This window comes from Streptomyces sp. NPDC088762, from assembly GCF_044750905.1.
In the GTDB taxonomy this organism is placed as follows: domain Bacteria; phylum Actinomycetota; class Actinomycetes; order Streptomycetales; family Streptomycetaceae; genus Streptomyces.
This window is the reverse complement of record NZ_JBIVKT010000020.1, coordinates 56,476-112,515: the sequence shown is the minus strand read 5'-3', so window position 1 is coordinate 112,515 and position 56,040 is coordinate 56,476. Positions and strand designations below refer to the sequence as shown.

Annotated in this window: 55 protein-coding genes (2 of these 55 cut by a window edge); 18 read left to right on the top strand and 37 right to left on the bottom strand. The window is 72.3% G+C overall.

What is annotated here, in order from left to right:
* The 5 genes in view from ACIP5M_RS32105 to ACIP5M_RS32085 are tightly spaced (each overlapping or abutting the next) and all read left to right on the top strand, a layout consistent with a single transcriptional unit that may run on beyond the window.
* Positions 1-977 carry the 3' portion of an ADP-ribosylglycohydrolase family protein gene (locus ACIP5M_RS32105; protein ID WP_401203378.1) on the top strand. 169 nt of this gene lie to the left of the window's left edge, so only the last 977 of its 1,146 coding nucleotides appear in the window; its start codon lies off the left edge, out of view; the stop codon is at positions 975-977.
* Complete coding sequence (locus tag ACIP5M_RS32100) at positions 974-2,983, top strand: ADP-ribosylglycohydrolase family protein (protein WP_401203376.1); 2,010 nt, start codon at positions 974-976, stop codon at positions 2,981-2,983. Before ACIP5M_RS32105 ends, ACIP5M_RS32100 begins: the two co-directional genes overlap by 4 nt.
* Positions 2,980-3,921 carry a ribokinase gene (rbsK, locus tag ACIP5M_RS32095; RefSeq protein ID WP_401203373.1) on the top strand — a complete coding sequence of 314 codons (942 nt, stop codon included), beginning with the start codon at positions 2,980-2,982 and terminating at the stop codon, positions 3,919-3,921. Before ACIP5M_RS32100 ends, rbsK begins: the two co-directional genes overlap by 4 nt.
* Positions 3,918-5,162 carry a CaiB/BaiF CoA transferase family protein gene (locus ACIP5M_RS32090; protein WP_401203370.1) on the top strand — a complete coding sequence of 415 codons (1,245 nt, stop codon included), beginning with the start codon at positions 3,918-3,920 and terminating at the stop codon, positions 5,160-5,162. The genes rbsK and ACIP5M_RS32090 overlap by 4 nt, the downstream gene beginning before the upstream one ends.
* Entirely contained in the window at positions 5,159-5,974 is an 816-nt protein-coding gene (locus tag ACIP5M_RS32085; RefSeq protein ID WP_401203367.1) for an HpcH/HpaI aldolase/citrate lyase family protein, read from the top strand. Before ACIP5M_RS32090 ends, ACIP5M_RS32085 begins: the two co-directional genes overlap by 4 nt.
* Positions 5,975-6,418: 444 nt before the next feature.
* Here the strand turns inward: ACIP5M_RS32085 and lgt are convergent, their stop codons facing one another.
* The 11 genes from lgt to hisI form a co-directional block, all read right to left on the bottom strand.
* On the bottom strand, positions 6,419-7,513 hold the full coding sequence (gene lgt / locus ACIP5M_RS32080; protein WP_401203364.1) for a prolipoprotein diacylglyceryl transferase: 1,095 nt from the start codon (positions 7,511-7,513) through the stop codon (positions 6,419-6,421).
* Positions 7,514-7,621: 108 nt separating this feature from the next.
* A complete protein-coding gene (locus ACIP5M_RS32075) occupies positions 7,622-8,548 on the bottom strand; it encodes a DsbA family protein (RefSeq protein ID WP_401203361.1) in 927 nt (308 codons plus the stop codon).
* A gap of 94 nt (positions 8,549-8,642) precedes the next feature.
* Positions 8,643-9,470 (bottom strand): tryptophan synthase subunit alpha, encoded by an 828-nt coding sequence (trpA, locus tag ACIP5M_RS32070; protein WP_401203358.1) that lies wholly within the window; start codon positions 9,468-9,470, stop codon positions 8,643-8,645.
* Positions 9,467-10,738 carry a tryptophan synthase subunit beta gene (gene trpB / locus ACIP5M_RS32065; RefSeq protein ID WP_401203356.1) on the bottom strand — a complete coding sequence of 424 codons (1,272 nt, stop codon included), beginning with the start codon at positions 10,736-10,738 and terminating at the stop codon, positions 9,467-9,469. Before trpB ends, trpA begins: the two co-directional genes overlap by 4 nt.
* A 184-nt stretch (positions 10,739-10,922) precedes the next feature.
* Positions 10,923-11,111 (bottom strand): tryptophan biosynthesis modulator TrpM, encoded by a 189-nt coding sequence (gene trpM, locus ACIP5M_RS32060; protein WP_401203534.1) that lies wholly within the window; start codon positions 11,109-11,111, stop codon positions 10,923-10,925.
* 45 nt (positions 11,112-11,156) lie between these two features.
* Positions 11,157-11,966, bottom strand: coding sequence for an indole-3-glycerol phosphate synthase TrpC (gene trpC, locus ACIP5M_RS32055; protein WP_214932893.1), 810 nt, complete (start codon positions 11,964-11,966; stop codon positions 11,157-11,159).
* A gap of 172 nt (positions 11,967-12,138) precedes the next feature.
* Positions 12,139-12,612 carry a DUF2752 domain-containing protein gene (locus ACIP5M_RS32050; protein ID WP_401203353.1) on the bottom strand — a complete coding sequence of 158 codons (474 nt, stop codon included), beginning with the start codon at positions 12,610-12,612 and terminating at the stop codon, positions 12,139-12,141.
* 52 nt (positions 12,613-12,664) lie between these two features.
* Positions 12,665-12,916, bottom strand: coding sequence for an HGxxPAAW family protein (locus ACIP5M_RS32045; RefSeq protein WP_401203351.1), 252 nt, complete (start codon positions 12,914-12,916; stop codon positions 12,665-12,667).
* A gap of 173 nt (positions 12,917-13,089) precedes the next feature.
* Entirely contained in the window at positions 13,090-13,728 is a 639-nt protein-coding gene (locus tag ACIP5M_RS32040; protein WP_401203348.1) for a TIGR02234 family membrane protein, read from the bottom strand.
* A gap of 14 nt (positions 13,729-13,742) precedes the next feature.
* Complete coding sequence (locus ACIP5M_RS32035; protein ID WP_401203345.1) at positions 13,743-15,233, bottom strand: anthranilate synthase component I; 1,491 nt, start codon at positions 15,231-15,233, stop codon at positions 13,743-13,745.
* Positions 15,234-15,248: 15 nt separating this feature from the next.
* The gene (gene hisI, locus ACIP5M_RS32030; RefSeq protein WP_401203342.1) at positions 15,249-15,620 is read right to left on the bottom strand and encodes a phosphoribosyl-AMP cyclohydrolase; all 372 of its coding nucleotides are present in this window, start codon (positions 15,618-15,620) and stop codon (positions 15,249-15,251) included.
* Between the two features lie 92 nt (positions 15,621-15,712).
* On the opposite strand from hisI, the gene ACIP5M_RS32025 reads away from it, so the two are divergent.
* A complete protein-coding gene (locus ACIP5M_RS32025) occupies positions 15,713-16,345 on the top strand; it encodes a TIGR03085 family metal-binding protein (RefSeq protein WP_401203339.1) in 633 nt (210 codons plus the stop codon).
* Between the two features lie 236 nt (positions 16,346-16,581).
* Here the strand turns inward: ACIP5M_RS32025 and hisF are convergent, their stop codons facing one another.
* From hisF to hisD, 8 genes are read right to left on the bottom strand one after another with little or no spacing between them, the layout of a single operon-like run.
* Positions 16,582-17,337 (bottom strand): imidazole glycerol phosphate synthase subunit HisF, encoded by a 756-nt coding sequence (gene hisF, locus ACIP5M_RS32020; protein ID WP_401203336.1) that lies wholly within the window; start codon positions 17,335-17,337, stop codon positions 16,582-16,584.
* Positions 17,334-17,720, bottom strand: coding sequence for a RidA family protein (locus ACIP5M_RS32015; RefSeq protein WP_401203333.1), 387 nt, complete (start codon positions 17,718-17,720; stop codon positions 17,334-17,336). Before ACIP5M_RS32015 ends, hisF begins: the two co-directional genes overlap by 4 nt.
* Positions 17,717-18,454 carry a bifunctional 1-(5-phosphoribosyl)-5-((5-phosphoribosylamino)methylideneamino)imidazole-4-carboxamide isomerase/phosphoribosylanthranilate isomerase PriA gene (gene priA / locus ACIP5M_RS32010; protein WP_401203330.1) on the bottom strand — a complete coding sequence of 246 codons (738 nt, stop codon included), beginning with the start codon at positions 18,452-18,454 and terminating at the stop codon, positions 17,717-17,719. Before priA ends, ACIP5M_RS32015 begins: the two co-directional genes overlap by 4 nt.
* The gene (gene hisH, locus ACIP5M_RS32005; protein ID WP_401203328.1) at positions 18,454-19,098 is read right to left on the bottom strand and encodes an imidazole glycerol phosphate synthase subunit HisH; all 645 of its coding nucleotides are present in this window, start codon (positions 19,096-19,098) and stop codon (positions 18,454-18,456) included. Before hisH ends, priA begins: the two co-directional genes overlap by 1 nt.
* Positions 19,095-19,262 carry a hypothetical protein gene (locus tag ACIP5M_RS32000; protein WP_401203325.1) on the bottom strand — a complete coding sequence of 56 codons (168 nt, stop codon included), beginning with the start codon at positions 19,260-19,262 and terminating at the stop codon, positions 19,095-19,097. Before ACIP5M_RS32000 ends, hisH begins: the two co-directional genes overlap by 4 nt.
* Positions 19,263-19,264: 2 nt before the next feature.
* Complete coding sequence (gene hisB / locus ACIP5M_RS31995) at positions 19,265-19,858, bottom strand: imidazoleglycerol-phosphate dehydratase HisB (RefSeq protein ID WP_030155936.1); 594 nt, start codon at positions 19,856-19,858, stop codon at positions 19,265-19,267.
* The gene (locus ACIP5M_RS31990; RefSeq protein WP_401203322.1) at positions 19,855-20,967 is read right to left on the bottom strand and encodes a histidinol-phosphate transaminase; all 1,113 of its coding nucleotides are present in this window, start codon (positions 20,965-20,967) and stop codon (positions 19,855-19,857) included. Before ACIP5M_RS31990 ends, hisB begins: the two co-directional genes overlap by 4 nt.
* Positions 20,964-22,286, bottom strand: a complete 1,323-nt coding sequence (gene hisD, locus ACIP5M_RS31985; protein ID WP_401203319.1) for a histidinol dehydrogenase — start codon at positions 22,284-22,286, stop codon at positions 20,964-20,966. The genes ACIP5M_RS31990 and hisD overlap by 4 nt, the downstream gene beginning before the upstream one ends.
* A gap of 140 nt (positions 22,287-22,426) precedes the next feature.
* On the opposite strand from hisD, the gene ACIP5M_RS31980 reads away from it, so the two are divergent.
* From ACIP5M_RS31980 to ybaK, 3 genes are read left to right on the top strand one after another with little or no spacing between them, the layout of a single operon-like run.
* Positions 22,427-24,025 carry an oxidoreductase gene (locus ACIP5M_RS31980; protein ID WP_401203316.1) on the top strand — a complete coding sequence of 533 codons (1,599 nt, stop codon included), beginning with the start codon at positions 22,427-22,429 and terminating at the stop codon, positions 24,023-24,025.
* 34 nt (positions 24,026-24,059) lie between these two features.
* Positions 24,060-24,797 (top strand): LON peptidase substrate-binding domain-containing protein, encoded by a 738-nt coding sequence (locus tag ACIP5M_RS31975; protein WP_401203313.1) that lies wholly within the window; start codon positions 24,060-24,062, stop codon positions 24,795-24,797.
* Entirely contained in the window at positions 24,797-25,291 is a 495-nt protein-coding gene (gene ybaK / locus ACIP5M_RS31970) for a Cys-tRNA(Pro) deacylase (protein ID WP_401203310.1), read from the top strand. The genes ACIP5M_RS31975 and ybaK overlap by 1 nt, the downstream gene beginning before the upstream one ends.
* A gap of 236 nt (positions 25,292-25,527) precedes the next feature.
* On the opposite strand, the gene ACIP5M_RS31965 is transcribed toward ybaK, so the two are convergent.
* Genes ACIP5M_RS31965 through ACIP5M_RS31950 form a run of 4 tightly spaced genes read right to left on the bottom strand, consistent with a single transcriptional unit; the run spans position 25,528 to position 29,356 of the window.
* Positions 25,528-26,166, bottom strand: coding sequence for an LPXTG cell wall anchor domain-containing protein (locus ACIP5M_RS31965; protein ID WP_401203308.1), 639 nt, complete (start codon positions 26,164-26,166; stop codon positions 25,528-25,530).
* A gap of 34 nt (positions 26,167-26,200) precedes the next feature.
* Positions 26,201-26,983, bottom strand: a complete 783-nt coding sequence (locus ACIP5M_RS31960; protein WP_401203532.1) for an ABC transporter permease — start codon at positions 26,981-26,983, stop codon at positions 26,201-26,203.
* Complete coding sequence (locus tag ACIP5M_RS31955; protein WP_401203305.1) at positions 26,977-28,014, bottom strand: ABC transporter ATP-binding protein; 1,038 nt, start codon at positions 28,012-28,014, stop codon at positions 26,977-26,979. Before ACIP5M_RS31955 ends, ACIP5M_RS31960 begins: the two co-directional genes overlap by 7 nt.
* A 28-nt stretch (positions 28,015-28,042) precedes the next feature.
* Complete coding sequence (locus ACIP5M_RS31950) at positions 28,043-29,356, bottom strand: NYN domain-containing protein (protein ID WP_401203302.1); 1,314 nt, start codon at positions 29,354-29,356, stop codon at positions 28,043-28,045.
* 207 nt (positions 29,357-29,563) lie between these two features.
* Here ACIP5M_RS31950 and ACIP5M_RS31945 point away from each other — a divergent pair, with 207 nt between their 5' ends.
* The gene (locus ACIP5M_RS31945) at positions 29,564-29,728 is read left to right on the top strand and encodes a hypothetical protein (protein WP_401203299.1); all 165 of its coding nucleotides are present in this window, start codon (positions 29,564-29,566) and stop codon (positions 29,726-29,728) included.
* 75 nt (positions 29,729-29,803) lie between these two features.
* Here the strand turns inward: ACIP5M_RS31945 and dnaE are convergent, their stop codons facing one another.
* Positions 29,804-33,346 (bottom strand): DNA polymerase III subunit alpha, encoded by a 3,543-nt coding sequence (dnaE, locus tag ACIP5M_RS31940; protein ID WP_401203296.1) that lies wholly within the window; start codon positions 33,344-33,346, stop codon positions 29,804-29,806.
* Between the two features lie 169 nt (positions 33,347-33,515).
* On the opposite strand from dnaE, the gene ACIP5M_RS31935 reads away from it, so the two are divergent.
* The 5 genes from ACIP5M_RS31935 (at position 33,516) to ACIP5M_RS31915 (ending at position 39,368) form a co-directional block, all read left to right on the top strand.
* Positions 33,516-34,841 (top strand): DUF2252 domain-containing protein, encoded by a 1,326-nt coding sequence (locus ACIP5M_RS31935; RefSeq protein ID WP_401203287.1) that lies wholly within the window; start codon positions 33,516-33,518, stop codon positions 34,839-34,841.
* A 38-nt stretch (positions 34,842-34,879) separates the two neighbouring features.
* On the top strand, positions 34,880-35,569 hold the full coding sequence (locus tag ACIP5M_RS31930; RefSeq protein ID WP_401203286.1) for a hypothetical protein: 690 nt from the start codon (positions 34,880-34,882) through the stop codon (positions 35,567-35,569).
* 48 nt (positions 35,570-35,617) lie between these two features.
* On the top strand, positions 35,618-36,412 hold the full coding sequence (locus tag ACIP5M_RS31925) for a DsbA family protein (protein WP_401203283.1): 795 nt from the start codon (positions 35,618-35,620) through the stop codon (positions 36,410-36,412).
* 106 nt (positions 36,413-36,518) lie between these two features.
* On the top strand, positions 36,519-38,201 hold the full coding sequence (locus ACIP5M_RS31920; protein ID WP_401203280.1) for an alkaline phosphatase D family protein: 1,683 nt from the start codon (positions 36,519-36,521) through the stop codon (positions 38,199-38,201).
* A 222-nt stretch (positions 38,202-38,423) separates the two neighbouring features.
* Complete coding sequence (locus ACIP5M_RS31915; RefSeq protein WP_401203530.1) at positions 38,424-39,368, top strand: zinc metalloprotease; 945 nt, start codon at positions 38,424-38,426, stop codon at positions 39,366-39,368.
* Between the two features lie 83 nt (positions 39,369-39,451).
* Here ACIP5M_RS31915 and ACIP5M_RS31910 read toward each other — a convergent pair whose 3' ends face one another.
* A complete protein-coding gene (locus ACIP5M_RS31910) occupies positions 39,452-40,030 on the bottom strand; it encodes a dienelactone hydrolase family protein (RefSeq protein ID WP_401203277.1) in 579 nt (192 codons plus the stop codon).
* Positions 40,031-40,078: 48 nt separating this feature from the next.
* Here ACIP5M_RS31910 and ACIP5M_RS31905 point away from each other — a divergent pair, with 48 nt between their 5' ends.
* Positions 40,079-41,122, top strand: a complete 1,044-nt coding sequence (locus tag ACIP5M_RS31905) for a mechanosensitive ion channel family protein (RefSeq protein WP_401203527.1) — start codon at positions 40,079-40,081, stop codon at positions 41,120-41,122.
* A 12-nt stretch (positions 41,123-41,134) separates the two neighbouring features.
* On the opposite strand, the gene ACIP5M_RS31900 is transcribed toward ACIP5M_RS31905, so the two are convergent.
* On the bottom strand, positions 41,135-41,716 hold the full coding sequence (locus ACIP5M_RS31900; protein WP_401203275.1) for a TetR/AcrR family transcriptional regulator: 582 nt from the start codon (positions 41,714-41,716) through the stop codon (positions 41,135-41,137).
* Between the two features lie 65 nt (positions 41,717-41,781).
* On the opposite strand from ACIP5M_RS31900, the gene ACIP5M_RS31895 reads away from it, so the two are divergent.
* Entirely contained in the window at positions 41,782-42,291 is a 510-nt protein-coding gene (locus tag ACIP5M_RS31895) for an SRPBCC family protein (protein WP_401203272.1), read from the top strand.
* Here ACIP5M_RS31895 and ACIP5M_RS31890 read toward each other — a convergent pair.
* The 5 genes from ACIP5M_RS31890 to ACIP5M_RS31870 form a co-directional block, all read right to left on the bottom strand.
* Positions 42,288-43,880, bottom strand: a complete 1,593-nt coding sequence (locus ACIP5M_RS31890) for a Na+/H+ antiporter (protein ID WP_401203270.1) — start codon at positions 43,878-43,880, stop codon at positions 42,288-42,290. The two genes, ACIP5M_RS31895 and ACIP5M_RS31890, sit on opposite strands and share 4 nt — an antisense overlap.
* 170 nt (positions 43,881-44,050) lie before the next feature.
* Positions 44,051-44,515, bottom strand: a complete 465-nt coding sequence (locus tag ACIP5M_RS31885) for a GNAT family N-acetyltransferase (protein ID WP_401203267.1) — start codon at positions 44,513-44,515, stop codon at positions 44,051-44,053.
* Entirely contained in the window at positions 44,512-45,453 is a 942-nt protein-coding gene (locus ACIP5M_RS31880) for an RluA family pseudouridine synthase (protein WP_401203264.1), read from the bottom strand. Before ACIP5M_RS31880 ends, ACIP5M_RS31885 begins: the two co-directional genes overlap by 4 nt.
* Positions 45,454-45,494: 41 nt before the next feature.
* Entirely contained in the window at positions 45,495-46,055 is a 561-nt protein-coding gene (gene lspA, locus ACIP5M_RS31875) for a signal peptidase II (RefSeq protein ID WP_401203261.1), read from the bottom strand.
* Positions 46,056-46,165: 110 nt separating this feature from the next.
* Positions 46,166-47,110, bottom strand: coding sequence for a TraR/DksA family transcriptional regulator (locus tag ACIP5M_RS31870; protein WP_401203258.1), 945 nt, complete (start codon positions 47,108-47,110; stop codon positions 46,166-46,168).
* Positions 47,111-47,699: 589 nt separating this feature from the next.
* Between ACIP5M_RS31870 and ileS the strand changes: the two genes are divergently transcribed.
* On the top strand, positions 47,700-50,846 hold the full coding sequence (gene ileS / locus ACIP5M_RS31865) for an isoleucine--tRNA ligase (protein WP_401203255.1): 3,147 nt from the start codon (positions 47,700-47,702) through the stop codon (positions 50,844-50,846).
* A gap of 413 nt (positions 50,847-51,259) precedes the next feature.
* Here ileS and ACIP5M_RS31860 read toward each other — a convergent pair whose 3' ends face one another.
* From ACIP5M_RS31860 to ftsZ, 6 genes are all read right to left on the bottom strand, one after another.
* Positions 51,260-52,444 (bottom strand): DivIVA domain-containing protein, encoded by a 1,185-nt coding sequence (locus tag ACIP5M_RS31860; RefSeq protein WP_401203253.1) that lies wholly within the window; start codon positions 52,442-52,444, stop codon positions 51,260-51,262.
* A gap of 82 nt (positions 52,445-52,526) precedes the next feature.
* Positions 52,527-52,823 (bottom strand): YggT family protein, encoded by a 297-nt coding sequence (locus ACIP5M_RS31855; RefSeq protein WP_401203250.1) that lies wholly within the window; start codon positions 52,821-52,823, stop codon positions 52,527-52,529.
* A gap of 59 nt (positions 52,824-52,882) precedes the next feature.
* The gene (locus ACIP5M_RS31850) at positions 52,883-53,494 is read right to left on the bottom strand and encodes a cell division protein SepF (RefSeq protein WP_401203247.1); all 612 of its coding nucleotides are present in this window, start codon (positions 53,492-53,494) and stop codon (positions 52,883-52,885) included.
* A 149-nt stretch (positions 53,495-53,643) separates the two neighbouring features.
* A complete protein-coding gene (locus tag ACIP5M_RS31845) occupies positions 53,644-54,363 on the bottom strand; it encodes a YggS family pyridoxal phosphate-dependent enzyme (RefSeq protein WP_401203244.1) in 720 nt (239 codons plus the stop codon).
* Positions 54,364-55,077 carry a peptidoglycan editing factor PgeF gene (gene pgeF, locus ACIP5M_RS31840; protein WP_401203525.1) on the bottom strand — a complete coding sequence of 238 codons (714 nt, stop codon included), beginning with the start codon at positions 55,075-55,077 and terminating at the stop codon, positions 54,364-54,366.
* 17 nt (positions 55,078-55,094) lie between these two features.
* Positions 55,095-56,040: the 3' portion of a cell division protein FtsZ gene (ftsZ, locus tag ACIP5M_RS31835; RefSeq protein WP_401203242.1), read on the bottom strand. 260 nt of this gene lie beyond the right edge of the window; only the last 946 of its 1,206 coding nucleotides appear in the window; the start codon falls outside the window, past its right edge — the gene reads right to left on this strand; it ends in the stop codon at positions 55,095-55,097.

Sequence of the window (56,040 nt, the reverse complement as noted above, 5' to 3'; positions counted from 1 at the left end):
GCCCCATCGCCCCGTACCACAAGGGTGACGGGCACGTCACCGACGACACGCTGATGACGCACGCGCTGGTACGGGTCTACGAGGCCGTACGGGACCACCTCGACGCCTACGCCGTCGCCGACCACCTGGTCCCCGATCTGATGACGAACCCCCGCTGGATCCCCGAACTGGAGGCGGAGGCCCTGCCGTTGCAGCGGATCTTCCTCGCCGAGAAGTGGATCGTGACCCGGCTGCACTACGCGCACGCCGACCCCCGCGAGGCGGGCAGCGGCAACATCGTCAACTGCGGTGCGGCGATGTACATGGCGCCGGTCGGGATCGTCAACGCGGGCAATCCGGCGGGCGCGTACGCGGAGGCGCTGGACATTGCGGGCGCCCACCAGTCGTCGTACGGACGGGAGGCGGCGGGCGTGTTCGCGGCGGCGGTCGCGGCGGCATGCGTGCCGGGTGCGACGGCCGCCTCGGTGGTGGACACGGCCCTGTCCCTGGCCAAGGACGGCACCCGGGCGGCCATCGCCGCCGTCGCCGAAGCGGCCTCGGCGCACCGGGACTTCGAGTCGGCCCTGGTCCCGCTCCGCGCCGCGGTGGCCCCGTACGACTCGGTCGGCCCGGACTACCGCGCCCCCTCGCTGGGCGCCCGCCGCCCTTCCCGCCTGCACTCCATCGAGGAACTCCCGATCGCCCTCGGGATGCTGCTGATCGCGGACGGCCGCTACGAGACCTCCGTGCTCGGCGCCGTCAACTACGGCCGGGACTGCGACTCCATCGCCACCATGGCCGGCGCCGTCGCCGGGGCGCTGGGCGGCGAGGCCGCGGTCCCGGCGGCCTGGGCCAAGCAGGTCGCCGAGGCCAGCCGTCTCGACCTCCACGCCCCGGCCGCGGCCCTGGCGGCGGTGGCCCGCGAGGTCTTCACCCTCGACCGCGCCCGCCGCCGCGCCCACGAAGCCGCCTTCGCCGCCCTCACGGACCCCCGATGACACCCCCGCCCCCCACCCACCGCCCCACGACCACGGGCCTCCCCCGAGAACCCCAACCCCGACCCACCCCAGCCAGGCCAACGCCCCCCACCGAAGCCCCCACCCACCGCCCCACCGCCACCAGCCTCCCCCGAGAACCCCAACCCCGACCCGCCCCGGCCAGGCCGACGGCCCCTGCCGAAGCCCCCGGCCGCCGCCCCACCGCCACCGCCCACCCCGCGGAACGCGGCCCCCGGTCCGGCCGCAGCCCGTCGCCCGCGCCCGCGGGACACCGGTCCGGGGCCGCTTTCCCGGCGGCAGCGCCTCATCGCCCCGACGGCGGCGGTTTCCCCGGGTCGCAGTCCCCTCTCCGCCCCGGGCCGGCGCCCGCGACCCCGCCCGGGCGTGCCGTCCCGGCAGGCGGCGACGGGCCGCTGCGGGTCACCTGGGTACAGCCCGAGGACCTGATCGGGCACGAGCTACGGCAGGCCGCCGAGGACGGCCGGGACGCCGAGGCGGTCCGGCGGACCTGGGCGGCGGCCGGCGGGCACCCGGCCCCCGGGCGGGCCGGCGCCTCCCCCGGCCCGGCATCCGCGGAACTGCGCGCCCTCGCGAGCCGCCTCCTGGACGAACTCGCCCGCCTCCCCTCCCCCCTCGCCCCCGACGAACCCACCTCCTGGCAGTCCATCCGCGCCACCCGGCCCGCCCCGGACCCCGACTCCGACTCCGCCCCCGGCTCGGCGCGGGGCCGGGTGGGTGCCGGGGCGCCCCCGCAGGGCGCCGAACGCCGTACCGCATCACTGTCCGACCCCGAGGCCACGTTCGGCGCCCGAGGAGGTGCCCCGGCGCACGCCCGGCCCCGCGCCGAGGCGGACCCGGGCCCGGGGCCGGGCCACGGGGTTCCCCGTCGGCCGGGCGACGGGGTCCCCCGTACCGCCGCGCCCGCGGCCCACCCCGCCCCCCTGCAGACCCGGCTGGAAGCCGCCTGGCTCGGGCGGGCCGCCGGGTGCCTGCTCGGCAAGCCCGTCGAGAAGCTGCCGCTCGACGGGATCCGGGCCCTCGCGCGGGCCGCCGGGAACTGGCCGCTGGACGACTGGTTCACCGAACGCGGCGTCCCGCCGGAGGTACTGGCCGCCCACCCCTGGAACCGCCGCTCGGCCCCGACCTCCCTCGCCGAGAACATCGACGGCATGCCCGAGGACGACGACCTCAACTACCCCCTCCTCGGCCTGCTGCTCCTCCAGCGGCACGGCAAGGGCTTCACCACCGCCGACGTCGGCCGCCTCTGGCTCGACGAACTCCCCGCCGGCCGGACCTTCACCGCCGAGCGCGTCGCCTACCGCAATCTGCTGCACGGCCTGGAGCCCCCGCTCACCGCCACCCACCACAACCCCTTCCGCGAGTGGATCGGCGCCCTCATCCGGGCCGACGTCCACGGGTGGACCAACCCCGGCGATCCGGCCGCGGCCGCGGCCCAGGCCCACCGTGACGCCGTCCTCACCCACACCGCCAACGGGGTGTACGCCGCGCTCTTCGTCGCCGCCGCCACCGCCGAGGCCGCCGGCGGCCGCGCCGACGTGCACACCGCGCTCCGGGCCGGCCTGGCCGTCGTACCGCCCCGTTCCCGCCTCGCCGAGGCCGTCCGCCACGGGATCGCGGCGGCCGAGCGGGAGGCCGACTTCGACCGCGTCGTGGACCGGCTGCACGCCCGCTACGGCCACCACCACTGGGTGCACGCCCTCCCCAACACCGCCCTGCTCGCCGCCGCCCTCACCCACGCGGACGGCGACTTCACCGGCTCCATCTGCCGTGCGGTGTCGGGAGGTTGGGACACCGACTCCAACGGCGCCACCGCCGGCGCCCTCGCCGGGATCCTGGCCGGCTCACCGCGGAACCTCCCGCACCGCTGGACCGCACCGCTCAACAACCGCCTCTCCACCAGCGTCCCCGGCTTCGACGGCATCGGCTTCGACGCCCTCGCCCGCCTCACCCACCACCTCGCCGCACAGGAGGCACCACACTCATGACGGCCATCGCCGTGCTCGGCAGTACGAACATGGACCTCGTCGCCTACGTCCCCAAAGCCCCCCGCCTCGGGGAGACCGTCACCGGCCGCTCCTTCCGTACGGTCCCCGGCGGCAAGGGCGCCAACCAGGCCGTCGCCGCGGCCCGCCTCGGCGGGGAGGTGGTCATGATCGGCGCGGTCGGCGCCGACGAGTTCGGCGTACGGCTGCGCTCCGCGCTCACCGCGGCCGGGGTCGAAACGGCGGCCCTGCGCACCGTCGAGGGCCCCAGCGGCACCGCCCACATCACGGTGGACGACGAGGGCGCCAACAGCATCATCGTCATCCCCGGCGCCAACGCCCACGTCACCGGTCTGGAGGCGGACGACGACGCCCGGATCGCCGCCTGCGACGCCCTGCTCCTCCAGCTCGAACTCCCCTTGGAGGCCGTCCTCGCCGGAGCCGTGGCCGCCCGCGCCCACGGCGTCCGTACGGTCCTCACCCCGGCCCCCGCGCAGCCGCTGCCGGCCGAACTCCTCGCCGCGACCGACCTGCTGGTCCCGAACGAGCACGAGGCCGCCGCCCTGACCGGGCTCACCGACCCCCGCCAGGCGGCCGCGGCCCTCCTGCAGGACGTCCCCGAGGTGGTGATCACCCTCGGTGCGGCCGGCTCCCTGTACGCCGCCCGGGGCCGGGAGGCGCTGACCGTGCCAGCGCCACGGGTCCGGGCCGTGGACACCACCGCGGCCGGGGACACCTTCGTCGGCGCCCTCGCGGTGGCCCTGGGCGAGGGCCGCCCCATGGCCGACGCCCTCGCCTGGGCCTCCTGCGCCGCCGCCCTGTCCGTCCAGCGCCCCGGCGCCCAGGACTCGATGCCGAGCCGAGCCGAAACCGACGCGGCCGCCCCGGCCGGGCCGGGCGCCGGGACCGGGGCGGCCGCCGCGCCCGGAGCCTCGTCGTGACAGCCGCCGCAACAGGAGCCGGCGCCGCACCCTCCCGCGCCCCCGACCCGGAGGCCGCCGGACCGCTGCAAGGACTGCGCGTCCTCGACCTCGCCACCCTGTTCGCGGGCCCGCTGGCCGCCACCCTCCTCGGGGACTTCGGCGCCGAGGTGATCAAGGTCGAGCACCCCGTCCGCCCCGACCCCTCGCGCGGGCACGGCCCGGCCAAGGACGGCGTCGGCCTGTGGTGGAAGCTGCTCGGGCGGAACAAGCGGACGATGACCCTCGATCTGTCCGCCCCCGGCGGCCGGGACACCCTGCTGCGCCTGGCAGCCACCGCCGACGTCGTCATCGAGAACTTCCGCCCCGGCACCCTGGAGCGGTGGGGTCTGGGCTGGCCCGAGCTGTCCGCCGCGAACCCGCGGCTGGTCCTGACCCGCGTCACGGCCTTCGGCCAGCAGGGCCCCTACGCCCACCGCCCCGGCTTCGGCACCCTCGCGGAGGCGATGAGCGGCTTCGCCGCGATCACCGGCGAGCCGGACGGGCCGCCGACGCTGCCGCCCTTCGGTCTCGCGGATTCCATCGCCGCGCTCACCACCGCCTACGCCGTGATGACCGCGCTCGCCGGCCGCGACCGCACCGGGCACGGGCAGGTCGTGGACCTGGCCATCATCGAGCCGATCCTCACCGTGCTCGGCCCGCACCCGCTCTGGTACGACCAGCTCGGCTACGTCCAGCCCCGCACGGGCAACCGTTCCACGAACAACGCCCCCCGCAACACCTACCGCAGTGCCGACGATCGCTGGCTGGCGGTGTCCACCTCCGCCCAGTCCGTCGCCGAACGGGTCATGCGGCTGGTGGGCCGGCCCGAGGTGATCGCCGAGCCCTGGTTCGCGTCCGGCGCCGGCCGGGCGGCCCACGCGCACGTCCTGGACGAGGCGGTCGGCGGCTGGATCGCCCGCCACAAGGCCGAGGAGGTCATCGCGGCCTTCGAGGAGGCCGAGGCCGCCGTCGCGCAGGTCTACGACGTACGGGACGTGATGGCCGACCCGCAGTTCGCGGCGCTGGACACGGTCACCGAGGTCCAGGACCCGGAACTCGGCCCGCTCCGGATGCAGAACATCCTCTTCCGGCTCTCCGAGACCCCCGGCGCGATCCGCTGGGCGGGCCGCCCGCACGGCGCGGACACCCACGAGGTCCTGACGGAGCTCGGCCTGACGGAGGCCGAGATCACCGCTCTGCGGAGGGAGGGGGCGCTGTGATCCTGACCTGGCTGTACGCACCGGGCGACCGCCCGGAGGTGGTCGCCAAGGCCCTCGACAGCGGTGCGGACGCCGTCATCGTGGACCTGGAGGACGCGGTTCCGGTCTCCCGCAAGGAGTACGCCCGCGCCGCCACGGCCGAACGCCTCGGCGAGCGGCAGCCGGTCCCCGTCCACGTACGCGTCAACCCGCTCGACTCCCCCTGGGGCGGCGCCGACCTCGCCGCCCTCGGGGGGCTGCACGGCCTGGCGGGGCTGCGGCTGCCGAAGATCAGCGCGCCGGAGCAGGTGGTGGCCGCCGCCGACCGCACGGGCGGGGTCTGCCTGCACGCGCTGCTGGAGTCGGCGCTGGGGGTGGAGCGTGCGTACGAGATCGCCCGCGCGCATCCCGCCCTGCGCGGGCTGTCGCTCGGAGAGGCGGATCTGCGGGCCGATCTGGGCGTGAGCGCGGAGGCGGGGCTGGACTGGCCGCGCTCCCGGGTGGTGGTCGCGGCCCGCGCGGCGGGGCTGGCGCCGCCGGCCCAGTCCGTCTTCCCGGACATCCGGGACCTGGAGGCGCTGGCCGTCTCCTGCGCGCGGGGCCGCTCGCTCGGCTTCCTCGGCAGGGCGGCGATCCACCCGCGGCAGCTGCCGGTGATCGAGCGGGCCTACCTGCCGGCTCCCGCGGAGGTGGCGGCGGCGGAGGAGATCGTGACGGCGGCCCGTGCCACGCCGGGGGCACTGGCCCTCCCGGACGGCCGCTTCGTGGACCCGGCGGTGGTCGCTGCGGCCCACCGCACCCTTGCGCTCGCCGCGCGCACGTCCCCCCACTGACCCCCGCCACCGGGGCCATGCCCCGGCCCCCACGGGGTGCCGCGGGCCGCCAGTCCCCTGCGGACCGCGTCCTGGGGCTCCGCCCCAGACCCCGCGCCTCAAACGCCGGCGAGGCTGAAATGGCCCGGCCGCACGGAAACGGCCCGAGGAAGCGGTTACGCGGCATTCCGCGGACCGCGTCCCGGGGGCTCCGCCCCAGACCCCGCGCCTCAAACGCCGGCGAGGCTGGATGTGCCCCCGGCGGGGGGGAAGTTTCAGCCCCGCCGGCGTTTGAGGCGACGGGCGCGGAGCGCCCGTGTTGGGGGCCGGGGCTGCGCCCCGGGGAACGGTGGAAGGGCGGGTAGGGGACCGCTCCGCGCAGCGGCACCGCACCGCACAACCCCGCCCGGGTACGCCGAAGGGGGCCCCGCAGGGTGCGCGGCGCCCCCTTTCGGGACCGTACGGTCAGCGTTTCCCGGCCTCCGGAGCCTCACCCTCGGCCTCGGCCGCCGGCGCGCCCTTCGTCAGGACGGTCGCCTTGGCCTCGGGGGCCTCCGCGGCCCCGCCTTCCCCGGGCGTGGAGTCCTTCGGCCCGGCCCCGTCCGGATCGACGGGCTTGCCCTCCCCGGGCACGGAGTCCTTCACCTCGGCCGCGTCAGCGGGAGCGGCATCGCCGGAACCCGCCTCACCCTCGGCCGACGCCGACGCCGACGCCGGCGCCGCGTCCTTGTCGCCCCCACTGCCCGAGGCGTCGGGTTCGACAACCCCCTCACGCCCCGGGCGCAGCTTCGCCGAGAGCACGAAGTAGACCACCGCGAGCACGAACACCACGATCGCGGTCCAGACGTTCAGCCGCAGCCCCAGCACGTGGTGGGCCTCGTCGACCCGCATGTACTCGATCCAGCCGCGCCCGGCACAGTACGCGGCCACGTACAGCGCGAACGCCCGCCCGTGCCCGAGCTTGAAGCGCCGGTCGGCCCAGATGACCAGCACCGAGACCCCGATGCACCACAGCGACTCGTACAGGAAGGTCGGGTGGTAGGTGCCCGCGACCCGGTTCGGGCCCTCGCTGATCTCCAGCGCCCACGGCAGGTCGGTGGCGCGGCCGTACAGCTCCTGGTTGAACCAGTTGCCCCAGCGCCCGCAGGCCTGGGCCAGCGCGATGCCGGGGGCCAGGGCGTCGGCCCAGGCCGGGAGCGGGATGCCCCGCAGCCGGCAGCCGATCCAGGCGCCCACCGCGCCCACCGCGATCGCGCCCCAGATGCCGAGGCCGCCCTCCCAGATCTTGAAGGCGTCGACCCAGTTGCGGCCCTCGCCGAAGTAGAGCTGGTAGTCGGTGATCACGTGGTAGAGGCGACCGCCGACCAGGCCGAACGGCACCGCCCACACGGCGATGTCCGCGACCGTGCCCGGCTTTCCGCCGCGCGCGACCCAGCGCTTGTTGCCGAGCCAGACGGCGACGAAAACGCCGATGATGATGCAGAACGCGTAGCCGCGGAGCGGGATCGGTCCGAGATGGATCACGCCGGTCGACGGACTGGGGATGTAAGCAATGTCCATGGCAGACCCGACGCTACCCTGCCGGGCGGTGCAGACGGCAACCGCCCGGCAAGCCGAAACCAAATCCACACACGGACACGGCCGGGTCCCCGCCGCCCCGCCGGGCTCTCAGCCCTCCCCCGCGCCCGCCGATCCGCTCTTCGAGGGCGACTTCGAGGCCCGCCCCGAGGGCGTGGCCGACGGCGTTGCCGACGGTGAGGCCTTGGCGGCGCCCGTCGCCGCCGGGGCGCCGGAGGCGCCCTTGGCCGCGGCCTCCACCTGCTCCTTCAGCTTCTGCGGGGTCACCGGATTGGCCTGGTCGGAGAAGATGTCCTTGCCGTTGAGCAGCACGGTCGGCGTGCCACGGAACTTCCCGGCGCGGAAGGCCTCCTGCGACTTGCCCACCCAGCTGTTGTGGGTGCCGTCCTCGACGCACGACCGGAAGGCGGGGGTGTCGAGCCCCTCCACCTTGCCGGCCAGTTCCAGCAGCTTGGCGTTCTTGGCGTAGGCGTCGTCGGTTTCCTGCGGCTGGTTCTGGAAGAGGACGTCGTGGTAGGCGGAGAACTTGCCGGCGTCCTGCGCGCAGGCCGCCGCGTTCGCGCCCTTCAGCGATCCGCTGCCGCCCATGTTGCCGTCGATGAGCGTGACCAGGTGGTAGTCGACCTTGAGCAGCCCCTTGGCCTCCAGGTCGTGGATGGTGGCCCGGTAGTTCTCCTCGAAGGCCTTGCAGGCGGGACAGCGGAAGTCCTCCCACACGGTCAGCGTGGACTTGGCCTCGTCCTTGCCCGTCCGGATGGCGAGCGCGTCCTTGCCGGTGGCCCCGGAGGGAGCGACCACCGGCCCCTCCTTCGCGGCCTTGTCGCTCTTGCCGGTGTTCGCCGCGATCAGGCCGACGACGGCGGCCAGGCCCAGGACGCCGACCACCGCCGCCGACACGATGAGGGTCCGCCGGCGCTTGTCCCGGTTCTTCTGCCGCTCGCGCTCCATCTGGAGTCGCTCGCGGGCCGATCGTTTCGTCGCATCGCGGTTCGCACCGTCGTCGTTCTTCTCGCTCACGTTCGGCCAAACGAAGCAGGGAGGCACTCGCGTGCCTCCCTGCTCCCACTTCCACCCGATCGGGCTACAGAACCCTCCCGTAACCCGCCCGGCGTCAGGACCTGCGTACGCCTTCCGCAAGCTCGCCCGCCAGCGCCCGTACGGCGTCCAGCCCGGCGGGCAGGTCCGGCGCGTCCAGCAGCAGCTTCACGAAGGCCGAGCCGACGATCACCCCGTCGGCGAAGCCGGCCACCTCCTTGGCCTGGGCGGCGTTGGAGACGCCGAGGCCGACGCAGACCGGGAGTTCGGTCGTGGCGCGGGTGCGGCGGACCAGGTCCTGGGCCTGGTTGCCGACGGACTCACGGGTGCCGGTGACGCCCATGAGGGAGGCCGCGTAGACGAAGCCGGAGCCGGCCTCGGTGATGGTGGCCAGGCGCTCGTCCTTGCTGCTGGGGGCCACGACGAAGACGGTCGCCAGACCGTGCTTCTCCGCGTGCTCGCGCCACAGGGCGGACTCCTGGACCGGCAGGTCGGGCAGGATGCAGCCCGCGCCGCCCGCCGCCGCCAGTTCGGCGGTGAACCGCTCGACGCCGTAGCGGTCGATGGGGTTCCAGTACGTCATCACCAGGACCGGGGCCCCGGTGGCCTCGTGCGCCTCGCGGACCGTGCGCATCACGTCGGCGATCTTGACGCCGCCGCGCAGGGCGATGTCGTCGGCGGTCTGGATGACGGGCCCGTCGAGCACCGGGTCGCTGTGGGGCAGCCCGATCTCGACGATGTCCGCTCCGCCCGCGATGACGGCCTTGACCGCCTCGATGCCGCCGTCGACGGTCGGGAACCCGGCCGGGAGGTAGGCGACGAGCGCGGCCCGGTCAGCGGACTTCGCCTTGGCGAGGGTGGCGCTCAGCAGCTCGATGTTGCCCTGCCCGTGCGTGGCGCTCACTTGTCGTCCCCCTCGGAGAACTCGTTCTCGGCGACTTCGCCGTCGGCGTCGTACAGCCCGAAGTAGCGGGCGGCCGTGTCCATGTCCTTGTCACCGCGTCCGGACAGGTTGACGACCAGCAGGCCGTCCTTGCCCAGCTCCTTGCCCAGCTCGAGGGCGCCCGCGAGGGCGTGCGCCGACTCGATCGCCGGGATGATGCCCTCGGTGCGGGAGAGCAGGCGCAGGGCCTGCATGGCGGCGTCGTCGGTGACCGCGCGGTACTCGCCGCGCCCGCTGTCCTTGAGGTAGGAGTGCTCCGGGCCGATGCCCGGGTAGTCCAGACCGGCCGAGATGGAGTACGGCTCGGTGATCTGGCCCTCCTCGTCCTGGAGGACGTAGGAGCGGGAGCCGTGCAGGATCCCGGGCTCGCCGGCGGTCAGCGTGGCCGCGTGTTCGCCGGTCTCCACGCCGTGCCCGGCGGGCTCGAAGCCGACCAGGCGGACGTCGGTGTCCGGGATGAAGGCGTGGAAGAGGCCGATGGCGTTGGAGCCGCCGCCGACGCAGGCCGCGACGGCGTCGGGCAGCCGGCCGGCGCGCTCGAGGATCTGGCGGCGGGCCTCGACGCCGATGACCCGGTGGAAGTCGCGGACCATCGCCGGGAAGGGGTGCGGTCCGGCGACCGTGCCGAAGAGGTAGTGGGTGCGGTCCACGTTGGCGACCCAGTCGCGGAAGGCCTCGTTGATGGCGTCCTTCAGCGTCCGGGAGCCGGACTTCACCGCGATGACCTCGGCGCCCAGCATGCGCATGCGGGCGACGTTCAGCGCCTGGCGCTGGGTGTCGATCTCGCCCATGTAGATGACGCATTCGAGGCCGAACAGGGCGCAGGCGGTGGCGGTCGCGACACCGTGCTGGCCCGCGCCGGTCTCGGCGATGACGCGGGTCTTGCCCATGCGCTTGGTGAGCAGCGCCTGACCCAGCACGTTGTTGATCTTGTGCGAGCCGGTGTGGTTGAGGTCCTCGCGCTTGAGGAAGATCCGTGCGCCGCCGGCGTGCTCGGCGAACCGGGGCACCTCGGTGAGGGCGCTGGGCCGGCCGGTGTAGTTGACCATCAGCTCGTTGAGCTCGGCGGCGAAGGCCGGGTCGCCCTTGGCCTTGTCGTACTCGACGGCGACCTCGTCCACGGCGGCGACGAGCGCCTCCGGGATGAACTTGCCGCCGAAGTCGCCGAAGTAACCCTCGGCGTTCGGGACGTGACCCTCCGGGTCCGGAATGAAGAACTCGCTGGACATGTCCAGTGCTCCTACGGGTGCGAGATGCGGCGGAAGTGCTCTTCACCGTATTGCGCCGCCCGCCCGTGACACACACACCTTTCGGCGTGCCTGAATACGCTGCGGAGCGGCCCCTGCCCGGGGCCGGCGGCCCGGGGCAGCGGGCCGTAGCGGTTCCGCGCGGTGGGGACCGCGCGATTCCTCGTTACGGCGCGCTTCCGCGGCGCCATCGCATGCCGTTGACCTGACCGGGCTCGGAGCCGATCACGTACCGGACCCGCCGCCCGTGCACGCGCCGGGCCGGGGCGCGGCAGCCGCGGGGGCGGCAGCCGCGCGCCAGGGGCGCGTGCGCCGTCGGCACGCCGACCGGGCCGCGGCGAGCTGCCTGCGGCACGTGCGACGTGCGGACGGAGGGGCGGTCGTGGGTCATGAGGACGGGTCAGCTCCTGCCGTGGCGCAGGGCGGGGTGGGCCCCGGCGGCGACGAGGTCGGCCACGGCCGCCTTCGGGTCGCGGCCGGTGACCAGGGACTCCCCTACCAGGACGGCGTCGGCGCCCTCGTTGGCGTAGGCGATCAGGTCGTGCGGCCCGCGGATGCCGGACTCGGCGACCTTGACGATGTGGGCCGGGATCTCGCCGACGACGCGCTCGAAGGTGGAGCGGTCGACCTTGAGGTCCTTGAGGTTGCGGGCGTTCACGCCGATGATCTTGGCGCCGGCCGCAACCGCGCGCTCGACCTCTTCCTCGTCGTGGACCTCGACGAGCGGGGTGAGGCCGATGGACTCGGCCCGCTCGATGAGGGAGACGAGCGCCTCTTGTTCCAGGGCCGCGACGATCAGCAGTGCGAGGTCGGCGCCGTAGGCGCGGGCCTCCCAGAGCTGGTACGCCGTGACGATGAAGTCCTTGCGCAGGATCGGGATGTCCACGCGGGCGCGGACGGCCTCCAGGTCGGCCAGCGAGCCACCGAAGCGGCGCTGTTCGGTGAGGACGGAGATGACCGCCGCACCGCCCGCCTCGTAGTCGGCGGCGAGTCCGGCCGGATCGGCGATCGCGGCCAGCGCGCCCTTCGACGGGCTGGAGCGCTTGACCTCGCAGATCACCTTGACGCTGTCACCGCGCAGTGCGGCGACGCCGTCCTTGGCCTGGGGCGCCTTGGCGGCACGCTCCTTGAGCTCGTCGAGGCTCACGCGGGCCTGCCGTTCGGCAAGGTCTTCGCGGACCCCTTCGATGATCTCGTCGAGCACACTCACGCGAGCGGCCCCCTTCCGGGTCGATGACGGTCGGCCGCCTTGCAGACACGTTCCACTGCAAGGTCGGCAATCAAATGGTATCCGCAGGTGGCCTTGCACTCCGCACGCGGTTGACGCCGTCCCAGTAACTGGACATTCGGAATCAGGGCTTCATTCGGCCTGGATACGGGCCTCAGGGAGCGAGCGCGGAACCGAAAGAAAGATTCCGGACAACGGCGAAAGCCAGGGCCACGGCACCGATCGCCCACCAGTACGGCGCCCGCAGGACGATCCGGGGCGCGGGGCCGCCGCGGACGGCCCGAACCAGCCACAGGGCCAGGAATCCGGCGAAGGCGAAGTAGCCGGCGACGGCGAGGGCATTTGCCCCGAAAGCAGTGATCAGATCGCCCTGGGCGAACGCGTGGGCGCTGCGCAGACCGCCACATCCGGGGCACAGGATTCCGGTCAGCCGGAACAGCGGGCAGACCGGGTAGTGGCCCGGCTCGTTGGGGTCAACGGCGCCCACGTACGCGAAGGCGGAGACGGCCGCGGCCAGGGTGAGCGCCGGGGCGGCCAGCCGCCGGGCGCGGGAGGCCGGGGGCGCCGGCGGCGGCGGTACGACATCGGGGGTACGGGAGGCGTCCACGCGCCGATTCTCTCCGGTCATGACAAAAGGCGCAGCCCCACGGGGCCGCGCCTTTCGGCTTGCTCGGTACCGCTCAGACCTTGGCGGGAACCTTGCCGGCGGCGATGACCTCGGCGAGGTCCTTGTGGGAGGCCTTCGGCGCACCCATGCCCGCGGCCTTCATGGCCATGCCGACGACACCGCCGATCGCGACGACGACGAGACCGGCCCAGAAGCCCAGCGGGTTCGCGATCACCATGAAGGCGCCGGAGATGCAGAAACCGATGAAGGCGATGGTGACACCGGTCCAGGCGGCCGGGGTGTGTCCGTGGCTCGTGCCCGCCATGAGTTGCTCCTCGTTTGCTCTGTCACGCTGCTGTGTCGAACGTGCGGTCAGTGTCGAACGCTCGATGTCATTGTCCCGCACGGGGCGGGGTCACCGTCCACGGGGGTCGGCCAGTCGGCCGGTCACCGCGGCCCGATCGGCGGGCCGGCTCACCGGACGGGAGCCGGGCCGGGTCAGTGGGTCGGGTCCTCGCCCCGGTCCAGAGCCTTCCACAGATCCTCCGGCCGGTCCGGATCCACCGCCGCGGCCTTGCGGGCACGCGGGCTGCCGTCGCGCTCGTAGCGGCCGCCCATCGCCGGCCAGCTCCGGCCGAAGCGCAGCGCCAGCAGCCCGGAGGCCAGGATCAGGACGGCGCCGACGGCGGTGACGTACGGCCACGCCGTCTGGGTCAGCCCGGCCGCCTGGGCCGCGGTGTCCGCGGTCGTACGGGCGGCCTCCGCATCGAGGGCCCGCCGGCCGTCGGCGGCGAAGAGCGCGGTCAGGGCCGCGCCCAGGCCGCTGAGCGCCAGCAGCCCCGACACCAGCACCCGGCCCTTGCCGCGTCCGGCGAAGACGGCGACCAGGGCGGCGAGCCCCACGATGGCCAGCGCCGCGGGGAGGCCGGTGACGGCCCGCCCGTCCGCGGTCAGCACGAGCGAGTCGCCGCCGAAGGCGGTGGTGCCCCGGGCCCAGATCCGGCCGGAGGCGAGCAGGACGACGGTGGCACCGAGCGTGCCGAGCAGCAGGGCGACGGCCACGCTGCGGCGGCCGCCTTTGCTGTCGGGGGCCTCGGCAGGAGTTCGGGGCGGGGGTACGGCACTCACGTACCCCACTATCCCCTACGCCCTCAGGAGCGGTGGAGGCGGTTCGCCGCTCCCACCGCGCGCAGCACGGCGGCGGCCTTGTTGCGGCACTCCTGGTCCTCCAGCTCGGGCACCGAGTCGGCGACGACCCCGGCGCCGGCCTGGACGTACGCCGTCCCGTCGCGCAGCAGCGCGGTGCGGATGGCGATCGCCGTGTCGGAGTCGCCGGCGAAGTCCAGGTAGCCCACGCAGCCGCCGTACAGACCGCGGCGGGAGGGCTCCAGCTCCTCGATGATCTGCATGGCGCGGGGCTTGGGCGCGCCGGACAGGGTGCCGGCCGGGAAGCAGGCGGTGAGCACGTCGAAGGCGGTCCGGCCCTCGGCGACCCGCCCGGTGACGGTGGACACGATGTGCATGACGTGCGAGTACCGCTCGATGCTCATGAAGTCGACGACCTCGACGGAGCCGGGCTCGCAGACCCGTCCGAGGTCGTTGCGGCCCAGGTCGACGAGCATCAGGTGCTCGGCGCGCTCCTTGGGGTCGGCCAGCAGCTCCTCGGCGAGGTCGTTGTCCTCCTGCGGGGTGGCGCCGCGGTGCCGGGTGCCGGCGATGGGGTGGACCATGGCCCGCCCGTCCTCGACCTTGACCAGCGCCTCGGGGCTGGAGCCGACGACGTCGAAGCCGTTCTCGAAGCGGAAGAGGTACATGTACGGGGACGGGTTGGTGGCCCGCAGCACCCGGTACACGTCGAGCGCGGAGGCCTCGCAGGGGGTCTCGAACCGCTGCGAGGGCACCACCTGGAAGGCCTCGCCGGCCCGGATCCGCTCCTTGATGTCCTCGACGGCGGCCTGGTAGTCCTCGCCGCCCCACAGCGCGGAGAACGGCGGCAGCTCGGAGGCGGGCAGGGGGGCCGGGGCGTACGGGGCGGCCCGCCCGAGGTCGGCCTCCATGGCGTCGAGGCGCGCGACGGCGTCGGCGTAGGCCTCGTCGACCCCGGAGTCCAGGTCGTTGTGGTTGATGGCGTTGGCGATGAGCTGGACGGTGCCGTCCCAGTGGTCGAGGACCGCCAGGTCGGAGGTGAGGAGCATGGTCAGCTCGGGCAGTTCGAGGTCGTCGGCGGTGTGCTCGCCGATGCGCTCCAGGCGGCGCACGATGTCGTAGCCGAGGTAGCCGACCATGCCGCCGGTGAAGGGGGGCATGCCGCCCGCGAGGTCGCGGGGGGTGTGCAGGGCCTCGACGGTGGCGCGCAGGGCCTCGAGCGGGTCGCCGCCGGTGGGGACGCCCACGGGCGGGGTGCCGATCCAGTGGGCCTGGCCGTCCTTGACGGTCAGCGTGGAGTCGCTGCGCACGCCGACGAAGGAGTACCGGGACCAGGAGCGGCCGTTCTCGGCGGACTCCAGCAGGAAGGTGCCGGGGCGTTCGGCGGCCAGCTTGCGGTAGAGACCGACGGGGGTGTCCCCGTCGGCCAGCAGCTTGCGGCTCACGGGGATGACGCGGCGGTCGGCCGCGAGCTTGCGGAACGTCTCAAGATCCATGGCGTGGGAACCTACCTAGTCGGCGTCGCGGCGAAGGAGGACATCGTCGTCGAAGCAGGTGCGGGCGCCGGTGTGGCAGGCGGCTCCGACCTGGTCGACCTTGACGAGCACGGTGTCGGCATCACAGTCGAGGGCGACGGACTTCACGTGCTGGAAGTGGCCGGAAGTATCCCCCTTCACCCAGTACTCCTGGCGGCTGCGGGACCAGTACGTGCAGCGGCCGGTGGTCAGGGTGCGGTGCAGTGCCTCGTCGTCCATCCAGCCGAGCATGAGCACCTCACCGGTGTCGTACTGCTGGGCGATGGCCGGTACCAGGCCGTCGGCGGAGCGCTTGAGGCGCGCGGCGACGGCGGGATCGAGGTTGCCGGAGCGGGGGGACGTACTCATGCGGCCATTGTGCCGGGCGGGAATGCCGGACAAGGATCACTGTCCGCCTGATGAGCAGGCACGCGGCGTGATCCAGCCGTAGGCTGAACCGCATGTCTACCCATGCGAAGCGCGAACGACTGCTGCTGGCGGACCTGTTGGAGGCGGCCGGGCCGGAGGCGCCGACCCTGTGCGACGGCTGGACCTGCCGGGAACTGGCGGCGCACGTGGTGGTGCGGGAGCGGCGCCCGGACGCGGCGGGGGGCCTGCTGCTGAACGTGCTGAAGGCCCGCCTGGACAAGGCGATGGAGGAGTACACGGCCAAGCCGTACGAGGAACTCATCCAGCTGATCCGCACGGGGCCGCCGAAGATGTCGGTGTACTCCCTCAAGCAGATCGACGAGGCCGCGAACGCGGTGGAGTTCTACGTCCACGCGGAGGACGTGCGACGGGCCCAGCCGGACTGGACCCCGCGGGAGCTGGACCCGGTGTTCTCGGACGCGCTGTGGTCCCGGCTGGAGAAACTGGCCCGCCTGACGGGCCGCCGCGCGCCGGTGGGCCTGGTCCTGCGCCGCCCGAACGGCCAGACCGCCGTTGCCCACAAGGGGACGCCGGTGGTGACGGTGACCGGCGAGCCGGGTGAGCTGACCCTGTTCTGCTTTGGCCGGCAGGCCGCCGCCGATGTCTCGCTGGACGGGGAGAAGGAGGCCGTGGCCAAGCTGACGGTGGCCGAGCTGGGTATTTAGCGGCTGCAGCGCCGCTGCCGGGGCTCCGCCCCGCACCCGCGCTTGGAACGCTGGGCGGGCGGAAATCAGCCCCGCCGGCGTTTGAGGCGCGGGGTCTGGGGCGGAGCCCCAGGGGCTTTCAGCCCGTCCGGCGTTTGAGGACCGGGTCCGGGCAGAGCCCGGTTTCGGGAAGGGGCGGGGTGGGGGACCGGCTCCGCGCAGCGGCCCCACACCCCCGGCCGGCCAGGGGCGAGGCGTCAGCGGACCGGGTGCCCCGCTTCGCGAAGGGCCGACTTGACCTCGGAGATCCGCAGATCGCCGAAGTGGAACACCGAGGCCGCGAGCACCGCATCGGCACCGGCCTCGATCGCCGGCGGGAAGTCCGACAGCCGCCCGGCGCCGCCCGACGCGATCACCGGGACGGTCACGTGCTTGCGTACGGCCGCGATCATCTCCGTGTCGTAGCCGTCCTTCGTACCGTCCGCGTCCATCGAGTTCAGCAGGATCTCCCCGGCGCCCAGATCGGCCGCCCGGTGCGCCCACTCGACCGCGTCGATGCCGGTGCCCTTGCGGCCGCCGTGCGTGGTGACCTCGAAGGACCCGGAGGCGGTCCGGCGCGCGTCGACCGAGAGCACCAGCACCTGCCGCCCGAACCGCTCCGCGATCTCCTGGATCAGCTCGGGGCGGGCGATGGCGGCCGTGTTGACGCCCACCTTGTCCGCGCCGGCCCGCAGCAGCTTGTCCACGTCGTCCGCGGTGCGGACGCCGCCGCCCACGGTCAGCGGGATGAAGACCTGCTCGGCGGTCCTGCGCACCACGTCGTAGGTGGTTTCGCGGTTCCCGGAGGACGCGGTGATGTCGAGGAAGGTCAGCTCGTCGGCGCCCTCGGCGTCGTACAGCTTGGCCATCTCCACCGGGTCCCCGGCGTCGCGCAGGTTCTGGAAGTTGACTCCCTTGACGACGCGGCCGTTGTCCACGTCCAGGCAGGGGATCACTCGTACGGCGAGGGTCATGCCGCACCTCCGTACGCTTCGACCTCGACCTCGACGACCATGCTCGGGTCGACGAAGCCGGACACGATGATCATCGATGCGGCGGGGCGGACCGCGTCGAACAGTTCCTTGTGGGCGCGGCCCACCTCGTCCACGTCCCGGGCGTGGGTGAGGTACATCCGGGTGCGGACCACGTGCTCGGGGCCGAGACCGGCCTGGGCGAGGGCCTTGAAGGCGACGCCGAAGGCGCCGATGGCCTGGTCGTACGGGCCGTTGGCGTCGGCCGCGGTGCAGCCGGAGACCAGGACCAGGCCGTTCGGGAGCTGGACGGCGCGGGAGTAGCCGATGACGTCCTCGTAGGCGCCGCCGGAGGAGATGCGGCGTACTGCGTCGGGCGAGCTCATGCGGAGACCACCTTCAGGGCTTCTTCCAGGGTGAAGGCCTTGGCGTACAGGGCCTTGCCGACGATCGCGCCCTCGACGCCCAGCGGGACCAGCTCGGACAGTGCCCGCAGGTCGTCGAGGGAGGAGATGCCGCCGGAGGCCACGACGGGCCGGTCGGTGGCGGCGCAGACGTTCCTCAGCAGCTCCAGGTTGGGGCCGGTGAGCGTGCCGTCCTTGCCGATGTCGGTGACGACGTAGCGGGCGCAGCCCTCGGAGTCGAGGCGGGCGAGGGTCTCGTAGAGGTCGCCGCCCTCGCTGGTCCAGCCGCGCCCCTTGAGGGTGGTGCCGCGGACGTCCAGGCCGATGGCGATCTTGTCGCCGTGCTCGGCGATGGCCTTGGCGGCCCACTCGGGGGTCTCCAGGGCGGCGGTGCCGAGGTTGACGCGGGTGCAGCCGGTGGCGAGGGCCGCGGCGAGCGTGGCGTCGTCGCGGATGCCGCCGGACAGCTCCACCTTGATGTCCATGGCGCGGGTGATCTCGGCGACCAGCGCGCGGTTGTCACCGGTGCCGAAGGCGGCGTCCAGGTCGACGAGGTGCAGCCACTCGGCGCCGGAGCGCTGCCAGGCGAGGGCCGCCTCGAGCGGGGAGCCGTAGGAGGTCTCGCTGCCGGACACCCCGTGCACGAGGCGGACGGCCTGCCCGTCGCGGACGTCGACCGCGGGGAGGAGCTCAAGCTTCTTCTGCGTCGCAGTCATCAGAGGGTCTCGATCCAGTTGGTGAGGAGCTGGGCTCCGGCGTCGCCGGACTTCTCCGGGTGGAACTGGGTGGCCCACAGGGCCCCGTTCTCCACCGCCGCGACGAAGCGCTCGCCGTGGGTGGCCCAGGTGACCCTGGGGGCGCGGATCACCGGGTTGGTGACCTCCAGGCTCCAGTCCTTCGCGGCGTAGGAGTGCACGAAGTAGAACCGGGCGTCGGCGTCGAGCCCGGCGAAGGCCTGGCTGTCGGCCGGGGCCTCGACGGTGTTCCAGCCCATGTGGGGGACGACGGGGGCCTTGAGCGGGCCGACCGTGCCGGGCCACTCGTCCAGGCCCTCGGTCTCCACCCCGTGCTCGATGCCGCGCTCGAAGAGGATCTGCATGCCGACGCAGATGCCCATGACCGGGCGTCCGCCGGAGAGCCGGCGGCCGATGATCCAGTCGCCGCGGACGTCCCGCAGGCCCTTCATGCAGGCGGAGAAGGCGCCGACACCGGGGACGAGGAGGCCGTCGGCGTCCATGGCCTTGTCGTAGTCGCGGGTGATCTCGACGTCCGCGCCGACGCGCGCGAGGGCGCGCTCGGCGGAGCGGACGTTCCCGAAGCCGTAGTCGAAGACCACGACGGTCTTGGTGGCTGCGCTCATGCCCAGATTCCTTGGATCCGCAGGACTCCGGCGACCAGACACATCGCGGAGCCGATGGCGAGCAGGACGACGACCGACTTGGGCATCTGCTGCTTCTGGAAGGAGTAGACGCCGCCGGCCAGGAAGAGGCCGACGACGATCAGGATGGTCGAAAGACCGGTCACGGTTAGAGCGCGCCCTTCGTGGAGGGAAGGATTCCGGCGGCGCGCGGGTCGAACTCCGCGGCGTAGCGCAGGGCGCGGGCGAGGGCCTTGAACTGGCATTCCACGATGTGGTGGGCGTTGCGGCCGTACGGGACGTGGATGTGCAGGGCGATCTGCGCCTGCGCGACGAAGGACTCGAAGATGTGCCGGGTCATCGTCGTGTCGTACTCGCCGATCATCGGCGCCATGTTCTCGGGCTCGGTGTGCACGAGGTAGGGGCGGCCGGACAGATCGACGGTCACCTGGGCGAGTGACTCGTCGAGCGGCACGGTGCAGTTGCCGAAGCGGTAGATGCCGACCTTGTCGCCGAGGGCCTGCTTGAAGGCGGCGCCGAGCGCGAGGGCGGTGTCCTCGATGGTGTGGTGGCTGTCGATGTGCAGGTCGCCGTCCGTCTTGACCGTGAGGTCGAAGAGGCCGTGGCGGCCGAGCTGGTCGAGCATGTGGTCGTAGAAGCCCACGCCCGTCGAGACGTCGACCTTGCCGGTGCCGTCGAGGTTTATCTCGACGAGGACCGAGGTCTCCTTCGTGGTCCGTTCGACCCGTCCGATGCGGCTCATGCGTGCTGCTCCTTCTTCAGTGCGCGAACCGCTTCCAGGAACGCGTCGTTCTCGGCCGGGGTGCCGGCGGTGACCCGCAGCCAGCCCGGTACGCCGTTGTCCCGGACCAGGACGCCCTGGTCGAGGATCTTCTGCCAGGCGGTGTGCGAGTCCTCGAACTTCCCGAACTGGATGAAGTTCGCGTCGGACTCGGTGACCTCGTAGCCGGTGGCCCGCAGCTCGGTGACGAGGCGGTCCCGTTCGGCCTTGAGCTGCTCGACGTAGCCGAGCAGGGTGTCGGTGTGCTCCAGGGCGGCCAGCGCGGTCGCCTGGGTGACGGCCGACAGGTGGTACGGCAGCCGCACCAGCTGGACGGCGTCGACCACGGCGGGGTGCGCGGCCAGGTAGCCCAGGCGCAGACCGGCGGCGCCGAAGGCCTTGGACATGGTCCGGGAGATCACCAGGTTCGGCCGGCCCTCGATGAGGGGCAGCAGCGAGTCCCGGTGGCTGAACTCCACGTAGGCCTCGTCCACGACAACCAGCGAGGGCTTGGCGGCCTGCGCGGCCTCGTAGAGGGCGAGGACGGTCTCCGCCTCGACCGCGGTGCCGGTGGGGTTGTTGGGGGAGGTGATGAAGACGACGTCGGGGGCGTGCTCCGCGATGGCCTGCTCGGCCGCCGCCACGTCGATGGTGAAGTCCTCCCGGCGCGGGCCGGAGATCCAGCCCGTCCCGGTGCCGCGGGCGATCAGCCCGTGCATCGAGTACGAGGGCTCGAAGCCGATCGCGGTGCGGCCCGGTCCGCCGAAGGTCTGGAGCAGCTGCTGGAGGACCTCGTTGGAGCCGTTGGCGGCCCAGACGTTCTCCTTGGCGACCGGGTGCTTGCCGGTACGGGTGAGGTAGGCGGCCAGCTCGGTGCGCAGCTCGACCGCGTCCCGGTCGGGGTAGCGGTTGAGGGTGCGGGCGGCCTCGGCCACGCGTTCGGCGATCCGCGCCACGAGCTCCGCGGGGAGCTCGTACGGGTTCTCGTTGGTGTTCAGCTGGACGGGCACGTCGAGCTGCGGGGCGCCGTAGGGGGACTTGCCGCGCAGTTCGTCCCGGATGGGGAGGTCGTCAATGCCGATGGAACTCATGCGGTCGGCACCTTCCAGCCGAAGCGCGCCTTGAGGGCGGCGCCGTGCGCGGGCAGGTCCTCGGCCTCGGCCAGGGTGACCACGTGGTGGGTGACCTCGGCCAGGGCGTCGCGCGTGTAGTCGACGATGTGGATGCCGCGCAGGAAGGACTGCACGGACAGGCCGGAGGAGTGGCAGGCGCAGCCGCCGGTGGGCAGCACGTGGTTCGACCCGGCGCAGTAGTCGCCGAGGGAGACGGGGGCCCAGGGGCCGACGAAGATCGCGCCGGCGTTGCGCACGCGAGCGGCCCAGGCGGCGGCGTCGGCGGTCTGGATCTCCAGGTGCTCGGCGCCGTACGCGTCGACGACCTTGAGGCCGTCCTCCAGGCTGTCGACCAGCACGATCGCGGACTGCTTGCCCGCGAGCGCCGGCTTGATCCGGTCCTCGACGTGCTTGGTGGCGGCGACCTGCGGCTCCAGCTCCTTCTCCACGGCGTCCGCGAGCTCCGCGGAGTCCGTGACGAGGACGGCCGCGGCGAGCGGGTCGTGCTCGGCCTGGCTGATCAGGTCCGCGGCGACGTGCACCGGGTCGGCCGTGGAGTCCGCGAGGACCGCGATCTCGGTCGGGCCGGCCTCGGTGTCGATGCCGATCTTGCCGGTGAAGTAGCGCTTGGCGGCGGCGACCCAGATGTTGCCGGGGCCGGTCACCATGTTCACCGGGAGGCAGTCCTCGGTGCCGTAGGCGAACATCGCGACTGCCACGGCGCCGCCGGCCGCGTACACCTCGTCCACGCCGAGCAGCGCGCACGCCGCCAGGATGGTGGGGTGCGGCAGGCCGCCGAACTCCTTCTGCGGCGGGGACGCGAGCGCGATCGACTCGACGCCCGCCTCCTGCGCCGGTACGACGTTCATGACGACGGAGGAGGGGTACACCGAACGGCCGCCCGGGGCGTAGAGCCCCACGCGCTCCACCGGAACCCACTTCTCGGTCACGGTGCCGCCGGGGACCACCTGGGTGGTGTGCTCGCCGCGGCGCTGATTGCGGTGCACGATCCGGGCGCGCCGGATCGACTCCTCCAGGGCGGCGCGGACGGCCGGGTCCAGCTGCTCCAGGGCGGCCTTGATGGCCTCCGCGGGCACCCGGACCTGCGAGAGCTCGACCCCGTCGAACTTCTGCGCGTACTCGATCAGCGCCGCCGTGCCACGATGATGGACGTCCTCGCAGATGGGCCGCACCTTCTCCAGGGCGGCTTCCACGTCGAACTCGGCACGGGGCAGCAGGTCGCGCAGGGCGCCGCCCTCGGGGAGGGCGTCACCGCGCAGGTCGATACGAGAGATCACCCCCCAATTCTCTCAGACCGCCCACCGCGACCGTTCGCCCGTATCACTGGCTGATACACGCCCCGGGTGTCACAGGCCCCCGATAGCGTTCCCATGCATCCATTTCGAATACGCGTACGTGACAGCGGAGGGGGGCCGCCATGACCGAGGCACGCCCGGGCGAGGAACCGGCGGATCTCACCGCTGCCGAACACCGCATGTGGCAGGCGTACCGCACGGGCAGTGTCTGCGATCTGAGCGTGCGCGCCGCCGTCCGCGACGATCCGCACGGGGAGCACGTCTGGGGCCCCGAGCGCTGCGTCCGCGCGGCTGTCGTGGCCCTGCTGCTGCTCCACGGGCCGCCCCCGGTGCCGGGCAGGGTGGCCTCGCTCAAGCTGCGGGGCGTCCGGATCACCGGGCGGCTCGACCTGTCCGGGGGCACGGTCAGCCCGTACGTGGAGCTGCAGGCCTGCCGCTTCGACAGCGAGGTGCAGCTCTCCGAAGCCCGCTTCGGCACCCTGCGCCTGATCAACTGCGCGATACCCCGGCTGGAGGCGGCCCGCCTGCACACGGAGGGCGATCTGCACCTGCCGCGCTGCCGGATGGCGCGGGGCATCCGGCTGACCGATGCGCAGATCGGCACCGACCTGCTGATCAGCCAGGCCGTCGTGCAGCGGGACGGCAAGAACAGGGCCATCACGGCCGACGGGATGTCGGTGGCACAGGACTTCCAGGGCGAGCTGCTGGAGACGTACGGGGAGCTGAGCCTGCGCGGCGCGAAGGTCGGTGTGTCGATGAACCTGCGCGGGGCCCGCCTGCGCAATCCGTACGGGCGGCACGCGCTGAACGCCCCGCAGCTGACGGTGGAGCGGACCCTGTACCTGACCTCGATCGCCCTGGACTACGGCCCCGGCGGATCGGGCTCCTCCACTCCCCCGTACGGCCTGGGCCAGACACCGACCCGCGGGCAGCGGGCGCAGCGCTTCGAGTGCCGGGGCGGGCTGCGGCTGGACGACGGCCGCTTCGGCGACGCGATCGACTTCTACGGGGCCCGGTTCGTGCTCACCGACGAGCAGGAGATCTCGCTGCGCAGGATCCAGACTCCCGAGTTCCGCTTCGTGGGCGAGCGGCCGGAGCGCGGGCGCGTGGTGGTGTCGGGGGCCAAGGTGGTCAAGCTCGTGGACACCTCCACCAGCTGGCCGGGCCCCGGCGGGGTGTCGATCGAGGGCTTCGAGTACGAGACCCTCGCACCCCGCGGCCACTTCCCGCTGGCGCGGCGGCTGGCCTGGGTGGAGGCGGCCACCGTGGAGTACTCCCCGGAGCCGTACGAGCGCCTCGCCGCCGTCCTGCGGGCCAGCGGCGAGGACGCGGACGCCCGCGAGGTCCTGCTCGCCAAGCAGCGGCGCCGCCGGGCCACCCTGCCCCCGGCGGCCAGGGCGTGGGGCTACCTCCAGGACTGGACGGTGGTCTACGGGTACCGGCCGGGCCGGGCCGCGCTGTGGATGGCGGTCCTGTGGGCGGCGGGGGCGCTGCTGTTCTGGCAGCACAGGCCGGAGCCGATCAAGGCGGACGAGCACCCGGAGTGGAACGCCGCCCTGTACGCCCTGGACCTCCTGCTCCCGGTGATCGACCTCGGCCAGGAGGGCCAGTGGAAGGTGGCCGGCGGCTGGCAGTGGGGTGCGGCGACCCTGGTCATCCTGGGGTGGATCCTGGCCACGACGGTGGCGGCGGGCGCGTCGCGGCTGCTGAGGCGGGGGTGACGGGGCCGGCCGCCGGGCCACTACCCTGTGCCTCGTGACCACCGTTCGCCTGCCCCTCTTCCCGCTGAACTCGGTGCTGTTCCCGGGACTCGTCCTCCCGCTGAACGTCTTCGAGGAGCGTTATCGCGCCATGATGCGCGAGCTGCTGAAGACGGGAGACGACGAGCCGCGCCGTTTCGCGGTCGTCGCCATCCGCGACGGCCGGGAGGTCGCGCCGACGGCACCCGGCCTGCCGGACCAGACGGCCCTGCCCGAGCGCGGCCCGGCCGCGGGCTTCGGCGCGGACCCGGTCCAGGCGTTCCACCGGGTGGGCTGCATCGCGGACGCGGCGACGATCCGGGAGCGGGAGGACGGCAGCTTCGAGGTCCTGGCGACCGGCACCACACGGGTCCGGCTGCTGTCGGTCGACGCCTCGGGCCCCTTCCTCACGGCGGAACTGGAGGAACTCCCGGAGGACACGGGCGAGGGCGCGGGAGCGCTGGCCGAGGGGGTGCTGCGGGCGTTCCGCACGTACCAGAAGCGGCTCGCCGGGGCGCGGGAGCGGTCGCTGACGGGCGCGGAGCTCCCCGACGAGCCGTCGGTGGTCTCCTACCTGGTGGCAGCGGCGGCGGTACTGGACATCCCGGCGAAGCAGCGGCTGCTCCAGGCCCCGGACACGGCGACGCGTCTGGCGGAGGAGCTGAAACTGCTCCGCACGGAGACAGCGGTCATCCGTCACCTCCCCTCCCTGCCGGCGGTCGACCTGACCCGGGCCCCGACGAGCCCGAACTGATGCCGAAGAAGACGAAGCAGGCGGCGGGCACCCCGGCGATCGCCGCCCTCACGGCGGCGGGCGTCCCCTTCACCACGCACGCGTACGACCACGACCCGTCCCACCCCTCCTACGGCGAGGAGGCGGCGCAGGCCCTCGGCGTCTCGCCGGACCAGGTCTTCAAGACGCTGGTGGCGGACGTGGACGGAACCCTGACGGTGGCGGTGGTGCCGGTCTCCGGCTCGCTGGACCTGAAGGCCCTGGCGACGGCGGTCGGCGGCAAGCGGGCGTCGATGGCGGACCCCGCCGCGGCGGAACGCAGCACGGGGTACGTCCTGGGGGGCATCTCCCCGCTGGGGCAGCGCAAGCGCCTGCGCACGGTCCTGGACGCCTCTGCCTCCGGCCATGCCACGATCTGCGTCTCGGCGGGCCGCCGCGGCCTGGAGGTCGAACTCACCCCCACGGACCTGGCCGCCCTGACGGCCGCCGTCCTGGCCCCGGTAGCCCGCCCCTGAAACCCCCGAGGCCCCGCGCCTCAAACGCCGGCGAGGCTGAACATGACCGGCGGGTGCAGCGCCGCTGCTGGGGCTCCGCCCCAGACCCCGCGCCTCAAACGCCGGCGAGGCTGAATTGCCGCCGCCAGGCGGGAGCGAATCCGGCCGGTACGGGGCAGACGGCAGGAGCGAAATCCAGCCCCTCCGGCGATTGAGGAGCGGGGTACGGGGCGGAGCCCCGGGTCGTCCGGGCCGGATCAGGGCCGCGGGGGCTCCGGCGGGGTCGGGGTCGCGTGGACGTGGGGCGGGGGGTAGACGCCCGCCCAGTCCTTGGTCGGGGCTGGGTCCCGGGGGGTCCAAAGGGCGGTCAGCGCCAGGTGGGCCAGGACGGCGGTCATCGGCCAGGCCAGCAGGGCCCCGTGGGCCAGCAGCTGGAGCGGGGCGTCGAACGGGACCCCCTTGCCCGCCTTCAGCGCCGCGGCCCCCAGGTCCGGGGAGGGCGCCAGCCACAGCCCGAACCGCCACCCCACCAGCGCGGCGAAGCCGGACCCGAACGCCAGTCCGACGACCAGCGGCACGCCACCGCGCCGGCGCCACAGGAACGTACCGGCCGCGCTCAGCAGCCCCAGCCCCGCCGCCAGCAGGAAGAAGGTCCCGTCGGACCCGATCCGGGCCTCGCTCTCGCTGTTGCGCAGGAACACCGCCTCCCCGTTGGAGACGTACTGCACCCGCGGCGCCAGCCACACCCACAGCGCCCCGAGGAGCAGACCGGCCACCCCCACGACCAGGCAGACGGTGGCCCCGTCACGGAAGTCCGCCGCGGTGAGCTTCTCCGGCGGAGGGCCGGAGGGGTCGACGGGGGACGGCGGGATCGGCGGGGTCACGGCTTCGGTCACCCCCACATCGTGCCAGGTGCGCCCGGCACCGGCGTCAGCGGACCGCCGCCCGCCGGTACGCCCACGTGGCGGCGGCCAGCGAGAGGACCCCCACCGCCGCGCACACCCCGAGGTCGAACGCCACGGCCGCCCAGTCCGGGCGGGGCGCGAAGGTCCGCGCGAAGGCCTCCACCCCGTACGTGGACGGCAGCAGGTCCCGCGCCCAGACGATCACGTCCGGCATCCGTTCGGGCGGCAGCACCCCCAGCAGCAGCGCCGCCGACATGCCGAGCTGCCCGGCCAGCGTGGCCAGTTCCTGCCGCGGCGCGAGCAGCCCCAGCGCGGCCCCCAGCCCGGCGAGCGCGGCTCCGGCCAGCGGCACCACCGCGGCCAGGATCCACAGCCCGCCCATCGGCAGCCCGAACAGCACGCACCCGAAGACGGCCGTCACCAGCGTCCCCGGCAGCGTGAAGGAGGCGTACGCGGCGGCCGCGCCCAGCACGACCGAGGCCGGCGGCACCGGCAGGGTGGCGTAGTGGTCGAGTCCGCCGCCCGCCCGCAGCTGCCCGAAGTACTGGGCGAGCAGGTTCAGCGCGACGAAGGCCACGACGAGCACGGAGGACCCGGCGACCACGGCCCGGGCCTCGGAGCCGCCGTCCACCACCCCCCGCATGAGGACCATGATGCCGACGGACTGGAAGGTGGCCACGAACAGCAGCGGGATCCGCGCCACCCGCGCCCGGGACAGCTGGGCCCGGTAGACGGCGGCGAGGGCGGGGAACAGCCGCGCCGGGGGCGCGAGCGGTGCGGCGGCGCCCGTGGAGAGGGTGCTCACGATTTCACCAGCCCGTTCGTCTTGCCGCCGAGCGCGAGGTACACGTCCTCCAGGCTCGGCGTGGTCAGCGTGAAGTCGTCGAGGGCGGCGAAGGCCGGCCCGCCCGTCACCGCGGCGACCGCCGCCCGGGCCGCGTCCGGCTCCATCCGCAGCACCCAGCGGCGCCCGGACTCGACGGCGAGCGCGCGCAGCGCGTCGACCTCCGGCATGCCCGTGGGGGCGGCCTCGCGCCACACCAGTTCCAGCCGGACCTCGCCCGAGACCCTGGCCTTCAGGCCGGCCGGGGTGTCGCAGGCGATGACTTTGCCCTGGTCGATGACGGCGACCCGGTCGAGGACGGTCTCGGCCTCGATGACGTTGTGCGTGACGAGCAGGACGGTGGCGCCGTGCCGTGCGCGGCGCCGGTCCACGGCGGACCACACCGCCCGCCGGGCCACGGGGTCCATGCCGGTGGTGGGTTCGTCGAGGACCAGGACGGGCCGCTCCCCCACCAGTGCGGCGGCGAAGCAGGCCAGCCGCCGCTGCCCGCCGGAGAGTTTCGTCAGGGGCCGCCCGGCGAGCGCGGTGAGTCCGAGCTCCTCCAGTACGGCGTCGCGCGCGGCCCGCGCCTCCCGTACGCCGAGCCCGCGCAGCCGCCCGGTGGTCTCGGCGGCCAGCGCCACCGTGAGCTCGTCGAGCGCGGTGGACTCCTGCCCGAGGTAGGCGAGCAGGCGCGAGGCCCGCCGGGGGTGGCGTACGAGGTCGTGGCCGAGCAGGGTCACGGAGCCGGCGTCGGGCCGCATCAGCCCGGTGAGCTGGCGGACCAGGGTGGACTTGCCGGCGCCGTTGGGGCCGAGCAGGCCGAAGATCTCGCCGCGCCGGACCTCCAGGTGGATCCCGTCGTTGGCGCGGGTCTCGGGCAGGGCGGGGGCCCCGCGCCGGCCGCGTACGGCGGGGTAGGTCTTGACGAGGTCACGCACCTCGCAGACCACGTCGGAGGCCGCTCCCGCGGCCGCCGCCGTACTGCTCTGCGCCTGTGCTGTGCCCGTACTCACGAGGGAGCAGCCTACGCGGCTTCCGCCCCTACTCGGCCGCCGGGGTCGCCGGGGCCGTGGGTGTCAGCGGGGCCGCTCCCGGAGCCGCGGCCGGTACGGCGGCCACGTGCTCGGCGGCGGCGCGGACGTCGATCTCCCGCCAGAATCCGGCCCGGATGGCGTAGCGGTCGTGTTCGTCGATCTGGTCGTCCTTGTGCGCGAGGAGCCCGAACCGGGCGGCGTAGCGCAGCAGCTCGCCGTCGATCCGGTGGGGGATGCGCGGGTACATCGTGGCCAGCTTCTGCAGGTGCACGGTCTCGGGGAGGCGCTCCATCCAGCGCCGGGCGAACACCTGTCCCACCTCGAACGGGTCCCCTCCGACGGTGGTGATGTCCTCCTCCCGGTCGGCCCAGCGCTGTTCGGCGCTGGTGAGCTGGGCGAGGGTGGGCAGGGAGGCGGTCTCGGCGGGCTCGCCCAGCGGTCCGGCCCGGTCGATCCAGCCCTTGTCGGAGGACCAGCGCAGGGCGCTGCCGGCCGGGGGATGGCCGGCGCTCTGCCCGGCGGGGGGTCCGGCCTGCTGGCCGGGGGCCCGCAGCGCGCCGGCGAGGTCCTTGGGCGTGGGGACGCTGCGGCCGCCGCCCCCGCCGGTGGCCGGGGCGGGTACGGGGACGCCGTCCTCCTCCTCCTGCCCGGCGGTGGACGCGCCGTTGCGGGCGGCTTCGGCGAGTGCGGCCTCGGGCAGCGGGGCGGAGAGGATCGCGGCGATGTCGGGGCGCGGTGCGGGCGGCGGTGAGCACAGCCCGGTGTCCTTGGCGCGGACGGCCCGGGTGATCCAGGCGCGGTCGAGGACGCGGCGCTCGTCGGCTTCCGCGACGAGGTCCTCGGACTGGTTGTAGTCCCCGTCGGCGGCCTGGACGGCCCACAGGTGGACGGCGACCCCGTGTTCCTTGGCGGACATCAGGCCGGGGAGCAGGTCGCCGTCGCCGGTCACGAGGACCACGTCGGAGCAGGCGCGGTTGCGGGCCAGTTCGGTGAGTTCGGCGTGCATGGCGGCGTCGACGCCCTTCTGCGCCCAGCGGCCGTCGCTGCGGGTCAGGGCGCCGAGGCGAACGGTGACGCGGGACATGACGCGCAGCCGCCGGTGCTCGGGCTGGGGCACCCGGTCGGGTGCGCCGTCGAACCAGTAGATGCGCAGCAGGGGCTGCTGGGTGTCGGCCTCGGCCCGCTCGCGCAGGCCCTGGATGAGGGCGGCATGGTCGACGGTGATGCGGGAGCGTGAGGGCTCCCCTGCGAGAAGACTTGCGGCGGCGCCCAGCAGATAGCCGGCGTCCACCAGGACGACGCAGCGGTCCACGCGTTCCACCCTCTTCCCTGGGGATCCTCTGTGTGATGCGGCGGTCCCCCGAGTCTGCCCGACCGCAAGGGTGTTGACGGCCGGAACTCGATCATCGGCGTGGCGGATCCCTCGGTTCTACCGGCTACGCGCAGTAATGATCCAAAATGCGCGGTTTCTGGTGCTGTGTGAGTGTGAAGGCGGTCCTGGCCCCTAGACCCTCACGGAGGCTCCACCATGGCCAAGAACAAGCAGCAGAAGCAGCCGAAGCAGCAGGCCCGCCAGTCCGGACAGGACGCGTCGCGCAGCTCGTCGGGGACCTCTCCCGAGCAGACGTCGCACGCGCCCAGTCCCATGGACCTGGCCCACAAGAGCAAGACGAAGCGCTTCGGCCACAACTGACGCCACCGCGTCGAGTGACGGAAGGGCCTGCCCGGCGATGCCCGGCAGGCCCTTCCGCACGCGTACCCAGCGGCGTTATCCGGCCAGGCAGGACGGGCCGAGCAGCACCTTGAGGTCGCCGAAGAGCGCCGGGTCGGGCTGCACGCGGTGCCGGTCGAGGCGCAGCACGGTGGTGGTCCGCGGCCCCTGGAGCTTGATCCGCACCTCGGTGTTGCCCTTGTGGTGGCGCAGGATCTCGCCCAACCGGGTGACCATCGGCGGGGTCACCTTGACGGTGGGGATGGTGAGGACCACGGGTGCGTTCGTCCCGGCGGAGGAGAGGTCGGGGACCATCATCTCCATGGCGACCAGGCGGGGGACGTCCTCGCGCTTGTCGAGGCGGCCCTTGACGAAGACGACGGTGTCCTCGACCAGCTGGGTGGAGACGAGCTGGTAGGTGGCGGGGAAGAACATGCACTCGATGGAGCCGGCCAGGTCCTCGACGGTGGCGATGGCCCAGGCGTTGCCCTGCTTGGTCATCTTGCGCTGGAGGCCCGAGATGATGCCGCCGATGGTGACGACGGCGCCGTCGGAGTGCTCTCCCCCGGTCAGCTGGGAGATGCCGGCGTCCGTCTTGTCGGAGAGCACGTGCTCCAGGCCGAACAGCGGGTGGTCGGAGACGTAGAGGCCGAGCATCTCCCGCTCCTGGGCGAGGAGGTAGGACTTCTCCCACTCGACGTCGGAGAACTCGACGTCGAGGCCGAAGCCCGGCTCGTCGCTCGCGCCCTCGTCGCCCATTGCGCCGAAGAGGTCGAACTGTCCCTCGGCCTCCTTGCGCTTGACCGCGACCACGTTGTCGATCATCGACTCGTGGTGGGCGACCAGGCCCTTGCGGGTGTGGCCCATCTCGTCGAAGGCGCCGGCCTTGATCAGCGACTCGATGGTCCGCTTGTTGCAGACGACGGCCTCGACCTTGTCGAGGAAGTCGGGGAAGGAGGAGAACTTCCCCTTGGCCTTCCTGGTCTTGATGATCGACTCGACGACGTTCTGGCCGACGTTGCGCACCGCGGTGAGGCCGAAGAGGATCACGTCGTCGCCCTGGGCGGCGAAGTTCGGCTCGGACTCGTTCACGTTCGGCGGCAGGACCTTGATGCCCATGCGCCGGCACTCGTTCAGGTAGATCGCGGACTTGTCCTTGTCGTCCTTGACCGAGGTGAGCAGACCCGCCATGTACTCGGCCGGGAAGTTCGCCTTGAGGTAGGCGGTCCAGTAGGACACCAGGCCGTACGCGGCCGAGTGGGCCTTGTTGAAGGCGTAGCCGGCGAAGGGGACCAGGACGTCCCACAGGGCCTGGATGGCCTTGTCGCTGTAGCCGTTCTTCCGGGCGCCCGCCTGGAAGATGGTGAAGTTCTTCGCCAGTTCCTCGGGCTTCTTCTTGCCCATCACGCGGCGCAGGATGTCGGCCTCGCCGAGCGAGTACCCGGCGATGATCTGGGCGGCCTTCTGCACCTGCTCCTGGTAGACGATCAGGCCGTAGGTGACCGCGAGCACCTCTTCGAGGGGCTCCTCCAGCTCCGGGTGGATCGGGGTGATCTCCTGCTGCTTGTTCTTGCGCAGGGCGTAGTTCGTGTGCGAGTTCATGCCCATCGGGCCCGGCCGGTACAGGGCCGAGACGGCGGAGATGTCCTCGAAGTTGTCGGGCTTCATCAGGCGCAGCAGCGAGCGCATGGGGCCGCCGTCGAACTGGAAGACGCCGAGGGTGTCACCCCGGCCGAGGAGCTCGAAGGTCTTGGGGTCGTCGAGCGGCAGGGCCAGGAGATCGATGTCGATCCCCTTGTTGGCCTTCACCATCTTGACGGCGTCGTCCATGATCGTGAGGTTGCGCAGGCCGAGGAAGTCCATCTTCAGCAGGCCGAGCGACTCGCAGCTCGGGTAGTCCCACTGGGTGATGGTGACGCCGTCGGTGTGCCGCACCCAGACGGGTACGTGGTCGGTGATCGTCTCGCTGGACATGATCACGCCGGCGGCGTGCACGCCCATCTGGCGGACCAGGCCCTCCACACCGCGGGCGGTGTCGATGACCTTCTTCACGTCCGGCTCGTTCTCGTACATCCCGCGGATCTCGCCGGCCTCCCCGTAGCGGGGGTGCGAGGGGTCGAGGATGCCGGAGAGCGGGATGCCCTTGCCGAGGACGTCGGCGGGCATGGCCTTGGTGAGCCGGTCGCCCATGGCGTACGGGTAGCCCAGGACGCGCGCGGAGTCCTTGATCGCGTTCTTGGCCTTGATGGTGCCGTAGGTGCCGATCATGGCGACTTTGTCCTCGCCGTACTTCTCGGTCACGTACCGGATCACCTCGACGCGCCTGCGCTCGTCGAAGTCGATGTCGACATCGGGCATGGAGACGCGCTCGGGGTTCAGGAAGCGCTCGAAGATCAGACCGTGGGTGAGCGGGTCGAGGTCGGTGATGCCCATGGCGTAGGCGACGATCGAGCCGGCCGCGGAGCCTCGGCCCGGTCCCACCGCGATGCCCTGGTTCTTGGCCCACATGATGAAGTCGGCGACGACGAGGAAGTAGCCGGGGAAGCCCATCGAGATGATCGTGTCCATCTCGTACTCGGCCTGCTTCATCCGGTCTTCCGGAATGCCCCCGGGGTAGCGGCGGTGCATGCCGCGCATGGTCTCCTCGCGGAACCAGCTGACCTCGGTGTGGCCCTCCGGGATGTCGAACTTCGGCATCAGGTTCCGGAACTTGAACATGCCCTCGGTGTCGATCTGGTCCGCGACCAGCCGCGTGTTGGCACAGCCCTCCTGCCAGGCGTCCGAGGAGTCGATGGCGTACATCTCGTCCGTGGACTTCAGGTAGTAGCCGGTGCCGTCGAAGCGGAAGCGGTCCGGGTCCGAGAGGTTCTTGCCGGTCTGGATGCACAGCAGGGCGTCGTGGGCGGCGGCCTCGCTGGCGTACGTGTAGTGCGAGTCGTTCGTGACCAGCGGCGGGATGCCGAGCTTCTTGCCGATCTCCAGCAGCCCGTCGCGGACCCGGCGCTCGATCTCGATGCCGTGGTCCATCAGCTCCAGGAAGTAGCGGTCCTTGCCGAAGATGTCCTGGTACTCGGAGGCGGCCTTGAGGGCCTCGTCGAACTGGCCGAGGCGCAGCCTGGTCTGCAGCTCGCCGGAGGGGCAGCCGGTGGAGGCGATCAGGCCCTCCGACCACTTGGAGATGGTCTCCTTGTCCATGCGCGGCCACTTCGTGAGCCAGCCCTCCTTGTACGCGTCGGAGGACAGCCGGAAGAGGTTGTGCAGGCCGGTGGCGTTCGCCGCCCAGATCGTCTTGTGGGTGTAACCGCCGGAACCGGAGACGTCGTCGCGCTTCTGGTGCGGCTGGCCCCACTGGATGCGCCGCTTGTTGCGCCGGGACTCGGGGGCGACGTACGCCTCGATGCCGATGATCGGGGTGATTCCGGCCTTCTGGGCGCTGTGGAAGAAGTCGTAGGCCCCGTGCAGGTTGCCGTGGTCGGACATGGCGATGTGCGTCATGCCCATCTCGTTGCACGCGTTGAACATGTCCTTCAGCCGCGCGGCACCGTCCAGCAGCGAGTACTGGGTGTGGACGTGCAGGTGCGTGAACGGCGGCTTGGTCACGGTGGGAGTCCTCCGGCGGGGAGAGAGGGGCGGCAGCTACGAATCCTACGTCGACCGGGTGACAGATCACGGGCACCGACGGGTACGGTCATGCGTTGCAGAACCAAGGACGAGTGTCCGGAAAGCGATCTGCCCCAGATCGGCCCCGCACCACCAGGAGGCATCCGCGATGGCGGTTACCGAGACGACCGACGAACAGCGCGCCGAGCAGATACTCGACGTGTTCGACACCGCTTTCGGGGAGCTGCTCGCCGCCGACCCCGCCGCCTTCCAGGTCAAATTCCGCAAGATGGCGGCCTCGGCCTTCGCCTTCTACCGGGGCACGGCCTGCCTCTTCTACGCGGACCTGGAGCGCGACCGGCACGGCGGCCCGTACCTGGACGAGCGGACGGGCCGGGTGTGGATCCACGGCGATCTCCACGCGGAGAACTTCGGCACGTACATGGACTCCAACGGCCGGCTGGTCTTCAACGTCAACGACTTCGACGAGGCCTACGTCGGCCCCTTCACCTGGGACCTGAAGCGGTTCGCCGCCTCCGTCGCCCTGATCGGCTACACCAAGGCGCTCAGCGACGACCAGATCAGCGAGCTGGTACGGATCTTCGCCGGGGCCTACCGCGAGCGGATCCACGCCCTGGCCACGGGGGCGAAGAACGAGGACCTGCCCTCCTTCACCCTGGACACCGCCGAGGGCCCGCTGCTGGGGGCCCTGCGCGTCGCCCGCTCCCGCACCCGCTTCTCGCTCCTGGACTCGATGACGGAGATCCGGGACTTCGAGCGCCGCTTCGCGCCCGGGGCCGGGACCATCGAGCTGGACGCGGCCACCCGGTACAAGGTGCTGGCCGCCTTCGACGGGTACCTGGAGACCCTGCCCGACGAGTCCCTGGTCCGGCCCGACTCCTACCGGGTCAAGGACGTGGTGGGCCGCCGGGGCGTCGGCATCGGCTCCGCGGGCCTGCCCTCCTACAACATCCTGCTGGAGGGCCACAGCGACGCCCTGGAGAACGACGTCGTGATCTACCTCAAGCAGGCGCAGACTCCGGCGGTCTCCCGGCACATCACCGACCGGGCGGTGCGGGAGTACTTCCACCACGAGGGGCACCGCACGGTGATCTCCCAGCGCGCCCTCCAGGCCCACGCCGACCCGTGGCTCGGCTGGACGGAGCTGGACGGCGCCGGGCAGCTGGTGGCGGAGGTCTCCCCCTACGCGGTGGACCTGGACTGGTCGGACCTGGACGACCCGGAGGAGATCGCCGCGGTCGTCGCGGACCTGGGCCGGGCCACGGCGACCATGCACGGGGCGGCGGACGCCGACGAGAGCGGCCAGACGCTGGTCCCCTTCTCCACCGAGCGGGCCATCGACGCGGCGATCGCGGCCGACGAGGAGGGCTTCGCCCGGCTGCTGGTGGACTTCGCCCACGCCTACGGGGCCCGGGCCCGCGCCGACCACCAGATCTTCGTGGACCTCTTCCGCAACGGCCGGCTCACCCCCTAGGGCCTGCCTTCACAGGCAGTCGTGGCACACTCGCGGCGATGGACATATCAGGGGTGGGACTTCGAGGGCTGCGGGCCGCGCTGTTCAGCGCGCTCGTCGTGCTGCTCTCGGCCGGCTCGCACGTCCTGATGTCGCGGGTGCCGCTGCCGCCCGCCCTGGTCGTCGGTGCCTTCGGGGCCGTGTTCGCCCTCGCCTACGCGCTGGCGGGCCGCGAGCGGGGCTTCGGCCCGGTCGCCGGGCTGCTCGTGCCGCTGGAGCTGGCCGCCGACACCGTCTTCACCGCCGGGCAGCACGTCTGCTACGGCCCGGCGGGCGGCCCGGTCTCGGGCCCGCTGCGCGCCATGGGCCTGGACGCGCTGTGCGGCGGCACGCCGGTCGGCGCTCCGCTGACCGAGGTGCCCGGACCGGCCGCCGACGCGGCCGCGCTGCTGGCCTCGCCCGGGCCGTGGGCGCCCTGGCTGCTGCTCGCCGCCCACGTCGGGGTCGGGCTGCTCGCCGCCGCGTGGCTGAGCTCCGGCGAGCGGGCCCTGGGCCGGGTCCTGCGGGCGGTGGCCGCCTTCGCCTTCCGGCCGCTGCGGCTGGCCGTGGCAGTGGTGGCCGCGGCCGCGGAGCCGGTGCGGCGGGTGCTGCGGCCTGCTCTGCCGGGCACGGGGGCCCGTACGAGATTCCCCGCGCACTCCGTGGGACGGCGGGGACCTCCCGCGCTCGGCGCGCTCTCCCGCGCCTGACGCACGTACGGCAGTCCCCCCTTTCGTCCCCCTCCCACGGAGATCACCATGAGTGCACGCAACAGCCAGCAGAACAAGGCGGCCGCCCGCGAGAAGCTGCGCATCGAGCGCGAGAAGCAGGCCAAGAAGGACAAGGCACGCCGCCAGCTGATCGTCGGCGGCGCCGTCATCGCCGTCCTCGCGCTGGCCGGCGTCGTCGGATACGCCGTCGTCCAGGCCAACCAGCCCGGCCACTGGGAGAAGGCCGCCAAGGCCGAGCTGGTCAAGCCGAAGAACACCGAGGGCGAGGACGGCCTCACCGTCGTCATCGGCAAGGCCGAGGCGAAGAAGACCCTGGAGCTCTACGAGGACTCGCGCTGCCCCGCCTGCGCCCAGTTCGAGCAGGCGGCGGGCGAGCAGGTCAAGAAGGACGTGGACGCGGGCAAGTACAAGCTCCGCTACTTCGGCGCCACCTTCATCGACAACATGGCCAAGGGCGAGGGCTCGAAGAACGCGCTGAGCGCGCTCGGCGCGGCCCTGAACGTCAGCCCGCAGGCCTTCCTCGACTACAAGGCCGCGCTCTACTCCAAGGAGCTGCACCCCGAGGAGACCGTCGACAGCTTCGCCAAGGACGACTACCTGCTGAAGGTCGCGGACACGGTCCCGGCGCTCAAGGGCAACGCCGAGTTCAAGAAGGCCGTCGAGGACGGCACTTACGACCGGTGGGCGCTGGACATGTCCAAGGCCTTCAACAAGTCCGGTGTCACGGGCACGCCGACGCTGAAGATGGACGGCAAGAAGATCGACACCCCGCAGACCGCGGAGCAGTTCACGGCGGCGATCGACAAGGCACTCGCCGGCTGATTCCGGCCACACACCGTCGGCGGGCGGGCGAACTCCCGGAGTTCGCCCGCCCGTTGCCTTCAGAGGGATGTACCAACGGTCATACCCGCCAGTAATATGATCATCCGTGACCAGTCATCTCTCTCCTTCTCCCGAGCCTTCCGCGGGCGCCGCGACTCCACGCCGCCGTACGGTCGTCCTGGCCGCGGCCGCCACCGCCGCACTCGCCCCGATGACCGCGCTGGGCGCCCAGGCCGCCCACGCCGCCACCACCGCCACCGCCGCGCCGGCCTTCCTGCACGGCGTCGCCTCCGGCGATCCGCTCCCCGACGGGATCCTCCTGTGGACCCGCGTCACCCCGACCCCCGAGGCCGTGCCGGGCTCCGGCGCCGGCCCCGCCGTACAGGTGGACTGGGAGGTGGCCGGGGACAAGGCCTTCTCCCGCATCGTCGCCCGCGGCACCGTCACCGCGAGCGCCGCCACCGACCACACCGTGAAGGTGGACGTGCGCGGGCTCGAGCCGCACACCCCGTACTGGTACCGGTTCACGGCCGGCACCACGGTCTCCCCCGTCGGCCGCACCCTGACCACCCCGGCCCACGAGGCGAGCACCGCCGGCGTCCGCTTCGGCGTGGTCTCCTGCGCCAACTGGGAGTCCGGCTACTTCTCGGCCTACCGGCACCTGGCCGCCCGCAGCGACCTCGACGCGATCCTGCACCTGGGCGACTACATCTACGAGTACCAGTCCGGGGGTTACCCGGAGGCGAAGTACGTCGTACGGCCGCACGAGCCGAAGAACGAGATCGTCTCGCTCGCCGACTACCGCACCCGGCACGGCAAGTACAAGACGGACGCCGACCTCCAGGCGCTGCACCACTCGCACCCGGTCATCGCCATCTGGGACGACCACGAGTTCGCCAACGACGCCTGGGCGGGGGGCGCCGAGAACCACACGCCCGGCGCCGAGGGCGAGTGGGCGGCCCGTGCGGCCGCCGCCAAGCAGGCCTACTTCGAGTGGATGCCCGTACGCGCCTCCATCGCGGGCACCGTCTACCGGCGGCTGCGCTTCGGCACCCTCGCCGACCTGCACCTCCTCGACCTGCGCTCCTTCCGCTCGCAGCAGGCCAAGGTCGGCAGCGGCTCGGTGGACGACCCGGAGCGCACCATGACCGGGCGCGCCCAGCTGGACTGGCTCAAGTCCGGCCTCGCGGGCTCGGACGCGACCTGGAAGCTGGTCGGGACCTCGGTGATGATCTCGCCGGTGGCCTTCGGCTCGCTGCCCGCGCACCTGCTGGCGCCGCTCGCGAAGCTGCTCGGGCTGCCCGAGGGCGGCATAGCCGTGAACGTGGACCAGTGGGACGGGTACACCGACGACCGCAAGGAGCTGCTGGGCCACCTGCGGGACCGGAACATCCGGAACACCGTGTTCCTGACCGGCGACATCCACATGGCGTGGGCGAACGAGGTCCCGGTGAACATGGCCACCTACCCGGGCTCGGGCACGGCGGCCACCGAGTTCGTGGTCACCTCGGTGACCTCCGACAACCTCGACGACATCCTGCACGTGCCGGCGGACACCGCCTCGCTGGTCGCCGAGTCGGCCGTCAAGGCCGCCAACTGGCACGTGAAGTGGCTGGACATGGACGCGCACGGCTACGGCGTGCTCGACGTGACGGCCGAGCGGTCGCAGATGGACTACTACGTGGTGTCCGACAAGCGGAATCAGGACGCCTCGGCCGCGTGGACCCGCTCGTACCGCACGCTGAACGGTACGCAGAAGGTGGAACGGGCATACCAGCCGGTTCGCTGATTATCCGTCAATTCTCCTGTCTGAAGGGGTGCCTGGTGTAGACCAGGCGCCCCTTCGGCGTCAGAAGCAACAAATCTTTTACGTCAGATGCTTGACCTGTATATGACATGGACCCATAAGCTTCGCGCCAGTCGAGGAGATCCTTCGGCCGATAAACCCCCCACGCGAGGAGCACACGTGCGCGCAATTGCCCGCATATCCCCCCTTCTTCGCCGCCGCCTCATGGGCACGGCGGTACTGGCCGGAACCCTGGCGTTCACGCCGCTCGCCGCCCCCACGACGATCGCGGCCGCCAAGACCCCCGCCGAGGTCTGCGCCGAAGGGGCCACCGGGGCCGCCAACGCCCGTGTCGCCCGCCCCCAGGAGCAGCACGCGGCCGAGCCGAACGAGCTCACCGACACCCAGGCCAAGGCCATGGACGTCGACCTCAAGGCGAAGCTGGACAAGGCCCTCAAGAACCAGCCGCAGCGCAGCCTGCGCGCCGCCGAGGCCGTCACGAGCATCCCCGTGTACTTCCACGTGATCCACTCCGGCACCACCGGAAAGCTGTCGTCCACCCAGATCAACAGCCAGCTGGCGGTCCTCAACGCGGCCTACGGCGGCCAGGGCACCGGCAATGTGAACACCAACTTCCAGTTCACGCTGGCCGGGACCGACTACACGGACAACGCCACCTGGTACAACCTCACTTCCGGCTCGCAGGCCGAGAAGGACATGAAGAACACCCTGCGCCAGGGCGGCGCCGGCGCCCTGAACTTCTACACCGCCAACCTCGGCGGCGGCCTGCTCGGCTGGGCGACCTTCCCGACCTCCTACGCCTCCAGCCCCAAGATGGACGGCGTGGTCGTGCTCGACTCCTCGCTGCCCGGCGGCTCCGCCGCCAACTACAACGAGGGTGACACCGCGACCCACGAGGTCGGCCACTGGATGGGTCTGTACCACACCTTCCAGGGCGGCTGTAACGGCAACGGCGACTACGTCTCCGACACCCCGGCCGAGAAGAGCGCCGCCTTCGAGTGCCCGACCGGCCGGGACTCCTGCGCCAGCAAGACGGGCGTGGACCCGATCCACAACTTCATGGACTACACGTACGACTCCTGCATGTACCAGTTCACCCCCGGCCAGGTCGCCCGTATGACGAGCAGCTGGACCGCCTACCGCGGCTGAACCGCCCGATAAAGACGGGTCCGCTGACAGAAAAAAGGGGGGCACGGTCCGGCACTGGCCGGACCGTGCCCCGCACGCGCGTGCTACAGGCTGTCGAGGAAGCCCAGCGCGACCTTCCAGGCCTGCTCCGCGGCCTCGGCGTCGTAGTCGTCCAGATCCGGGTCGGTGAACAGGTGCCCGGCCCCCGGGTAGGTGTGGACCTCGACGTCGGCCCCGGCCCGCTGCATCCGCAGGTACCAGGCCGTCAGCCAGTCGTGCGTCTCGAAGGGGTCCGGGTCGGCGATGTGCAGCTGCACGGGCAGGTCGTCCACCGAGGCGCCGTCCTCCAGGTCCGCCGTCCCGTGCAGGAGCAGCAGGCCGCGCGCCTTCGCGTCGGCCATCGCCAGGTGCTGGGCGACGGAGCCGCCGAAGGAGAAGCCCGCGTAGACCAGGCCCTGGTCGGAGTGGGGAGCGGAGGCCAGGACCGCGCGCTTGAGCAGCTCGTCACGGCCGATCTCGTCCCGGTGGGCCATGCCCTCCTCGACGGTCTCGAAGGTGCGCCCCTCGAAGAGGTCCGGCACCTGGACCTGATGCCCGGCCGCGCGCAGCCGGTCGGCCGCCGCGTGCACCGCGGGCCGCAGCCCGTACGTCGAATGGAAAAGCATGATGTTCATGCCTCCCATCGTGCCAGTTTCGGCAGACCGCATCCGGTTACGTTCAATCCCATGGATATGGAGACCGTCCTGCGCCCCGTCGCGGTGATCGGCGGCTGTCTGGTGGTCACCCTGGTCGCCGGGTGGCTGCTGGACCAGCTGCTGCGCCGGGCCGACGCCCGGCACCCCGAGACCCCCCTGTGGGGCCTGTTGCGCCGCTGCCGCCTGCCGTTCCAGGTGGTGTTGTGCACCACGCTCCTCAGAGGCTCCTACCGCGCCACGCTCATCCTGCCCCAGCACGCCTTCGTCGTCGGCCGCCTCCTCACCCTGGTGCTGATAGCCTCCGCGGCCTGGCTCGCCGTGCACATCGCGACGGCCATAGTCGACTCCACGTACGCGCGCTACGCCGCCGTGGCCCGGGACGCCGCCCGGCTCCGCCGGGTCCGCACCCAGGTCACGCTGATCCAGCGGGTGGTCACGGCGGCGGTGGTCGTGGTCGCCGCCGCGGCCATGCTCCTGACCTTCCCGCCGATGCGCACGGTCGGCGCCTCGATGCTGGCCTCGGCGGGCGTCCTCGGCATCGTGGCGGGCATCGCGGCCCAGTCCTCGCTGGGAAACCTCTTCGCCGGCCTCCAGATCGCCTTCGGCGACACCGTCCGCATCGGCGACACCGTGGTGGTCGACAAGGAGTGGGGCACGGTGGAGGAGATCACCCTGACCTTCCTCACGGTCCGGACCTGGGACGAGCGCCGGATCACGATGCCTGTGTCGTATTTCACGAGCAAGCCGTACGAGAACTGGTCGCGCGGCGGTGCGCAGATGACCGGCACGGTCTTCTGGCACCTGGACCACAGCGCGCCCGTCGACCTGATGCGCGACCGGCTCGAGCAGATCCTGAAGGAGACTCCGGAGTGGGACGGCCGCGGCAGCGGCCTGGTGGTGACGGACACCACACCGCACACGGTGGAGGTCCGCGCGCTGGTGACGGCGAAGGACGCGGACGACCTGTGGACGGTCCGCTGCGCGGTCCGTGAGGGCCTGATCACCTGGCTGGTCGCCCACCACCCCTACGCCCTGCCTCGCGTCACCACCTCCGAGGCCGTACCCCGCCCGCGCCACTGACCCCGCTGGGGGCTAGTAGAGCAGTGCGGCCGCGCACTCCTCGGTGAGGTCCTCGGCGTGCGGCGGCAGCGGTTCGCCGGCCCGCAGATGGCGCCGGACCACCGACAGCGGCAGGTCGACGAGGGCCAGCGCGACGCGCTCACGGCCCTGGGCGCCCGTGACGCCGAGGGACGCGGCGAGGGCGCCGAGGGAGGCGTACACGCGCTCGTTGCCGGAGCCGGCCCGCCGGACGTGCTCCTCGGACCAGTCGGCGCGACCGAACTCGCCCGGGCCGTGGAGGAGCAGGGCGGCCTCCTGCGGGTGCGCGCGACTCCACGAGACGACGTGCCGGGCGGCCGCGCGGGCGGCCCGGCGCGGGTCGGGGTCGCTGTGGAGCGCGTCGAAGTAGCCGGTCTGGAACCGCTCGACGGTCCGCAGCCACACCTCGGCGAGCAGATCGGTACGCCCGGCGAAGCGGTGGTACATGGACCCGCTCGGGGCGCCGATCGCCTGGGCGACGGCGGACACGGTCACTCCGGACGGCCCGGCGGAGGCGGCCAGCCGGACCGCTGCGTCGAGGATCTGGTCGGTGTCGAACCGGGGTGGTCTCGCCATGAATCAGAGAGTACCCTCCAATTCAATTGGAGGAGATCCTCTAATTCAGGGGAAGGGAACGACGCATGGCCGTCTACAACGTGCACGAACGTCTGCTGGCCGCGAAGGGGAGCGAGGTGGGCGCGCTCGTCGACAGCCTGTCCGCCGGCCGGAAGGACCGCCTCTGGCCGGGCGAGCCCTGGCCCCGGATGCAGCTCGACCGCCCGCTGGCGGCGGGTGCGGCCGGCGGCCACGGCCCGATCCGCTACACGGTCACGGCGTACGTGCCCGGCACCTGGGTCCGGTTCACCTTCACCGGGCCGCGCGGGTTCCACGGCTTCCACGAGTTCGCCGTGCTCCCGGTGGACGAGGAGCGCACCGTCCTGCGGCACACCCTCGCGATGCGGACCACCGGGCTGGCCCGCCTGACCTGGCCCCTGCTCTGGCGCCCGCTGCACGACGCCCTGCTGGAGGAGAGCCTGGACCACGCGGAGCTCACCTGCACGAACGCCCTCGCCCACCCCGCCCGGCGGACCGCCTATGTCCGTCTGCTGCAGGCCCTGCTGCGCCGCCGGGGACCGTCGTCGAAGAGCTAGGGGCTGCGCAGACTGCGGACGTCGAGGTGCCGCAGCACCCGGTCCACGATCTCCGGGTCGGCGCCGGGTTCGCTGCGGGCCGCGAGGACCTCGTGGCGGGCGGCCGACATCATCTCGCGCTGGATCCGCTGGACGTCCCGGATCCGTTCCACCCGCTGCGCGTAGGCCTCCCGCCGTTCCTCGTCCACCATGTCGGGGCTGATGCGGGCCCCCACGTCGTACGCGCGCCGGTACAGCACCTCCACCAGGTCCTCCGGGAGCTGCTCCACCTCCTCGATCTCCTTCAGCCGCCGCTTCGCGGCCTTCGCGGCGCGGATCGCCAGCTGCCGCCGCGTCGCCCGCTCCACGTCCGTGTCCGCCTCCACGCCCAGCTTCCGTACCAGCCACGGCAGGGTCAGCCCCTGGAACAGCAGAGTCGCCATGATCACGGCGAAGGCGATGAAGACGATCTCGTCCCGCGCGGGGAACGGCTCGCCCCCTTCCGTCCGGAGCGGGATGGCCAGGGCCAGGGCCACCGAGGCCACGCCCCGCATCCCGGCCCACCACATCACCATGCTCTCCCGCCAGCTCAGCGGGATCTCCTCGTCGTAGTCGCGCCGCTTGTGCAGCTTCTTGGCGAGCCAGCCGGCCGGCAGCAGCCAGACCAGCCGCACCCCGACCACCACCCCGACGACGGCCGCGGCCCAGCCGGCCATCTCCCACTCCCGCCCCGCCGCCACACCGAAGACGTTGTGGAGCTCCAGCCCGATCAGCCCGAACGCCACCCCGGTGACCAGCATGTCGACGACCTCCCAGAAGGTGTGCCCGGCCAGCCTCCCCAGCACGTCGTCGGCGTCGGTCGCGTACTCGGCGAGGAACAGGGCCGTCGTCAGGACGGCCAGCACCCCCGACCCCTGGAACTCCTCGGCCATGACGTACGCGACGAACGGCACCAGCAGCGTCAGGCCGATCTGGAGCGTCGCGTCGTCGAGCCGCCCCATCAGCCGGTTCGCCGCCCAGCCGAGCGCGAGCCCGACGGCCACGGCCACCACCGCGGAGAGCACGAACTCCCCGAGCGCGTCGGGCCAGGAGAAACTGCCGCTGACGGCGGCGTCGACGGCGACGTGGTAGAGCACGATCGCCGTCACGTCGTTGAAGAGCCCCTCGCCCTCCAGGATCGACACCATCCGGCGGGGCAGCCCGAGCGAACCGGCCACGGCGGTGGCGGCAACGGGGTCGGGCGGCGCCACGAGCGCGCCGAGCGCGACGGCCGCGGCGAGCGGCAGCCCGGGCACGACGGAGTTGGCCACGGCGGCGACGGCGGCGGTCGTGACGAACACGAGCGCCACGGCCAGCAGCAGGATCGGCCGCAGGTTGGCGGCGAACTGCCGCCAGGAGGTGCGCTGCGCGGAGGCGTACAGCAAGGGCGGCAGCACGAGCGGCAGGATGTACTCGGGCGGGAAGTCGACGTTCGGCACGACCGGCACGAGCGCGAGCGCGACTCCCCCGAGGGTCATCAGGACGGGCGCGGGCAGCCCGAGCCGGTCCCCCAGCGGCACGGTGACGACGGCGCCGAGCAGCAGTACGAAGAGCAGAGCGAGCTGATCCACTCCCCCACCCTGCCGTATCCGTCGGCACTCGGCCCTGAGACACGTGGCGCGCGGCCCCGCGACGCCCAACCCCCTGGGGCTGCGCCCCGGGCCTCCATCCAGCCTCGCCGGCGTTTGAGGCGCGGGGTCCGGGCGGAGCCCCAGGAGCCCCGCAGGGCCGGGTGGCCCCGTTACGGCAGCGCGCGCCGCATCGCCCGGTGCGAGATGCCCGCGTCCTGGAACTCCGGGCCGTAGGCCACGTACCCGAGCCGCTCGTAGAAGCCGAGCGCATGCGTCTGGGCGCCCAGGTCCACCGCCGACAGGCCGAGCCGAAGCGCCTCCGCCTCGATCGCGCGGACCAGCGCCACGCCGACACCCAGCCCCCGGGCAGCCGACCGCACGGCCAGCCGCCCCAGCGAACCCACCGCCGGGTCGCCCGTCTTGGCCAGCGCCGGGGCCCCGTGGAGCAGCCGGCCGGTGCCCAGCGCGGAACCGTCCGGCCCCACCGCCAGCACGTGCACCGCGCCCGCGTCGTACGCGTCGTACTCGATCGACGCCGGGACGGACTGCTCGACCACGAAGACCTCGGACCGCACCGCGAAGCAGGCCGCCAGGTCGTCCTCGCCGACGGCGACCCGGACGGCGAAGGCCGTCACTCGCTCTCGGCGCGGATCACGTCCAGCGCGTGCTGGAGGTCCGCCGGGTAGGTGCTCTCGAACTCCACCCACTGCCCGTCCGACGGGTGCTCGAAGCCCAGCCGCACCGCGTGCAGCCACTGCCGGGTCAGCCCCAGCCGCTTCGCCACCGTCGGGTCGGCCCCGTAGGTCAGGTCGCCGACGCAAGGGTGCCGGTGCGCGGACATGTGCACGCGGATCTGGTGCGTACGCCCGGTCTCCAGCTTGATGTCGAGCAGCGAGGCGGCGCGGAAGGCCTCGATCAGGTCGTAGTGCGTGACGGACGCCTTGCCGTCTTGGGTCACGGCCCACTTGTAGTCCGCGCTGGGGTGCCGGCCGATCGGCGCGTCGATCGTGCCGCTCATCGGGTCGGGGTGGCCCTGCACGAGCGCGTGGTACCGCTTGTCCACGACCCGCTCGCGGAACTGGTTCTTCAGCGACGTGTAGGCGCGCTCCGACTTGGCGACGGCCATCAGGCCGGACGTGCCGACGTCGAGGCGGTGCACGATGCCCTGGCGCTCGGACGCGCCGGAGGTCGAGATCCGGTAGCCGGCGGCGGCGAGGCCGCCGATGACGGTGGTGCCGGTCCAGCCGGGGCTCGGGTGGGCGGCGACGCCCACCGGCTTCATGATGACCACGATGTCGTCGTCGTCGTGGACGATCTCCATGCCGGGGACGGGCTCGGCGACGACCTCGACCGGCCGCGGCGGCTCGGGCATCTCGACTTCGAGCCAGGCGCCGCCGTGCACACGCTCGGACTTCCCGACGACGCTGCCGTCGACCGACACCTTCCCCGCGGCCGCGAGGTCGGCCGCCTTCGTCCGGGAAAATCCGAACATACGGGCGATGGCGGCGTCGACGCGCTCGCCTTCAAGGCCTTCGGGTACGGGCAGGGTGCGGATCTCGGGAATCGTACTCACCTGTCGAGTATGCAGGACACGACAGAAGACCATTCCCGCGATCAGTCCTTGTGGACGGTCCCGTCCGGGTCCAGGCCCTTGAAGGACAGCAGGACGATCAGGATGCCGCCGCACACGATCGCCGAGTCGGCCAGGTTGAAGACGGCGAAGTGGGCCGGTGCGATGAAGTCCACGACCGCCCCCCGGAACACACCCGGCGAGCGGAAGATCCGGTCGGTCAGGTTGCCCAGCGCACCGCCCAGCAGCAGCCCGAGCGCGAGGGCCCAGGGCAGCGAGTACAGCTTGCGCGCGAGCCGCACGATCACCACGATCACGGTGGCCGCGATGCAGGTGAAGATGATCGTGAAGGCCTCGCCGAAGCCGAAGGCGGCGCCCGGGTTGCGGACCGCCTCGAACTTCAGCAGGTCGCCGATGATCTGGATCGGAGGCTGGTGCTCCAGCTTGGCCACGACCAGCATCTTGCTGCCGAGGTCCAGCAGGTAGGCGAGGACCGCCACGACGAGCAGCGCCACGATCCGCCGGCGCCCCTTGGGCTCGGCGGACTCCGGCTGGGTGTCGTCCCCGACCTCCGGCGTACCGATGATGCGCTCCGCCTCTGCCACGTCAGTCCCTCGAACTCGCTCGAACCAGGCTCCTCCTGGACCCTGACGAGACACGAGAGTACGTCAGGGTCCCCGTCCGCGGGATGTCCGCCCGAGCCGCCGGACGCCTCCTAGTGCCTGCGTTCCTGCTTCTGCTTGCAGTCCACGCACAGCGTGGCCCTCGGGAAGGCCTGCATCCGCGCCTTGCCGATGGGCTGCCCGCAGTTCTCGCAGAGGCCGTACGTGCCCGCCTCCAGCCGTTCCAGGGCACGCTCGGTCTGCTCCAGCATCGAGCTGGCGTTCGCCGCGAGGGCCAGCTCGGACTCCCGGGTGATGTTCTTGGTGCCCGTGTCGGCCTGGTCGTCGCCGGCGCCGTCACCGGAGTCCCGCATGAGGTCGGTGATGGCCGTCTCCGAAGCGTCCAGCTCCAGGCGCAGCCGCAGGACCTCCGAGGAGAGCTCCGCGCGGGCCTCTTCGACCTCCTCGGCCGTCCAGGGGTCCTCTCCGGGCCGTACGGCGAGCTCGCCGGGGTCCAGGGCCGCCGCCGTGGCGCGGGCCTTGGGCAGCCCGCTGGTGGCGGCCGCCGCCGTCTTCCTCGCCGTACCGGTGCTCTTCTTGGCAACCACTTCGCGGACTCCCGTCTTCTTCGCGGCCTGCGCCGCCCCCTCGGCCACGGCCTTCTTGGCCGGGGTCTTGCTCACGGTCGCCTTCTTGGCCGGAGCCTTCGCGGCGGTCGCCTTCTTTGCCGCGGCGCCGGTCGCCGCGGCCTTCTTGGCCGGAGCCCTGGTCGCGGCGGCCTTTTTGGCCGGCGCCTTGGTCGCGGCGGACTTTTTGGCCGGAGCCCTGGTCGCGGCGGACTTCTTGCCCGCAGCGGTCGCCTTGCCGGCCGGAGCCGGGGCCCGAGCCGTCGCCGGGGTCGCGTCCACGGCCGCCGTCACCGACGCCCCTGCCGCCTTCCCGGCCGTCTTCTTCCCGGCCACCTTCCCGGCTGCCTTCTCCGCGGCCTTCGCTGCGACCTTCCCGACAGCCTTGACGGCCTTCTGCGCAGTACTCCCGGCGGTCTTCTTCGCCACCATGGCCGCGGCCCCTTCACATACTGTGATCAATGCTCGCGAATCGTGCCGGAACGATAAATCGCCTCCAGCCCCACGGCAACGGGGCACGCATCCGTCGAGGCCAACCTGCATCCGTTGTGCCCATCCGGAGGCCCGGTAATCCGCCTCACCCGCCCCACCGGATTCCCGTACCGGCACGTCGGCCCATCCGGGTCACCCGCCGCCCGTCCCGCGCACCCCGCCGCGCCGGGCCGCCGGACCCGCCAAGGGCCCCCGTAAACCGGTCTGCCGCGTGCCGCCCGGGCCCGTACACTGGGCCCAGCGAGAGGCATGGATGGGGACGAGTAGCGTCGGACGCAGCCAGGAGCGACCCGGGGACGGTGAGAGCCCGGGGGCGAGCGCGACGTGAAGGATCACCCCGGAGCCGCCGGAAGAAAGCCGCAGGGAGCCCGCAGGGGTGCCCGTACGGCGAGTAGAACCGGCTTCGCACCCCAATGAGGGGGCCGCCGGACCAGTCCGGAGGCCAAGGAGGGTGGTACCGCGGGAGCAGCAGTCGGCTCTCGTCCCTCCGGACGGAAGTGACACCCCGCCGGAGGAAGAGTTCAGCCTCATGACCACACCGCCGCAGTACCGCCCGGTCCCCGCCCAGGTCGACCTGCCCGCCCTCGAGCACGCCGTCCTCGACTTCTGGCGCGAGAGCAAGACCTTCGCCAAGACCCTGGAGCAGTCCGAGGGCCGCCCCGAGTGGGTCTTCTACGAGGGCCCGCCGACCGCGAACGGCATGCCCGGCGCGCACCACATCGAGGCCCGCGTCTTCAAGGACGTCTTCCCCCGCTTCCGCACCATGCGCGGCTACCACGTGGCCCGCAAGGCCGGCTGGGACTGCCACGGCCTGCCCGTCGAGCTCGCCGTCGAGAAGGAGCTCGGCTTCAACGGCAAGCAGGACATCGAGGCGTACGGCATCGCCGAGTTCAACGCCAAGTGCCGCGAGTCCGTGACCCGCCACACCGACGCGTTCACCGAGCTCACGACCCGGATGGGCTACTGGGTCGACCTCGACGACGCCTACCGGACCATGGACCCCGAGTACGTCGAGTCCGTGTGGTGGTCGCTGAAGGAGATCTTCAACAAGGGACTGCTCACCCAGGACCACCGCGTCGCCCCCTGGTGCCCGCGCTGCGGCACCGGTCTGTCCGACCACGAGCTGGCCCAGGGCTACGAGACGGTCGTCGACCCTTCCGTCTACGTCCGCTTCCCGCTGACCTCCGGCCCGCTGGCCGGCGAGGCGGCCCTGCTGGTCTGGACGACCACCCCGTGGACCCTGGTGTCCAACACGGCGGTCGCCGCCCACCCCGAGGTCACCTACGTCGTCGCCACGAACGGGACCGAGAAGCTGGTCGTCGCCCAGCCGCTGCTGGAGAAGGCCCTCGGCGAGGGCTGGGAGGCCACCGGCGAGTCCTTCACCGGCAAGGAGATGGAGCGCTGGACCTACGAGCGCCCCTTCGACCTCGTCGAGTTCCCCGCGCCCGCCCACTACGTCGTGAACGCCGAGTACGTCACGACCGAGGACGGCACCGGTCTGGTCCACCAGTCCCCCGCCTTCGGCGCCGACGACCTCGCGGTCTGCCGCGCGTACGGCCTGCCGGTCGTGAACCCGGTCCGCCCCGACGGCACCTTCGAGGAGGAGGTCCCGCTGGTCGGCGGCGTCTTCTTCAAGAAGGCCGACGAGAAGCTGACCGCCGACCTCGACGCCCGCGGCCGGCTCTTCAAGCACATCGCCTACGAGCACAGCTACCCGCACTGCTGGCGCTGCCACACGGCCCTGCTCTACTACGCGCAGCCGTCCTGGTACATCCGCACCACCGCCGTCAAGGACGCGATGCTGCGGGAGAACGAGAAGACCAACTGGTTCCCGGACTCCGTCAAGCAGGGCCGCTTCGGCGACTGGCTGAACAACAACATCGACTGGGCACTGTCCCGCAACCGCTACTGGGGCACCCCGCTGCCGATCTGGCGCTGCGAGGAGAACCACCTCACCTGCGTGGGCTCGCGCGCGGAGCTGTCGGAGCTGTCGGGCACGGACCAGTCCGCCCTGGACCCGCACCGCCCGTACATCGACGACGTGACCTTCACCTGCACCGCCGAGGGCTGCGAGCTGGAGGCCGTCCGCGTGCCGGAGGTCATCGACGCCTGGTACGACTCGGGCTCGATGCCGTTCGCGCAGTGGGGCTACCCGTACAAGAACAAGGAGATCTTCGAGAAGCGCTACCCGGCGCAGTTCATCTCGGAGGCCATCGACCAGACGCGCGGCTGGTTCTACACGCTGATGGCGGTCGGCACGCTCGTCTTCGACAAGTCCTCCTACGAGAACGTGGTCTGCCTGGGCCACATCCTCGCCGAGGACGGCCGCAAGATGTCCAAGCACCTGGGCAACATCCTCCAGCCGATCCCGCTCATGGACCAGCACGGCGCGGATGCGGTGCGCTGGTTCATGGCGGCCGGCGGCTCCCCGTGGGCTGCCCGCCGCGTGGGTCACGGAACGATCCAGGAGGTCGTGCGCAAGACCCTCCTCACGTACTGGAACACGGTCGCCTTCCAGGCGCTGTACGCCCGTACGTCGAACTGGGCGCCCTCCGCGTCGGACCCGGCCCCCGCGGACCGCACGGTCCTCGACCGCTGGCTCCTCTCGGAACTCCACACCCTGACCGCCGAGGTCACCGAGGCGATGGAGGCGTACGACACCCAGCGCGCCGGCAAGCTGCTCTCCGCCTTCGTGGACGACCTCTCCAACTGGTACGTCCGCCGCTCGCGCCGCCGCTTCTGGCAGGGCGACGCGGCCGCGCTGCGCACGCTGCACGACGTGGTGGAGACGGTGACCCGCCTGATGGCGCCGCTGACGCCCTTCATCACGGAGCGGGTCTGGCAGGACATGATCGTCCCGGTCACCCCGGACGCCCCCGAGTCGGTGCACCTGTCGTCGTGGCCGGAGGCGGACGCCTCCGCGGTCGACCGGACCCTGTCCCAGCAGATGCTGCTGGTACGCCGCCTGGTCGAGCTGGGCCGTGCCACCCGTGCGGAGTCGGGCGTCAAGACCCGCCAGCCGCTCTCGCGGGCGCTGGTCGGCGCGGTGGGCTTCGACGCCCTGTCCCCGGAGCTGCAGTCCCAGATCACGGAGGAGCTGAACGTCTCCTCCCTCGCCTCGCTGTCCGAGGTCGGCGGGTCGCTGGTGGACACGACGGCGAAGGCGAACTTCCGGGCGCTGGGCAAGCGCTTCGGGAAGGGCGTGCAGGACGTGGCGAAGGCCGTTGCCGCGGCGGACGCGGCGGCGCTGTCGCTGGCGCTGCGGTCCGGCTCCGCGGTCATCTCGCTGAACGGGGAGGAGATCACCCTCTCCCCGGAGGAGGTCATCATCACGGAGACCCCGCGCGAGGGCTGGTCGGTGGCGTCCGACTCCGGTGCGACCGTCGCCCTGGACCTGGAGATCACCCCGGAGCTGCGGCTGGCGGGCCTGGCGCGTGACGCGATCCGCCTGATCCAGGAGGCCCGGAAGAACTCCGGCCTCGACGTGGCCGACCGCATCGCCCTGCGCTGGTCCTCCTCGGACCCGGAGGTGGTGACGGCCCTGACGGACCACGCGGCGCTCATCGCGGACGAGGTGCTGTCGACGGACTTCGCCTCCGGCGAGGCGGACGCCACGTACGGCGAGGCCTTCACGGACGAGTCCCTCGGCCTGACGTTCCGCCTCCGCAAGGCGTAGCCCGGGCCCGCGGCCCGTACCCCCTCGGCAGGGGGTACGGGCCGCTTCGTTTTCCCCCACCCCGCCCCTTCCCGAAGCCGGGCTCCGCCCGGACCCGCAAAACCCCGGGGCTCCGCCCCGAGCCCCTACGGCGCTGCGCGCCGCGCCTCGAACGCCGGCGAGGCTGGAATCGCCCCGACGGACGGCTTTGTCCTGCGCGCACATCCAGGCTTACGCCAGCCAAATCCAGCCTCGCCGGCGTTTGAGGCGCGGGGTCCGGGGCGGAGCCCCGGGAAGCGGCCCGCAGGGAACCCTCCGCCCGCACCCCCACCCCGGCGGCGCCGCGCCCGGCAACGGAAACGGGCCGGGCCCGGACTCCCCTGAGGGGGTCCGGGCCCGGCCCGTGAAGCGACTGCCGACAAGAACGGCGGCGCCTAGTTGTCGTCCTCGTCGATCAGGAAGCCGCGCATCGGCGACGGCGCCTGCATCGGCTGCGGAGCGTTCGGCCGCACCGGAGCCATCGGCTGGGTCATCGCCGGGGACATCTGCTGCTGACCGCCGTACGACGGGCCTCCGCCCATCGGGGACGGACCGCCCATGGGCGACGGGCCGCCCATCGAGGGAGCGCCCATCGAGTGCCCCATCGCACCGGCCGGAGCCATCGAGGGGGACGGCGACGGCGGGAGCGCCGGACCGGAGGGTCCGCGCGGCGGGGCCAGGGAGTCGTCGGCCTGGGTCTCCAGCTGACGCAGCTGCGACTCCAGGTAGGACTTCAGACGCGTACGGTACTCACGCTCGAAGCCCCGCAGGTCCTCGACCTTGCGCTCCAGCGTGGCGCGGGCGGACTCCAGGGAGCCCATCGCGACGCGGTGCTTCTCCTGCGCGTCCCGCTCCAGCGCGTCGGCCTTGGCGCGGGCGTCCCGCTCCAGGCCCTCGGCGCGCGAACGGGCCTCGCCGACGATCTTGTTGGCCTCGGAGCGGGCCTCCGCGATCGCCTGGTCGGCGGTCTGCTGCGCCAGCGACAGGACGCGGGCGGCGCTGTCGCCACCGGGGCCCTGCTGCGGAAGCTGCTGCGGCTGCTGCTGGTGCATCGGCTGACCCATGGGCTGCATCTGCTGGCCCATCGGCTGCATCTGCTGGCCCATGGGCTGCATCTGCTGGCCGAGCGGGTTCTGGCCGCCCATCGACTGCTGCTGGCCCATGCCCTGCGGTCCGCCCATGGGGTGCTGCTGCATGGGGCCGCCCATGGGGCCCGGACCCTGCGGTCCGTGTCCGCCGGGGCCCGGCGGCAGCTGCGGCGCTCCGCCCGGCAGCTGGGGCGGGCCCATCTGGGGCTGCTGCTGCTGCGGCGGGCCGGATATGGCCGCGGGCACGGGGGCGCCGGGGCCGCGCTGGTCCTGGGGTTCCGGCTTGCGCATGCCCTGCTGCTGCTGGTTCTGCGCGGCGGCACGCGTGGCGGCAGCCAGCTTGGCGCGCAGGTCCTCGTTCTCGCGCAGCAGGCGCGTCAGCTCGGACTCGACCTCGTCGAGGAAGGCATCGACCTCGTCCTCGTCATAGCCTTCTCGCAGGCGGACGGTCGTGAACTGCTTGTTCCGCACGTCCTCGGGAGTCAGCGGCATGTCTTCTTCACCTCTACGTAGTCGTCGGCAGTGGGCAGGACCGTATCGGGACTGTCCCCGCGCCCGCGGGGAAGTTCATCGTTCACACGCTTCTCGCAGCGGTGCTCACGAAACTGATGAGGATGTAAACGATGATCATCAGAACGAAGAAGGACAGGTCGAGTGCCACGCCCCCGAGACGCAACGGCGGAATGAATCGCCGGAGAAGCTTGAGCGGTGGATCGGTGACAGTGTAGGTGGCCTCCAGGACGACCACCATCGCCTTGCCGGGCGTCCATGAACGTGCGAACTGGAACACGTAGTCCATGACCAGTCGGAAGATCAGCACGATCAGGAAGCACATCAGCGCGACGTAGACCACTTCCAGTGCGACGCCCATCCCGCGCTTCCCTCTCCCCGTTCTCGCTCTGTTCCCGGTCCCGTGTCTGACGGATCGGTCTAGCTTTGGTTGAAGAACCCGCCCTCCGCGATGCGGGCCTTGTCCTCCGCCGTGACATCGACGTTAGCAGGCGACAGCAGGAACACCTTCTGTGTCACGCGTTCAATACTGCCGTGCAGGCCGAAGACCAGACCGGCGGCGAAGTCCACGAGACGCTTCGCGTCAGTGTCGTCCATCTCCGTGAGGTTCATGATCACCGGGGTGCCCTCACGGAAGTGTTCCCCGATGGTACGGGCCTCGTTGTAGGTCCGGGGGTGCAGCGTCGTGATGCGGTACGGCTCCCGCTCGGAGACGACCTTGGGCATGATCACGGGGGCGTTCTTCTCCAGGTTGGTGCGGTCAGGTGTGATGGATGCCACGGGGGCGATTCGCGCAGGACGTCCGTTTTCCACCGGAATTGGGATAGGTTCACGCTGCACCGGTGGCTGTACAACTCGTACCGGTTCGTCCGGTACGGGCGATTGGTGCACGGGCTGCTGTCGGCGGTCCCGGGCCCGCTCCGGTTCCGGCTCGGGCTCGAACTCGTCATCGGGGTCGTACCCCGGGTTGTCGTACCGGTCGTCCTCCACGAGGCCGAGGTAGACCGCCATCTTGCGCATCGCGCCGGCCATTCTCCGAGTCCTCCGCTCTGTGGTGGATCGCCCTGTCGCAGGTGCCGCCGTGTCACGAATGTCACCAACTGCCCGCGATCCACGTGGTCTGCCCGCTCATCAGCGGGAATGACCATATTTTCTGCTGTGGTCCGACTTTCTTCGCGACGTTACCCGAGCCGGGGTCTCGCGCCGAGTACCGCAGTGCCGACGCGTACATGTGTCGCACCGGCCGCAACGGCCTGTTCCAGATCCGAGCTCATCCCTGCGGACACCATCGTGGCAGCCGGATGGTCCCCGCGCAGGCGGGATGACAATTCCATCAGGCGCTCGAAAGCGGCCTGTTCGCGTCCCGCGTAGGGACCGGCCAGCGGAGCCACGGTCATCAGTCCGTCGATCCGCAGTCCCGGCGCCCCGGCGACGAGGTCCGCCAACTCCGCGAGCTGCTCCGGCGCCGCGCCGCCCCGGGCCCCCCGCTCGCCCGACTCGGCGTCGAGGGCGATCTGCACGAGGCAGCCGAGTTCCCGGCCGGCGTTCGAGGCGGCGGCCGAGAGGGCGGTCACGAGCCTGGGGCGGTCGACAGACTGCACCACATGCGCGTATCCCGCCACGGAACGGACTTTGTTCGTCTGCAACTGGCCGACGAAATGCCAGCTGAGCGGCAGATCCGCGCAGGCCGCCGCCTTGGGGGCGGCATCCTGGTCGCGATTCTCCGCAACATGACGGACACCCAGCTCCGCCAGCAGTCGTACGTCGCTCGCGGGATAGGTCTTGGTGACGACGATGAGCGTCACCTCTTCCCGCTCGCGTCCCGCGGCGGCGCAGGCGGACGAGATACGTTCCTCCACCCGCGCCAGGTTCTCCGCGAGTTCCGACTTACGGTCCGTCATTTACTGTTCCAACCAGACATATCCGGCAAGCCGCCCGGTCACCCGGTCGCGGCGGTACGAGAAGTGGTCCCGCGACTCCAGTGTGCAGACCGGGGATCGGCGGATGTCCACCACCCCCACCTCCACGAGCTGCGCGTGCACTCCGGCGACCACGTCGACGGCCGGTGTCCCCCAGCTCGTCTCGCACCGGGCGGCCGGCACCGCTTCGGCCACCGCCTCCCGCATCTCGGCGGGCACCTCGTAGCAGCGTCCGCAGACCGCGGGGCCGGTCCGGGCGACGATCCGCCCGGGTTCGGCCCCCAGGGCTGCCATCGCCTCGACGGCCGCGGGGACCACTCCGGCCACCAGCCCCGGCCGCCCCGCGTGGGCCGCGCCCGCGATCCCGGCGACGGGGTCGGCGAGCAGGACCGGCGTGCAGTCGGCGGTGAGCACGGCGAGGGCGAGCCCGCGGCGGGCGGTCACGACCGCGTCCACCGCCGGGATCTCCTCCCCGAGCGGCCATGGTCCGTCGACCACCGCCACGTCCCGGCCGTGCACCTGGTTCATCCAGACCACCAGGTCCGCGTCGAGTCCCAGGGACTGCGCCGCGAGCGCCCGGTTCGCGCGAACGGCGGCCGGGTCGTCTCCGACCGCGCCGCCGAGGTTGAGCTCTTCGTACGGAACGGCGCTCACTCCGCCCCACCGGTCGGTGAAGGCGAAGTGGGCGCCGCCCACGTGGTGCTGCTCCGGTGTCACTTCAAGAAGTCCGGTACATCCAGCTCTTCGGCCGGGCTGTCCTGGTACGGCCGGGCCGTCGGCACCTGCGGCGCCGGGGCCTGGGCCTCGACCGGGGCCGCCTCGACGGGAGCCGGGGGCTCCTCGCGCGGGGTGACCGTACCGAGTCCGCCGAAGGCAGGCCGGACCGGCTCCGGGGCGCGGACCGGCGCCGGGGCCGGCTCCTCGCGCTTGGTGGACGCGGCGCCGACGACGTTGTCCCGGCGGGCCGGGGGCTGGCCGCCGTCGAACCCGGCGGCGATGACGGTGACCCGCACCTCGTCGCCGAGCGCGTCGTCGATGACGGCGCCGAAGATGATGTTCGCCTCGGGGTGCGCGGCCTCGCTCACCAGCTGCGCGGCCTCGTTGATCTCGAAGAGACCGAGGTCCGAGCCACCGGAGATGGAGAGCAGCACGCCACGGGCGCCGTCGATGGACGCCTCCAGCAGCGGCGAGGAGATCGCCATCTCGGCGGCGGCCACCGCGCGGTCGTCGCCGCGGGCGGAACCGATGCCCATCAGGGCGGAGCCGGCTTCGGACATCACGGACTTGACGTCGGCGAAGTCGAGGTTGATCAGGCCCGGGGTGGTGATGAGGTCGGTGATGCCCTGGACGCCGGAGAGCAGGACCTGGTCGGCCGACTTGAAGGCGTCGAGCACGCTGACCTGGCGGTCCGAGATGGACAGCAGCCGGTCGTTGGGGATGACGATGAGGGTGTCGACCTCTTCGCGGAGCTCGGCGATGCCGTCCTCCGCCTGGTTCGCGCGGCGCCGGCCCTCGAAGGTGAACGGGCGGGTGACCACACCGATCGTCAGGGCGCCGAGCGAGCGCGCGATGTTGGCGACGACAGGTGCGCCGCCCGTGCCGGTGCCGCCGCCCTCACCGGCGGTGACGAAGACCATGTCGGCCCCCTTGAGGACCTCC

Bases quoted from the DNA above. Each gene is read 5' to 3' on its own strand.
- ACIP5M_RS31900 (WP_401203275.1), bottom strand. From the start codon at position 41,716: ATGGCGAGACCACCCCGGTTCGACACCGACCAGATCCTCGACGCAGCG.
- priA (WP_401203330.1), bottom strand. From the start codon at position 18,454: ATGACTGCGACGCAGAAGAAGCTTGAGCTCCTCCCCGCGGTCGACGTC.
- hisB (WP_030155936.1), bottom strand. From the start codon at position 19,858: ATGAGCCGCATCGGACGGGTCGAACGGACCACGAAGGAGACCTCGGTC.
- ACIP5M_RS31925 (WP_401203283.1), top strand. From the start codon at position 35,618: ATGAGTGCACGCAACAGCCAGCAGAACAAGGCGGCCGCCCGCGAGAAG.
- ACIP5M_RS31855 (WP_401203250.1), bottom strand. From the start codon at position 52,823: ATGGGCGTCGCACTGGAAGTGGTCTACGTCGCGCTGATGTGCTTCCTG.
- ACIP5M_RS32045 (WP_401203351.1), bottom strand. From the start codon at position 12,916: ATGGCGGGCACGAGCCACGGACACACCCCGGCCGCCTGGACCGGTGTC.
- ACIP5M_RS32100 (WP_401203376.1), top strand. From the start codon at position 974: ATGACACCCCCGCCCCCCACCCACCGCCCCACGACCACGGGCCTCCCC.
- ACIP5M_RS31845 (WP_401203244.1), bottom strand. From the start codon at position 54,363: ATGACGGACCGTAAGTCGGAACTCGCGGAGAACCTGGCGCGGGTGGAG.
- ACIP5M_RS32015 (WP_401203333.1), bottom strand. From the start codon at position 17,720: ATGAGCTCGCCCGACGCAGTACGCCGCATCTCCTCCGGCGGCGCCTAC.
- hisH (WP_401203328.1), bottom strand. From the start codon at position 19,098: ATGAGCGCAGCCACCAAGACCGTCGTGGTCTTCGACTACGGCTTCGGG.
- ACIP5M_RS31870 (WP_401203258.1), bottom strand. From the start codon at position 47,110: ATGGTGGCGAAGAAGACCGCCGGGAGTACTGCGCAGAAGGCCGTCAAG.
- ACIP5M_RS31945 (WP_401203299.1), top strand. From the start codon at position 29,564: ATGGCCAAGAACAAGCAGCAGAAGCAGCCGAAGCAGCAGGCCCGCCAG.
- ACIP5M_RS31910 (WP_401203277.1), bottom strand. From the start codon at position 40,030: ATGGGAGGCATGAACATCATGCTTTTCCATTCGACGTACGGGCTGCGG.
- ybaK (WP_401203310.1), top strand. From the start codon at position 24,797: ATGCCGAAGAAGACGAAGCAGGCGGCGGGCACCCCGGCGATCGCCGCC.
- rbsK (WP_401203373.1), top strand. From the start codon at position 2,980: ATGACGGCCATCGCCGTGCTCGGCAGTACGAACATGGACCTCGTCGCC.
- trpB (WP_401203356.1), bottom strand. From the start codon at position 10,738: ATGTCCAGCGAGTTCTTCATTCCGGACCCGGAGGGTCACGTCCCGAAC.
- ACIP5M_RS31915 (WP_401203530.1), top strand. From the start codon at position 38,424: ATGGGCACGGCGGTACTGGCCGGAACCCTGGCGTTCACGCCGCTCGCC.
- ACIP5M_RS31930 (WP_401203286.1), top strand. From the start codon at position 34,880: ATGGACATATCAGGGGTGGGACTTCGAGGGCTGCGGGCCGCGCTGTTC.
- ACIP5M_RS31860 (WP_401203253.1), bottom strand. From the start codon at position 52,444: ATGCCGCTGACTCCCGAGGACGTGCGGAACAAGCAGTTCACGACCGTC.
- hisI (WP_401203342.1), bottom strand. From the start codon at position 15,620: ATGAGTACGTCCCCCCGCTCCGGCAACCTCGATCCCGCCGTCGCCGCG.
- ACIP5M_RS32025 (WP_401203339.1), top strand. From the start codon at position 15,713: ATGTCTACCCATGCGAAGCGCGAACGACTGCTGCTGGCGGACCTGTTG.
- hisF (WP_401203336.1), bottom strand. From the start codon at position 17,337: ATGACCCTCGCCGTACGAGTGATCCCCTGCCTGGACGTGGACAACGGC.
- ACIP5M_RS32035 (WP_401203345.1), bottom strand. From the start codon at position 15,233: ATGGATCTTGAGACGTTCCGCAAGCTCGCGGCCGACCGCCGCGTCATC.
- ACIP5M_RS31850 (WP_401203247.1), bottom strand. From the start codon at position 53,494: ATGGCCGGCGCGATGCGCAAGATGGCGGTCTACCTCGGCCTCGTGGAG.
- ACIP5M_RS31935 (WP_401203287.1), top strand. From the start codon at position 33,516: ATGGCGGTTACCGAGACGACCGACGAACAGCGCGCCGAGCAGATACTC.
- ACIP5M_RS31905 (WP_401203527.1), top strand. From the start codon at position 40,079: ATGGAGACCGTCCTGCGCCCCGTCGCGGTGATCGGCGGCTGTCTGGTG.
- ACIP5M_RS31980 (WP_401203316.1), top strand. From the start codon at position 22,427: ATGACCGAGGCACGCCCGGGCGAGGAACCGGCGGATCTCACCGCTGCC.
- lgt (WP_401203364.1), bottom strand. From the start codon at position 7,513: ATGGACATTGCTTACATCCCCAGTCCGTCGACCGGCGTGATCCATCTC.
- ACIP5M_RS32050 (WP_401203353.1), bottom strand. From the start codon at position 12,612: ATGACCGGAGAGAATCGGCGCGTGGACGCCTCCCGTACCCCCGATGTC.
- ACIP5M_RS31990 (WP_401203322.1), bottom strand. From the start codon at position 20,967: ATGAGTTCCATCGGCATTGACGACCTCCCCATCCGGGACGAACTGCGC.
- ileS (WP_401203255.1), top strand. From the start codon at position 47,700: ATGACCACACCGCCGCAGTACCGCCCGGTCCCCGCCCAGGTCGACCTG.
- ACIP5M_RS31895 (WP_401203272.1), top strand. From the start codon at position 41,782: ATGGCCGTCTACAACGTGCACGAACGTCTGCTGGCCGCGAAGGGGAGC.